The sequence below is a fragment of the Thermodesulfobacterium hydrogeniphilum genome, assembly GCF_000746255.1.
GTDB lineage: Bacteria > Desulfobacterota > Thermodesulfobacteria > Thermodesulfobacteriales > Thermodesulfobacteriaceae > Thermodesulfobacterium > Thermodesulfobacterium hydrogeniphilum.
Map to the genome: position 1 here is coordinate 1 of NZ_JQKW01000011.1, position 57,671 is coordinate 57,671.

General features: G+C 30.5%; 58 protein-coding genes, 1 tRNA gene and 3 pseudogenes. 22 read left to right on the forward strand and 40 right to left on the reverse strand.

Translation table 11 applies throughout. From position 1 onward, the window contains the following. A pseudogene (locus tag CC87_RS06280) lies at nt 1-259 on the reverse strand (hypothetical protein); the annotation flags it as partial. A 450-nt stretch (nt 260-709) separates the two neighbouring features. Here CC87_RS06280 and rpsO point away from each other — a divergent pair. Beyond that, nucleotides 710-979, forward strand: coding sequence for a 30S ribosomal protein S15 (rpsO, locus tag CC87_RS06285; RefSeq protein WP_038057321.1), 270 nt, complete (start codon nt 710-712; stop codon nt 977-979). Between the two features lie 79 nt (nt 980-1,058). Here rpsO and rpoC read toward each other — a convergent pair whose 3' ends face one another. The 10 genes from rpoC to CC87_RS06335 all read right to left on the reverse strand — a co-directional run bounded on the left by rpoC (nt 1,059) and on the right by CC87_RS06335 (nt 14,137). Then, a complete protein-coding gene (gene rpoC / locus CC87_RS06290) occupies nt 1,059-5,120 on the reverse strand; it encodes a DNA-directed RNA polymerase subunit beta' (protein WP_038057323.1) in 4,062 nt (1,353 codons plus the stop codon). A 22-nt stretch (nt 5,121-5,142) separates the two neighbouring features. After that, a complete protein-coding gene (rpoB, locus tag CC87_RS06295; protein WP_038057325.1) occupies nt 5,143-9,237 on the reverse strand; it encodes a DNA-directed RNA polymerase subunit beta in 4,095 nt (1,364 codons plus the stop codon). Nucleotides 9,238-9,360: 123 nt separating this feature from the next. After that, nucleotides 9,361-9,753, reverse strand: coding sequence for a 50S ribosomal protein L7/L12 (gene rplL / locus CC87_RS06300; RefSeq protein ID WP_038057327.1), 393 nt, complete (start codon nt 9,751-9,753; stop codon nt 9,361-9,363). A 25-nt stretch (nt 9,754-9,778) separates the two neighbouring features. Further along, nucleotides 9,779-10,306 carry a 50S ribosomal protein L10 gene (rplJ, locus tag CC87_RS06305; RefSeq protein WP_038057329.1) on the reverse strand — a complete coding sequence of 176 codons (528 nt, stop codon included), beginning with the start codon at nt 10,304-10,306 and terminating at the stop codon, nt 9,779-9,781. Between the two features lie 167 nt (nt 10,307-10,473). Next, complete coding sequence (gene rplA, locus CC87_RS06310) at nt 10,474-11,196, reverse strand: 50S ribosomal protein L1 (protein ID WP_038057331.1); 723 nt, start codon at nt 11,194-11,196, stop codon at nt 10,474-10,476. A 13-nt stretch (nt 11,197-11,209) separates the two neighbouring features. After that, nucleotides 11,210-11,635, reverse strand: coding sequence for a 50S ribosomal protein L11 (gene rplK / locus CC87_RS06315; RefSeq protein ID WP_038057333.1), 426 nt, complete (start codon nt 11,633-11,635; stop codon nt 11,210-11,212). 15 nt (nt 11,636-11,650) lie between these two features. Next, a complete protein-coding gene (gene nusG / locus CC87_RS06320) occupies nt 11,651-12,178 on the reverse strand; it encodes a transcription termination/antitermination protein NusG (protein ID WP_038057335.1) in 528 nt (175 codons plus the stop codon). Nucleotide 12,179: 1 nt separating this feature from the next. Continuing rightward, entirely contained in the window at nt 12,180-12,437 is a 258-nt protein-coding gene (gene secE, locus CC87_RS06325; RefSeq protein ID WP_051920666.1) for a preprotein translocase subunit SecE, read from the reverse strand. A 262-nt stretch (nt 12,438-12,699) separates the two neighbouring features. Then, nucleotides 12,700-13,131, reverse strand: a complete 432-nt coding sequence (locus CC87_RS06330; RefSeq protein WP_038057338.1) for a hypothetical protein — start codon at nt 13,129-13,131, stop codon at nt 12,700-12,702. Between the two features lie 31 nt (nt 13,132-13,162). Then, a complete protein-coding gene (locus tag CC87_RS06335) occupies nt 13,163-14,137 on the reverse strand; it encodes a sulfite exporter TauE/SafE family protein (RefSeq protein WP_156955592.1) in 975 nt (324 codons plus the stop codon). A 349-nt stretch (nt 14,138-14,486) separates the two neighbouring features. Between CC87_RS06335 and CC87_RS06340 the strand changes: the two genes are divergently transcribed. Then, nucleotides 14,487-14,963: a HyaD/HybD family hydrogenase maturation endopeptidase gene (locus CC87_RS06340; RefSeq protein ID WP_038057340.1), complete on the forward strand. Its 477-nt coding sequence runs from the start codon at nt 14,487-14,489 to the stop codon at nt 14,961-14,963. On the opposite strand, the gene CC87_RS06345 is transcribed toward CC87_RS06340, so the two are convergent. Further along, on the reverse strand, nt 14,960-15,310 hold the full coding sequence (locus CC87_RS06345; RefSeq protein ID WP_038057341.1) for a hydrogenase maturation nickel metallochaperone HypA/HybF: 351 nt from the start codon (nt 15,308-15,310) through the stop codon (nt 14,960-14,962). The genes CC87_RS06340 and CC87_RS06345 overlap by 4 nt on opposite strands. A gap of 246 nt (nt 15,311-15,556) precedes the next feature. On the opposite strand from CC87_RS06345, the gene CC87_RS06350 reads away from it, so the two are divergent. Further along, nucleotides 15,557-16,867 (forward strand): porin, encoded by a 1,311-nt coding sequence (locus CC87_RS06350; protein WP_038057342.1) that lies wholly within the window; start codon nt 15,557-15,559, stop codon nt 16,865-16,867. A 34-nt stretch (nt 16,868-16,901) separates the two neighbouring features. Here the strand turns inward: CC87_RS06350 and hypE are convergent, their stop codons facing one another. Both hypE and hypB read right to left on the reverse strand, forming a co-directional pair. Then, nucleotides 16,902-17,912, reverse strand: coding sequence for a hydrogenase expression/formation protein HypE (gene hypE, locus CC87_RS06355; RefSeq protein ID WP_038057344.1), 1,011 nt, complete (start codon nt 17,910-17,912; stop codon nt 16,902-16,904). Between the two features lie 12 nt (nt 17,913-17,924). Next, nucleotides 17,925-18,635 carry a hydrogenase nickel incorporation protein HypB gene (gene hypB, locus CC87_RS06360; RefSeq protein WP_038057345.1) on the reverse strand — a complete coding sequence of 237 codons (711 nt, stop codon included), beginning with the start codon at nt 18,633-18,635 and terminating at the stop codon, nt 17,925-17,927. A 122-nt stretch (nt 18,636-18,757) separates the two neighbouring features. Between hypB and CC87_RS08915 the strand changes: the two are divergent. From CC87_RS08915 to CC87_RS06405, 12 genes and pseudogenes are all read left to right on the forward strand, one after another. After that, nucleotides 18,758-20,296 (forward strand): annotated as a pseudogene (locus CC87_RS08915) (phosphate/phosphite/phosphonate ABC transporter substrate-binding protein). A gap of 75 nt (nt 20,297-20,371) precedes the next feature. Further along, on the forward strand, nt 20,372-20,668 hold the full coding sequence (locus CC87_RS09115; RefSeq protein WP_169740274.1) for a hypothetical protein: 297 nt from the start codon (nt 20,372-20,374) through the stop codon (nt 20,666-20,668). A gap of 26 nt (nt 20,669-20,694) precedes the next feature. Then, complete coding sequence (locus tag CC87_RS09120) at nt 20,695-21,399, forward strand: hypothetical protein (protein ID WP_169740275.1); 705 nt, start codon at nt 20,695-20,697, stop codon at nt 21,397-21,399. A 5-nt stretch (nt 21,400-21,404) separates the two neighbouring features. After that, a pseudogene (locus tag CC87_RS09375) lies at nt 21,405-21,473 on the forward strand (hypothetical protein); the annotation flags it as partial. 234 nt (nt 21,474-21,707) lie between these two features. After that, on the forward strand, nt 21,708-21,890 hold the full coding sequence (locus tag CC87_RS09335) for an ATP-binding protein (protein WP_169740276.1): 183 nt from the start codon (nt 21,708-21,710) through the stop codon (nt 21,888-21,890). Then, nucleotides 21,881-22,000, forward strand: a complete 120-nt coding sequence (locus CC87_RS09340) for an ATP-binding protein (protein WP_169740277.1) — start codon at nt 21,881-21,883, stop codon at nt 21,998-22,000. Before CC87_RS09335 ends, CC87_RS09340 begins: the two co-directional genes overlap by 10 nt. Then, on the forward strand, nt 21,990-23,189 hold the full coding sequence (locus CC87_RS06380; protein WP_084222224.1) for a sigma-54-dependent transcriptional regulator: 1,200 nt from the start codon (nt 21,990-21,992) through the stop codon (nt 23,187-23,189). The genes CC87_RS09340 and CC87_RS06380 overlap by 11 nt, the downstream gene beginning before the upstream one ends. Then, nucleotides 23,173-24,432 carry a sulfite exporter TauE/SafE family protein gene (locus tag CC87_RS06385; protein WP_038057348.1) on the forward strand — a complete coding sequence of 420 codons (1,260 nt, stop codon included), beginning with the start codon at nt 23,173-23,175 and terminating at the stop codon, nt 24,430-24,432. The genes CC87_RS06380 and CC87_RS06385 overlap by 17 nt, the downstream gene beginning before the upstream one ends. Before the next feature lie 75 nt (nt 24,433-24,507). After that, nucleotides 24,508-25,149, forward strand: coding sequence for a hypothetical protein (locus CC87_RS06390; protein WP_038057350.1), 642 nt, complete (start codon nt 24,508-24,510; stop codon nt 25,147-25,149). 97 nt (nt 25,150-25,246) lie between these two features. Then, nucleotides 25,247-25,813 (forward strand): lytic transglycosylase domain-containing protein, encoded by a 567-nt coding sequence (locus tag CC87_RS08715; protein WP_051920671.1) that lies wholly within the window; start codon nt 25,247-25,249, stop codon nt 25,811-25,813. A 98-nt stretch (nt 25,814-25,911) separates the two neighbouring features. Then, nucleotides 25,912-27,606 carry an indolepyruvate ferredoxin oxidoreductase subunit alpha gene (gene iorA / locus CC87_RS06400; protein ID WP_038057351.1) on the forward strand — a complete coding sequence of 565 codons (1,695 nt, stop codon included), beginning with the start codon at nt 25,912-25,914 and terminating at the stop codon, nt 27,604-27,606. A gap of 2 nt (nt 27,607-27,608) precedes the next feature. Next, nucleotides 27,609-28,202, forward strand: coding sequence for an indolepyruvate oxidoreductase subunit beta (locus tag CC87_RS06405; RefSeq protein ID WP_038057353.1), 594 nt, complete (start codon nt 27,609-27,611; stop codon nt 28,200-28,202). On the opposite strand, the gene rlmB is transcribed toward CC87_RS06405, so the two are convergent. Both rlmB and CC87_RS06415 read right to left on the reverse strand, forming a co-directional pair. After that, nucleotides 28,170-28,994, reverse strand: a complete 825-nt coding sequence (rlmB, locus tag CC87_RS06410) for a 23S rRNA (guanosine(2251)-2'-O)-methyltransferase RlmB (protein WP_038057354.1) — start codon at nt 28,992-28,994, stop codon at nt 28,170-28,172. The two genes, CC87_RS06405 and rlmB, sit on opposite strands and share 33 nt — an antisense overlap. Nucleotides 28,995-29,007: 13 nt before the next feature. Beyond that, nucleotides 29,008-29,098: transfer RNA gene (locus tag CC87_RS06415), tRNA-Ser, on the reverse strand. Between the two features lie 138 nt (nt 29,099-29,236). Here CC87_RS06415 and CC87_RS08720 point away from each other — a divergent pair. Continuing rightward, nucleotides 29,237-30,154, forward strand: a complete 918-nt coding sequence (locus CC87_RS08720) for a GGDEF domain-containing protein (RefSeq protein ID WP_051920673.1) — start codon at nt 29,237-29,239, stop codon at nt 30,152-30,154. Here CC87_RS08720 and tadA read toward each other — a convergent pair. From tadA to kdsA, 6 genes are read right to left on the reverse strand one after another with little or no spacing between them, the layout of a single operon-like run. Further along, nucleotides 30,138-30,599 (reverse strand): tRNA adenosine(34) deaminase TadA, encoded by a 462-nt coding sequence (gene tadA, locus CC87_RS06425; protein ID WP_245605495.1) that lies wholly within the window; start codon nt 30,597-30,599, stop codon nt 30,138-30,140. The two genes, CC87_RS08720 and tadA, sit on opposite strands and share 17 nt — an antisense overlap. Nucleotides 30,600-30,606: 7 nt before the next feature. Next, on the reverse strand, nt 30,607-32,241 hold the full coding sequence (ispH, locus tag CC87_RS08725; protein ID WP_051920675.1) for a 4-hydroxy-3-methylbut-2-enyl diphosphate reductase: 1,635 nt from the start codon (nt 32,239-32,241) through the stop codon (nt 30,607-30,609). Beyond that, the gene (radC, locus tag CC87_RS06435) at nt 32,238-32,984 is read right to left on the reverse strand and encodes a RadC family protein (protein WP_038057357.1); all 747 of its coding nucleotides are present in this window, start codon (nt 32,982-32,984) and stop codon (nt 32,238-32,240) included. The genes ispH and radC overlap by 4 nt, the downstream gene beginning before the upstream one ends. A 1-nt stretch (nt 32,985) precedes the next feature. Beyond that, on the reverse strand, nt 32,986-33,471 hold the full coding sequence (gene lptC, locus CC87_RS06440) for an LPS export ABC transporter periplasmic protein LptC (RefSeq protein WP_038057359.1): 486 nt from the start codon (nt 33,469-33,471) through the stop codon (nt 32,986-32,988). Then, entirely contained in the window at nt 33,438-33,977 is a 540-nt protein-coding gene (locus tag CC87_RS06445; RefSeq protein ID WP_038057361.1) for a KdsC family phosphatase, read from the reverse strand. Before CC87_RS06445 ends, lptC begins: the two co-directional genes overlap by 34 nt. Then, a complete protein-coding gene (kdsA, locus tag CC87_RS06450; protein WP_038057363.1) occupies nt 33,952-34,755 on the reverse strand; it encodes a 3-deoxy-8-phosphooctulonate synthase in 804 nt (267 codons plus the stop codon). The genes CC87_RS06445 and kdsA overlap by 26 nt, the downstream gene beginning before the upstream one ends. Before the next feature lie 74 nt (nt 34,756-34,829). Here kdsA and CC87_RS06455 point away from each other — a divergent pair, with 74 nt between their 5' ends. Beyond that, nucleotides 34,830-36,392 (forward strand): radical SAM protein, encoded by a 1,563-nt coding sequence (locus tag CC87_RS06455; protein ID WP_038057365.1) that lies wholly within the window; start codon nt 34,830-34,832, stop codon nt 36,390-36,392. On the opposite strand, the gene CC87_RS06460 is transcribed toward CC87_RS06455, so the two are convergent. Genes CC87_RS06460 through CC87_RS06475 form a run of 4 tightly spaced genes read right to left on the reverse strand, consistent with a single transcriptional unit; the run spans nt 36,393 to nt 40,964 of the window. Next, nucleotides 36,393-37,601, reverse strand: coding sequence for a glycosyltransferase (locus tag CC87_RS06460; protein WP_038057367.1), 1,209 nt, complete (start codon nt 37,599-37,601; stop codon nt 36,393-36,395). Beyond that, a complete protein-coding gene (locus tag CC87_RS06465; protein ID WP_038057368.1) occupies nt 37,598-38,221 on the reverse strand; it encodes a DUF5752 family protein in 624 nt (207 codons plus the stop codon). The genes CC87_RS06460 and CC87_RS06465 overlap by 4 nt, the downstream gene beginning before the upstream one ends. A 2-nt stretch (nt 38,222-38,223) precedes the next feature. Further along, complete coding sequence (locus tag CC87_RS06470) at nt 38,224-40,407, reverse strand: bifunctional alpha,alpha-trehalose-phosphate synthase (UDP-forming)/trehalose-phosphatase (protein WP_038057370.1); 2,184 nt, start codon at nt 40,405-40,407, stop codon at nt 38,224-38,226. Between the two features lie 35 nt (nt 40,408-40,442). After that, nucleotides 40,443-40,964 carry a heme NO-binding domain-containing protein gene (locus tag CC87_RS06475; protein WP_038057371.1) on the reverse strand — a complete coding sequence of 174 codons (522 nt, stop codon included), beginning with the start codon at nt 40,962-40,964 and terminating at the stop codon, nt 40,443-40,445. 174 nt (nt 40,965-41,138) lie between these two features. Between CC87_RS06475 and CC87_RS06480 the strand changes: the two genes are divergently transcribed. The 5 genes from CC87_RS06480 (at nt 41,139) to flgM (ending at nt 44,341) form a co-directional block, all read left to right on the forward strand. Continuing rightward, entirely contained in the window at nt 41,139-41,462 is a 324-nt protein-coding gene (locus tag CC87_RS06480; protein ID WP_038057373.1) for an MTH1187 family thiamine-binding protein, read from the forward strand. Nucleotides 41,463-41,477: 15 nt separating this feature from the next. Beyond that, a complete protein-coding gene (locus tag CC87_RS06485; RefSeq protein ID WP_038057496.1) occupies nt 41,478-42,683 on the forward strand; it encodes an argininosuccinate synthase in 1,206 nt (401 codons plus the stop codon). Next, nucleotides 42,680-43,336 (forward strand): fructose-6-phosphate aldolase, encoded by a 657-nt coding sequence (gene fsa / locus CC87_RS06490; RefSeq protein WP_038057374.1) that lies wholly within the window; start codon nt 42,680-42,682, stop codon nt 43,334-43,336. Before CC87_RS06485 ends, fsa begins: the two co-directional genes overlap by 4 nt. Next, on the forward strand, nt 43,336-43,911 hold the full coding sequence (locus tag CC87_RS08730) for a phosphatase PAP2 family protein (protein WP_051920678.1): 576 nt from the start codon (nt 43,336-43,338) through the stop codon (nt 43,909-43,911). Before fsa ends, CC87_RS08730 begins: the two co-directional genes overlap by 1 nt. Before the next feature lie 76 nt (nt 43,912-43,987). Continuing rightward, complete coding sequence (gene flgM / locus CC87_RS06500) at nt 43,988-44,341, forward strand: flagellar biosynthesis anti-sigma factor FlgM (protein WP_038057376.1); 354 nt, start codon at nt 43,988-43,990, stop codon at nt 44,339-44,341. Here flgM and rfaE2 read toward each other — a convergent pair. The 14 genes from rfaE2 to CC87_RS06570 form a co-directional block, all read right to left on the reverse strand. Next, the gene (gene rfaE2 / locus CC87_RS08920; RefSeq protein WP_084222225.1) at nt 44,325-45,506 is read right to left on the reverse strand and encodes a D-glycero-beta-D-manno-heptose 1-phosphate adenylyltransferase; all 1,182 of its coding nucleotides are present in this window, start codon (nt 45,504-45,506) and stop codon (nt 44,325-44,327) included. The two genes, flgM and rfaE2, sit on opposite strands and share 17 nt — an antisense overlap. A gap of 10 nt (nt 45,507-45,516) precedes the next feature. Then, the gene (locus CC87_RS08735) at nt 45,517-46,233 is read right to left on the reverse strand and encodes a ComF family protein (RefSeq protein ID WP_051920681.1); all 717 of its coding nucleotides are present in this window, start codon (nt 46,231-46,233) and stop codon (nt 45,517-45,519) included. Next, nucleotides 46,217-47,356 carry a M20/M25/M40 family metallo-hydrolase gene (locus tag CC87_RS06515; RefSeq protein ID WP_038057377.1) on the reverse strand — a complete coding sequence of 380 codons (1,140 nt, stop codon included), beginning with the start codon at nt 47,354-47,356 and terminating at the stop codon, nt 46,217-46,219. The genes CC87_RS08735 and CC87_RS06515 overlap by 17 nt, the downstream gene beginning before the upstream one ends. Before the next feature lie 2 nt (nt 47,357-47,358). Beyond that, a complete protein-coding gene (locus CC87_RS06520) occupies nt 47,359-47,631 on the reverse strand; it encodes an acylphosphatase (RefSeq protein ID WP_038057379.1) in 273 nt (90 codons plus the stop codon). A 121-nt stretch (nt 47,632-47,752) separates the two neighbouring features. Beyond that, nucleotides 47,753-48,544 (reverse strand): ParA family protein, encoded by a 792-nt coding sequence (locus CC87_RS06525; protein ID WP_038057381.1) that lies wholly within the window; start codon nt 48,542-48,544, stop codon nt 47,753-47,755. Nucleotides 48,545-48,555: 11 nt separating this feature from the next. After that, entirely contained in the window at nt 48,556-49,431 is an 876-nt protein-coding gene (locus CC87_RS06530; RefSeq protein WP_038057382.1) for a UbiA-like polyprenyltransferase, read from the reverse strand. A 12-nt stretch (nt 49,432-49,443) separates the two neighbouring features. After that, nucleotides 49,444-50,325, reverse strand: coding sequence for a YicC/YloC family endoribonuclease (locus tag CC87_RS06535; protein ID WP_051920683.1), 882 nt, complete (start codon nt 50,323-50,325; stop codon nt 49,444-49,446). Between the two features lie 11 nt (nt 50,326-50,336). Further along, the gene (gene miaA, locus CC87_RS06540; RefSeq protein ID WP_038057384.1) at nt 50,337-51,254 is read right to left on the reverse strand and encodes a tRNA (adenosine(37)-N6)-dimethylallyltransferase MiaA; all 918 of its coding nucleotides are present in this window, start codon (nt 51,252-51,254) and stop codon (nt 50,337-50,339) included. Next, on the reverse strand, nt 51,251-52,942 hold the full coding sequence (mutL, locus tag CC87_RS06545; RefSeq protein WP_038057385.1) for a DNA mismatch repair endonuclease MutL: 1,692 nt from the start codon (nt 52,940-52,942) through the stop codon (nt 51,251-51,253). Before mutL ends, miaA begins: the two co-directional genes overlap by 4 nt. 3 nt (nt 52,943-52,945) lie before the next feature. Further along, nucleotides 52,946-53,872 (reverse strand): malate dehydrogenase, encoded by a 927-nt coding sequence (gene mdh, locus CC87_RS06550; RefSeq protein ID WP_038057387.1) that lies wholly within the window; start codon nt 53,870-53,872, stop codon nt 52,946-52,948. Next, nucleotides 53,851-54,420 carry an HD domain-containing protein gene (locus tag CC87_RS06555; protein ID WP_038057389.1) on the reverse strand — a complete coding sequence of 190 codons (570 nt, stop codon included), beginning with the start codon at nt 54,418-54,420 and terminating at the stop codon, nt 53,851-53,853. Before CC87_RS06555 ends, mdh begins: the two co-directional genes overlap by 22 nt. A 51-nt stretch (nt 54,421-54,471) precedes the next feature. Continuing rightward, on the reverse strand, nt 54,472-54,927 hold the full coding sequence (locus tag CC87_RS06560) for a DciA family protein (protein ID WP_038057392.1): 456 nt from the start codon (nt 54,925-54,927) through the stop codon (nt 54,472-54,474). Between the two features lie 3 nt (nt 54,928-54,930). After that, a complete protein-coding gene (locus CC87_RS06565; protein ID WP_038057394.1) occupies nt 54,931-56,295 on the reverse strand; it encodes a phosphomannomutase/phosphoglucomutase in 1,365 nt (454 codons plus the stop codon). 111 nt (nt 56,296-56,406) lie between these two features. Beyond that, nucleotides 56,407-57,639 carry a multiheme c-type cytochrome gene (locus CC87_RS06570; RefSeq protein ID WP_038057396.1) on the reverse strand — a complete coding sequence of 411 codons (1,233 nt, stop codon included), beginning with the start codon at nt 57,637-57,639 and terminating at the stop codon, nt 56,407-56,409. Nucleotides 57,640-57,671: the final 32 nt, after the last annotated feature.

Sequence of the window (57,671 nt, forward strand, 5' to 3'; positions counted from 1 at the left end):
ATAGAGCTTCTCTATCTCTGGGGATGTTTAGATTAAGTAGACCGAAAAGGCAAGCTAATTCTCTTTCGTAAAAACCATTAGCTTTGTTTTTAGGATTTTGTTCTTTTTGTTGTTTAAGAAATAGTTCTCTTTGTTTAAGCATAAGGAGATTGAGAAGTTGTTCAGCGATGAAGGTTAAAGCCTCATAAGAAGTAGAATTTTGAGCTTCTCTGATAAGTTTTTCAATTTCAGCATTTAAATCAATCTCTTTTACTTCCATTTCTTTAACCTCCTCCTTACTCTCTTATTTCTCTATACTATCATAAATCAGACATAATTTAAATAATACTTCCTTTTAGATAGTTTTTATTTAAAATTTGAGAGTAGGAGTAAAAGGGGTTTTATTTAAAAAATGGGGGTATTGTGCTTAGAAAATAATTAAAGTAGGAATTTTAATTGGGTTTATTTTTAATTTTTACGAATTTTTTAAGAAGAGTTAATTTTTGGGGAAGATTTTTTTTTAAAATTTTTGGATAGGGCTTCACAATAAAGTTTCAATTTATAGCATGAAAAAAATGATTTTGGGTAAATTTTTTACTCCTTCAACCTTAAGCGGGAATTTTGGTTTTGAATTTTGTATTTTTTAAAAAACGGTTTATAATTATAATGTGCTTGGGGAAAGGGTTAATCCTTCTCCAGGCTTAAAAATAAATTAAAGGAGGGATAAATTATGCCTTTAGATCCAGAAATTAAAAAAGAGATTATTGAAAAATTTCAACGCCATCCCAATGATACAGGGTCTCCAGAAGTACAAATTGCACTTCTAACTGCAAGAATTAAACAATTGGAAGAACATCTTAAAATACATCGTAAAGATTTTCATTCAAGAAGAGGTCTTATGAAAATCATTGGTCAAAGAAGAGCTCTTTTAAATTATCTTAAAAGGACCGATTTTAATAGATATAGAAATCTCCTTCAATCCTTGGGTCTAAAAAAATAATCTTCTAATATTTAAAAATAATAAAAAAGGGGTAGGATTTAAATCCTACCCCTTTTTTATTCTCCAGTATTAAAAGCTTTTAAACCCAACCTTTTTCTTCATAGATAATTCTGCCAGTTCCAGCAGGAATAAGTCTACCTATGATCACATTTTCTTTTAATCCTTTAAGATAATCTACTTTACCTGCAATAGAAGCCTCTGTTAAAACTCTGGTAGTTTCTTGGAATGAAGCTGCAGATAACCAAGATTCTGTAAGCAACGCTGCTTTTGTAATTCCAAGAATAATAGGTTCTGCTACTGCGGGTTTGCCACCCTGAGCTATAACCTTTTCATTCTCCTCTTCAAATTTTACTTTATCTACAATTTCTCCTATCATGAAATTGGTATCACCCACTTCTTTTATTTTAACTTTTTTTAACATTTGTTTTACAATAACCTCAAAGTGTTTATCATTTATTTTAACACCCTGTAATCTATAAACTTCCTGTATCTCTTCAACTAAAAATCGCGCTACTCCTTTTATCCCTTTTATTTTTAAAATATCATGAGGATTTGGAGAACCTTCTATCAAAGGATCTCCAGCTTTAACTACATCTCCTTCTCTAACAACTATATATTTTCCTTTAGAAATATAATACTCTAAAGGCTCTCCAACTTCGGGTTGAATAACTATTTTCTTTTTACCTCTTGTTTCTTTTTCAAATACAACTCTCCCATCAATTTCTGTAATAATAGCATAATCCTTAGGCTTACGAGCTTCAAAGAGATCAGTAACCTTAGGTAAACCACCTGTAATATCCTTAGCTTTTAAAGTCTCTCTTGGAATTCTTGCAATAACATCTCCAGCATGGACATAATCTCCTTCTTGAACACTAATAATTGCTCCCACAGGCAATTCATAACGGGCTTTTCCTCTACCTTCAGGTAGATCAATAGTTCTTCCTTTTTCATCTTTTATAGAAATACGAGGACGATAATCTGTAAGTTTATAGTCTCTTACAATAATACTAACTCTTCCTGTAGTAGGATCAATTTTTTCATCAACTGTTACTCCATCTATAATATCTCCAAATTTTACTCTTCCTGATACTTCAGTAATAATAGGTGTAGTATAAGGATCCCATTCTACTAATAAATCACCTGGTTTTACTTCCTGTTTTTCTTCTACTCTTATTTTAGCTCCATAAGTTACAGGATATTTTTCTATAATTCTGCCATCTGGAGATACTATAGCTATTTCTCCCTGTCTGTTTAAAGCTACTAATGTCCCATCCTCTCTTCTTACCTTTCTTATGTTAATAAATTCCACTTTACCTTGAGATTGAGCTCTATGCTCATTTTGTTCAAGAGCTTTACCTACTGCTCCTCCAATATGGAACGTTCTCATAGTAAGCTGAGTTCCAGGTTCTCCAATTGATTGAGCAGCAATTATTCCCACAGCCTCTCCAATCTCTACTAATTTACCTGTGGCAAGATCTCTTCCATAACACTTCCTACAAACTCCGTGTTTAGCTTCACAAGTAAGAACAGATCTAATAGTAACTTTTTCAATTCCAGCTTCTTTCATTTTTTTAACTGCTAATTCATCTATTTCTTCATTAGCTTTTACTATTACTTCACCTGATATAGGATCAACAATATCTTCTAAAGCCACTCTTCCAAGAACTCTATCCCAAACTGGTTCAATAATCTCACCTGCCTCAATAAGGTGTCCTATTTCTATACCATCTATAGTTCCGCAGTCCTCTTCGGTAACTATACAATCTTGAGCTACATCTACTAACTTACGGGTAAGATAACCTGCATTAGCAGTTTTAAGAGCTGTATCCGCAAGTCCTTTACGAGCACCATGAGTAGAAACAAAATACTCAAGAACTGACAAACCTTCCCTAAAATTGCTCTTAATAGGTGTTTCAATAATTTCTCCAGATGGTTTAGCCATCAAACCTCTCATACCTGCAAGCTGTCTTATCTGATCTTTAGAACCACGTGCCCCAGAAAAAGCCATAATATAAACAGGATTAAAACTTGGACCCTTTACCTTTTCTCCATTAGGTCCTATATATTCCTTTGTTTCCATTTCTTTGATCATCTCTTCCGTAACTTTTTCAGTAGCATTAGACCAAATATCTACAGCTTTATTGTATCTCTCACTTTCAGTAATTAAACCTTCTCTATACTGATCCCAAATCTCTGCTACCTTTTTTTCAGCCTCTTCTAAAATTTGAGCTTTTTTCTTGGGAATAGTTAAATAATCTACAGAAATGGATAAAGCTGCCTCTGTAGCTTGAGCAAAACCTAAATCTTTAAGTCTATCAGCGAAAATAACAGTCTTTTTAAGACCTGCTCTACGGTAAGATATATCTATAAGCTTTTGCAACTCTTTTTTAGTAAGTGGTTTATTATATTCTTCAAAATCTATTTCTTCAGGAACAATAGTAGAAAATATTACTCTTCCCACTGTGGTTTCTATAAGTTTTCCCTTTATTTTAACTCTAATTTTAGCCTGCAAATCAACAGCACCTGTTTGGTAAGCTAAAATAACCTCATCTTTATCCTTAAAAATTTTACCCTCACCTTTGGCAAAGGGTCTTTCTATAGTCATATAAAAAATACCAAGAACCATATCTTGGGTAGGATAAACAACAGGAATTCCATTAGCAGGTAAAAGTATGTTATTTGTAGAAAGAATTAAAACTCTATTTTCAACCTGAGCTTCTACAGAAAGCGGCACATGAACAGCCATCTGGTCTCCATCAAAGTCTGCATTATAAGCAACACAAACCAAAGGATGGAGCTGAATAGCTTTAGTATCAATTAACACAGGCTCAAAAGCCTGGATTCCAAGCCTGTGTAATGTAGGAGCACGATTAAGCATAATAGGATATTCTTTTACAATTTCATCTAAAGCATCCCATACTGCAGGATGTTCTTCTTCTACCAATCTTTTTGCAGTCTTTATATTAGTAGCATATCCATGTTTTTCTAACCAACCGTAAATATAAGGTTTAAAAAGCTCTAAAGCCATCTTTTTTGGCAGACCACATTGATGCATCCTTAGTTCAGGTCCAGCAACTATTACTGATCTTCCAGAAAAATCCACTCTTTTACCAAGAAGATTCTGTCTAAATCTACCCTGTTTACCCTTTAAAACATCAGACAAACTTTTTAAAGGTCTTCTATTTGGTCCCATTACAGGACGCCCTCTTCTACCGTTATCAAAAAGCGCATCAACAGCTTCCTGAAGCATTCTTTTTTCATTCTTCAAAATGATATCAGGAGCATCAAGATCTATAAGCTTTTTCAGTCTTACATTACGATTGATAACTCTTCTATATAAATCATTTAAATCTGAAGTTGCAAATCTTCCACCTTCCAAAGGAACTAAAGGTCTTAATTCAGGAGGAATAACAGGGATAACTTGTAAGATCATCCATTCAGGTTTATTTCCAGAGAATTTAAAAGCACGAGCCAATTGTAAACGTTTACCCAGTTTCTTTCTACGAGCTTCACTGTGAGTGGTCTGCATTTCTATTTGAATATCTTGAATTAATTTATCCAAATCTAAATTTTTCAAAAGCTCATAAATCGCAGCAGCTCCTGTATCAGCTATAATTTGATCTCCATACATTTCTTTAAGAGTATAATATTTATCTTCAGTAAGAATAGTTCCCACAGGAAATTCATCTATCTGACTTTCAATAACTACATATTTTTCTAAATAAAGTATAGACTCCACTTCTTTAAGAGTCATATTAAGTAAAAGCCCAATTTTGCTTGGTATACTTCTTAAATACCAGATATGAGCTACAGGTGCAGCAAGTTCTATATGCCCCATTCTTTCTCTTCTTACCTTGCTCTGAATAACCTCAACTCCACATTTTTCACAAATAACTCCTCTATGTTTCATTCCTTTATATTTTCCACAAAGACACTCAAAATCTCTTACAGGACCAAAAATTTTAGCACAAAAAAGTCCATCTTTTTCAGGTTTTAAAGTCCTGTAATTTATAGTTTCTGGCTTTTTTACCTCTCCATAACTCCATTCTCTTATTTTTTCAGGAGAGGCTATTCCTAATTTTATAGCTCTTATTTTCATTAAATCCTTTGGTTTTTCTAAAATTGAAAGGAGTTCTTTCATTATAAATACACCCCCTTTTATATTAATCTTCTAATTCTTCTATTAATTCTATATCAAGGCAAAGCCCTTGTAATTCTTTCATTAATACTTTAAAACTTTCAGGCATACCTCCTTCTAAGAAATTTTTACCCTTTACTAATTTTTCATACATCTTTGTTCTTCCTTCTACATCATCACTTTTAACAGTAAGAAATTCGTGTAAAGTATAAGCTGCACCATAAGCTTCTATAGCCCAGACCTCCATCTCCCCCAATCTCTGTCCGCCAAATTGAGATTTTCCACCAAGTGGTTGCTGAGTAATTAAAGAATAAGGACCTGTAGAACGAGCATGTATCTTATCATCTACTAAATGATGCAATTTAAGCATATGCATATATCCTACAGTAACAGGCTCTTTAAAAGGTTCTCCTGTCATACCATTATAAAGAATAGTTGTTCCGCTTTCACTTAAACCAGCTAACTTAAGCCATTTTTTAATCTCTTCTTCTTTAGCACCAGCAAAAACAGGTGTTGCAATGGGTATTCCATCAATAAATCCTTTTGCAAGTTCTATTATTTCTTCATCACTTTTACCTTCTACTAATCTCTCATATTCATCCTTATAAAAAATCTCTTTTAATAAGGCTTTCACACTTTCTACTTGATATTCCTGAGCAAGCTTAGCAATCTTTTTACCTAATTCTTTACAAGCCCAGCCAAGATGAGTTTCTAAAAGCTGTCCTATATTCATACGAGAGGGAACACCAAGAGGAGAAAGAATCATATCTACAGGTGTGCCATCTGGCAAATATGGCATATCTTCAATAGGAACTATTTTAGAAACAACTCCTTTATTTCCATGTCTTCCAGCCATTTTATCTCCGGGCTGAAGTTTTCTCTTCATAGCTACATATACCTTAACAATCTTCAAAACACCTGGAGGAAGCTCATCTCCTTTTTTAATTTTGTTAATTTTAGCTTCATATTCATCCATAATTTGTTTTCTCTTCTTCTCATAAGCTTTTAAAATCCTGGATACCACATCCTTCTTAGAAGATGGAACAATATCCTTTATTTTGGAAAGCAAAGAAGCAGGTATAGATTTTAATAAATCTAAAGTAAATTCATCATTTTTATTAATATAAATTTCTTCTTCTTTTTCTAAATTATTTGTAGCCTTTTCACCTTGTAATACTTGAGCCAAGGTATTAATTACTCCTCTTGTAAGGACCTCTAAAATATCTGCCTGATTTCTTAATAGTCTTGCTATAGCTTCATCTTCTTTCTGTTTAGCTCTTATATCCTTTTCCAAACCTTTACGGGTAAGAATTTTTGTATCTATTACTATACCTTCTATCCCTGCTGGAACTCTTAAAGAAGTATCTTTTACATCCTTAGCTTTTTCTCCAAAAATTGCTCTCAAAAGTCTTTCTTCAGGAGTAAGAGTGGTTTCACCTTTAGGAGTAACTTTTCCTACTAAAATATCACCTGGTCTTACATAACTCCCTATTTTAACAATACCACTCTCATCCAAATTAGCTAAAAGTTCGTCCCCTACATTAGGTAAATCTCTGGTGATTTCTTCTCTCCCAAGTTTGGTTTCCCTTGCTACACATTCAAATTCTTCAATATGTATAGAAGTAAAAACATCATCTTTAACCAATCTTTCAGATATTATTATAGAGTCCTCAAAATTATATCCTCTCCAAGGCATAAAAGCTACTAATATATCTTTTCCAAGAGCAAGTTCTCCATGATCAATAGAAGGACCATCTGCTAAAATATCACCCTTTTTAATTCTCTGACCTGGTTTTACTATAGGCTTTTGATTAAAAGTGGTATTTTGGTTTGATTTTTTCCACTTAATCAATTCATAAATTTTTATTTCTGGAAGTTCTCCCTCTTTACTGTCATATCTTACTACTATTCTTGTGCTATCTACATCTTCTACAATACCATCTTTTTCAGCTATTATAATCATCCCTGAATTAAGAGCTACAGCTTTTTCCATTCCAGAACCAATAAGAGGTCTTTGGGTTTTTATTAAAGGTACTGCCTGTCTTTGCATGTTAGAACCCATGAGAGCACGGTTGGCATCGTCATGTTCCAAGAAAGGTATTAAGGAACTGGAGACGCTGACTATTTGTGCAGGAAAAAGATCAACAAGATCCACTTCATCTCTATGAGCTACAATAAAATCACCATTTTTTCTGGCAGGAACATACTCGTCTAAAATATTTCCTTCTTTATCTATCCTAATAGTGGACTGAGCAATCACCAGATCTTTTTCTTCTGCAGCATTTAAATAAATGACCTGTTTAGTAACCTTTCCGTTTTTTACCAATCTATAAGGTGTTTGTAAAAATCCATAGGGATTGGTTTGAGCATAGGTAGTAGGAGACACTATCAAACCAATATTAGGACCTTCAGGGGTCTCAATAGGACAAATTCTCCCATAGTGACTGGGATGAACATCTCTAACCTCAAAACCCGCTCTTTCTCTTGTTAATCCTCCAGGACCTAAAGCTGAAAGCCTTCTTTTATGTGTGAGCATAGAAAGTACATTAGTCTGATCCATGAATTGGGAAAGTTGTCCCTGAGCAAAAAATTCCTTTACAGCTGCTATAACAGGTTTACTATTAATTAACTCTGCTGGGGTAACAGCTTCTAATTCTTGTAACTGAAGCTTTTCTTTAATGGCTCTTTCCATTCTCATTAAACCAATCAGAAATTGATTCTCAACCAATTCCCCTACCGCTCTTACTCTTCTATTGGCTAAACTATCTATATCATCTCCTTCCTCTTCTCTTTCTTTTAAACGAATCAATTCTTTTAATATAGCTATAATATCTTCCAAAGTGAGTATTCTTTGAGTAATAGGTATATCTAAATTTAAACGTAAGTTGATCTTATACCTTCCAATCTCAGACAAATCATAAGTAGCAGGATCAAAAAACAGAGATCTAAAATACGCTTCAGCTACTTCTAAAGTTACAGGACTGGATGGCCTCATTTTTTTGTATATTTCTATTAAAGCATCTTCTTTTGTTTTAGACTTATCTGTTTTTAAAGCATCTCTTAAAGCTGAAGTATAACGATGGGTATCCATAAAAAGAACTTCTATTTCTTTTATATTTTTTTCTCTAAGTTCTTGTAATTTTTCCTTAGTAATTTCTTTATTTACTTCTAATAATATCTCTCCTGTTTCTGGATCAACTATCTCCTTAGCACAAGCTTTACCTATAAGAACCTCATCAGGTAACTTTATAGTGTTTATACCTGCTTTTTTTAATCTTCTAATTATGCCTATACTTATAACTTTGCCTTTTTTTACTAATACATCCCCTGTTTCCGGATGTATGATATCTATCATAGCTTTTTGCCCGGATAACAATTCATAATCTATAAATAGCTCCACTCCATCTTCTAAAATCTTGTATTTTTCTGTAGGATAAAATAAAGAAAGAATTTCTTCATCAGTCAATCCCATGGCTTTAAGAAATACTGTAGCACTAATATTTTTTCTTTTATCAATTCTTACTAAAAATCTTCCTTTATAATCATAAATAAAATCTAACCAAGAACCTTTTACAGGAATAACTCTACCTATATAGGTCAGTCTTCCAGCTTTAGCATGAGTTTTATCTTTTTCAAAAATAACACCGGGAGATCTTTGAAGTTGATTAACTACTGCTCTTTCTGTTCCATTTATAATAAATCTTCCATCTTCTGTCATAATAGGGATAGCACCAAAGTATATTTCCTGTTCTTTTATATCTTTTATACTTTTTACTCCTGTTTCTGGATCCATATCATAAGTAACCAAACGAACTCTAAGTTTCATAGGGGCTTCATAGGTAAGCCCTTTTTCTTTAGCTTCATCTGGAGTGAGTTCTGGTTCTAAGATTTTATAATCTATATATTCTAAAACAGCTGTTTCAGAATAATCTTTTATAGGAAATACAGATTTAAAGCATCTATGAATTCCCACATCATTTCGTCTATCTGGAGGGGTATTAGCCTGAAGGAAACGATTATAAGATTCCTTGGGAATCTTTAAAAGATATGGCACATCTTTTATTTGTTTTACTTTAGCAAAGCTTTTTCTAACTCTGAGATTTTGATTAGAATTAGACATGTTTAAATTCCCCTCCTTGAAAATTTTAAATAATGACAAAAAGGGTTTTCCCCTTTATAAAGAGGAAAACCCTTTTATATTCTTTTATAGCTTTTATAGAATATTTTTTAATAATGATCAAGGCTATTTTATTTCTACTTTTGCCCCTGCTTCTTCTAATTTTTTCTTAATTTCTTCAGCTTCTTCCTTAGAAACACCTGTTTTTACTGGTTTTGGAGCACTTTCTACTAAATCTTTGGCTTCTTTTAATCCTAAACCTGTAATTTCTCTTACTGCTTTTATTACCTGAATTTTATTACCACCTATTTCACTTAAAATAACATCAAATTCTGTCTTTTCTTCAGCAGGTGCTGCTCCTTCAGCAGCTCCTGGGGCAGCTCCAACTGCAGCAACTGCTGCAACAGGTGCAGCAGCAGATACTCCAAATTTCTCCTCAAGTTCTTTAATAAATTCAGATAACTCTAAAACACTCATGTTTGCAATAAATTCAATCACTTCTTCCTTTGTTACCGGCATTTCTAACCCTCCTTTTTATTTTCTTTTATTCACCTTTTGCTTTCTTTTCTTCAATAGCTTTAAGCACATATAAAAAGTTTCTAAGCACAGCAGCAAGTACTCCCACAAAATTAGAAATAGGAGCCTGCAAGGTTCCAAGTAATTGAGCAAGTAATACTTCTTTAGAAGGTAGTTTAACTAATTGCTCTATTGCTTCAGCATTATAACCTTTACCCTGAATTACAAATCCTCTTAATTGTAAGGATGTATGTTCTTTAACAAATTCATGTAAAACTTTAGCAACTTCAACAGGGTCTTTATAAACAAACACCAAAGCTGTTGGCCCTTCCACATAATCATTTACCGGATGAGCTGGTGTTTCCTGAGAAGCTATCCTTATTAAAGTATTTTTAGCTATTCTAAATTCTCCACCTTTTTCTCTTATAAGCTTTCTTATCTCATTACTTTCAGCAGCTGTAAATCCTCTATATGTGGTTATAAAAACCCCTTCACATTTAAGAAACTTCTCTTTCAAATTTTTGATAATTTCTGCTTTTTGTGCTCGGGTAAGCAAGGTTTACCTCCTTAAATAAATTCTTCATACCGAAAGGGCACCCTTTCGCCTCAGTAGGCTGAGGGAGTACTCCCTCTATTTAAGCCTTTAAAGGCACCTACCTGTCTTAGGCCCCAAGAGTAACCCTCATAGGAAGGACTCTCCAGGGGCTTTATCCTAAAAATTCTTTAATCTCCAGAATACCTTTGTATCAAATTTCTTACATCATTGGGATCCACTTTAATCCCAGGTCCCATGGTAGTAGAAATAGCAATTCCTTTTATATACTGTCCTTTAGCTGCAGGTGGTTTAGCCTTTAAAAGCGCATCAAAAAATGCTGCCATGTTTTCTAAAAGTTTCTTTTCGCCAAATGAAACCTTTCCTACAGGAACATGAACAACCCCACCTCTATCTACTTTAAAATCAATTTTTCCTGCTTTTATATCTCTAACTGCCTTAGCCACATCAAAGGTTACTGTACCTGTTTTGGAACTTGGCATCAAACCACGAGGTCCTAAAATCTTACCCAGTCTACTTACAAGTGGCATCATATCAGGAGTAGCAATAACTTTATCAAATTCTAACCAGTTTTCTTTTTGAATTTTTTCTATTAAATCTTCATCTCCTACATAATCAGCTCCTGCTTCCTTAGCTTCTTTGGCTTTTTCTCCTTTAGCAAAAACCAATACTTTAACTGTTTTACCTGTACCATGAGGCAAAACTACTGAACCTCTAACCATTTGATCAGCATGACGAGGATCTACCCCTAAATTAACTGCCACTTCCACAGTTTCATCAAATTTGGCATAAGCTGTATCAAGAGCCAATTTTACAGCATCTTCAAAAGAATATTTTTTAGTTCTATCTACCTTAGCTAAAGCTTCTCTATATTTTTTCCCATGTTTCGCCATTTTTTCACCTCTCCTAATCTACAATTTCTATGCCCATACTTTTTGCAGTACCTTCTATAGTTCTCATAGCTGTTTCTAAAGATGAAGCATTCATATCTTTCATCTTCATTTTCGCAATTTCTTCAAGCTGTTTCCTTGTTACTTTACCCACAATCTCCTTACCAGGATTATGAGCTCCCACCTCAATTCCAGCAGCCTTTTTTAAAAGCACTGAAGCCGGTGGAGTTTTTAATTCAAAAGTAAAAGATCTATCAGCATAAACTGTGATCACTACCGGAATAATATATCCTTCTTGTCCACGTGTCTTTTCATTAAATGCTTTAACAAATTCCATAATATTAACACCATGTTGACCCAAAGCTGGACCAACTGGAGGCGCTGGTGTTGCTTGACCAGCAGGAATTTGCAATTTTATCTGAGCAATTACTTTCTTAGCCATATTACCCTATCCCTCCTAAATCTTCTGTAAGTATGCAAATTCTATTTCAACAGGAGTCTCTCTACCAAAAATACTTACTAAAACTTTAACTTTTCCTTTCTCAGGTTTAACCTCATCTACAATACCTATAAAATTAGCAAAAGGACCTTCTGTAATTCTAACTCTATCTCCCTGCATAAATTGGTATCTTGGTTTTGGTTTTATTTCTTCTACTACTAATTGAGAAATAAGCTTTTCTACTTCTTCTGTTCTAAAAATATAAAGTTTATCACCACCTACTATGTCTAAAACCCCCTCTATTTTTTTTATCTCTTCCTTAAGCTCCTGATCTATATCTCCATATACCAAAAAATATCCTGAGTAAAATTTTTGAGAAACCTGTTTTTCAGGTGAAAAAATAACTTCTATATCCTTAGGAGGTGGAACAAAAAATCTTTCTATTTTATCTTTCAATCCTTTTTCTTCTAACAAAGATTCTATCTGATTCTTTATCTTTTCTTCTAATCCAGACCAAACTTGTACAGAATACCAAATCTTAGCCACTTTATCTCACCAAAAATGAAATTATAAAATTATAAATCACATCTAACAAACCTAAATATCCCCCTATAAATAAACTAAAAGCAAGTACCATTAAGGCACTCATTAAAACCTGTTTCCTTTCAGGCCAAGTAATTTTCTTGGCCTCTATTTTAACATCTTTTAAAAATTTTACAGCCTTATTTACTAAATTTCCTTCTTTTATGTTTATATTCTTAACAGCTGCTTTATTTGGATTTTTAGTAGTTACCTTTTTAGCCATTTTAAATTATCAACTATTTAATAACTATCAGAGTTCAATAATATTATCTTTAAAAAGACAATAATCCCCTTACTTATCAAATATCTTTAACTCACAAAACTTTATCACATCTCAAAAATTTGTCAATAACCTATTGACATCTATATAATTATTATTTTTTGGAACTTTTTATCAAGATAAAATAGAAATATAAAGATCTAAAGACTTTAGAATAAAAATATATTAAAGCACCGTCCAAAATGGACGGTGCTTTAATATATTTTTAGTGTCCTCCTACACCAGGCATAATAATAGGCTTTAATATGGCAAAAAGAAATTCTATAGTCAAAATAATAAAAAATATAGTATAAGCTTTTTGGCCTTTTGTTTTAAAAATTCCTGATACTAATCCAGCTAAAGGTGCAAGAGCTAAAATACAAATTCCTACCATACTAAGACAATCCATAGCTGTAAGATTGGTAAGAAACCAAGAATACCCATAAACTCTTATACCCTTAACTTCTTCCCAAAATTTACTAACCGGTAAATTCCAGTGAGAAATTGCATGTTTCATATTTACAAAACCAGGAAGTCCAAATAAATAGAGTAAACCGAAAATTACCATCACAATTAAACCTATATAAGTTGTAATTTCCATAAATTTAGCAAAAGTGATATTTAAAGGATCCACATAAACCTTATTTTCTTTATTCATATTTAACCTCCCATTTTTATAAATTTTTTAATTAAAGTATATGCAAACCTTTTAATCCTTTAATAATATTCAAACTTGCAGCAAGTAACATAATAGCCATAACTAAATATTTTACGAACACGGGTTTGGCTTTTACAGCTAATTTAGCTCCAATACGGGCTCCAATAGAAATTCCTATTACTGAAGGAACTACAATTAAAGGAAGAACCGCTCCTTTAGAGATATAAATCCATGCTGCAGCAGCATCATTTACTGCAATAATTGCCATACTGGTAGAAGTTGCTACTTTAATAGGTGCTCCCATAAGAAGGTTTAAAACTGGAACATTAGCCCAACCTGCTCCCAAACCAAACATTCCTGCTATAAAACCTACCAAAGCAAAGAAAAAAATGCCTACAGGTAGACGAGTAATTCTATATTCCACAATTTTATTTAAAGTAGGCTCAAACCAGCTTCCTGTAAGCCCTAAAGCCTTAGACAAGTTATCCTGCTCTTTTACTTCTGGAAATTCTACCCTTTTTGAAGTAAGCATTACTATAAAAATAATAAATAAAACTATTCCTAATGCAATGGTAATATAGTATTTTCCAGAAGGAAAAGCATTTGTAATCCATAATCCCACTATTCCACCTAAAATAGAAGTTACCATTGAAACACAAACTACTGGAGCCATAATTTTTACATTGGCTAAGCCCTTTCTAATAAGCTCTGGAGAAGATGAAAGAGCACTGGTTAAAGCCATAATAAGTCCTGTACCTCTAATGAAGTCTACACTAAATGGAAAAAAAGCTGTAGAAAGAGGGACAAATAATACTCCCCCTCCTACACCTGACATAGGAGCTATAAGACCAATTATAAAAGTAAATCCAAAAAGAATAATAGGCCAGCTCCACCATGGCAAACCACTTGAAACCTGTGATGCTGCTCCACTTTCAGCAAAAGCTAAACCATTATATACTAATAATAAGTTTAAAATACATAAACTCCACCAGAGAAATTTTCTCATATAAACCCCTCCCTATTAATTTTTCGTTTTATTCCTAAAATTTCCACTTAAAAAAACAATAATGTCTAAGAAACCCCTTTGAAACTTAGTTCTCACCTCCCTTCTTTTTTAAATTTTTTAATTATTATTAAAAAATTTAATTTTAAATGTCAATCTCAAAAATTTTGAAATTTTTTTAAATCTAATCAATAAAAAGCTAAATGCTAACACTTTTTGATTTTTATAAATATTTTTTAAATTTTATCTCTATTTTTCTTCTTTTTTAAATACATCAAAAGTATTTTGAAAAAATTATAAAAAATAATATAAAAAATATTTGATTTTTATTAAAATGTTTTATACTAATTTCATGTCTCAAAATAAAATTGTTATTTTAGGAATAGGAAATATTTTACTTTCAGATGAAGGGATAGGAGTTAAGGTGGTAAAAGATCTTGAAAAAAGACTTAAATCTATAGAAAATGTAGAACTGGTTGATGGAGGAGTAGGAGGGTTTTCTTTATTACCTTTTATAGAATCAGCAGAAAAACTTTTGGTTATAGATGCAATCTCTGGTAATAGCCCTCCTGGAACTATTTATAAATTTAAAAATGAAGAAATCCCAAGCCAAACCATAGAAAAAATATCACTTCATGAAATTAGTTTTTCTGACATTTTAACCCTTGCTAAATTAAGAGGCAAATACCCTAAGGAAATAGTTATTATAGGAATTGAACCTGAATCCTTAGAAATGGGTATAGAACTCTCAGAACTTGTTAAAGCTAATTATGAAAAACTTATTGAAGAAGTTCTTAAACAGCTTGAAGAATGGGGGATAAAACCTTAGGTCTCCTCTTCCAGTTCCAAGGATTTAAGAAGCATTTCTTCCCCAGAAATAACTTTTGTATTTAAAGATCCGCAATAAGGACAACTAATATCCCATTTATCTTTTACAAACTCTTTTCCACAATCCAAACATCTTAATTTAAGATCTTCAATTTCAATAAAAATTTCTGCATTTTCAAGGGGGCTCCCCTTTTTGAAAAAATCTAAAGCTGTTTTTAATAAATCTATCTCAACTCCTGAAAATTTGCCTATAAGCAAAACTGCTTTGGTAATCTTCTTCCCAGGATATTGTTGAACAATATCTTCTACAGTTTTTATAATGTTTTGAACAATAAAAAACTCATGCATAGATTAATTATATCACTATCTTTTCTGTTTTTAAATAAATAAAACCTCTGTTTTTATAGAACAAATCTATTTTACAAAATTGTCCCTAAGGGAACAATTTTTCATTGTTCTTTTAAATTTTTATTTTTTAATTTATTGAAAATCCTGAAAAATTTTTTGATAGCAATTTTTAAAATACTTGATAGAATTTGAGTATATTTTTGCTTGTCAAATTTTGATAAAAAAATTCTTACAGGAGGTGAATAGATGATGAAAAAAAAATTACAAGTCTTGGGATTGACAGGAGCTTTAATTTTAAGTTCTGTAGCTTCTTCACAAGGTTTTCAAATTAAAGTTGATGAGGACACCTTTGCTAATATAGCTGCTCAGGTGAGAGTTTTTTACTTGAATAAGGATAAAGATACAAATCATAATTACAGATACAATAGATTTCAAGTTTCTAAATTCAGGATCGGTGCCAAAGGACAGATTAATAAGCTTATTCAATTTTATGGAATGTTTGATGCAAAATATAATAGCAAAACCGGCGAAAATCCAGGTTCTTTATGGGAAGCAGGAATTCAATTTAGTTTTGCTCCTGAGTTTGTGGTAAAATTTGGCAAAATGCGTGTCCCCTTTAGTAGGCATAATTTTACATCCCGTTATGTTAGCCCTGTTATGTCAAGTAACGGAGACATCTTTCTTCCAGATCAATTTAAAATTGCTTTAAAAGCTATCAAACCTTATCCAGGGGGATATAAAGCATCCGATCCTTTTAAAAGAACTGATTTTGGAACAGTTATAGCAGGTTATATTAAAAATGGTCTTTTTAAATACTATGTTGGTATTTTTAATGAAGATAGATCAAATTCTAATAAAGTATGGACTCTTAATAGTGGATGGGCTAATGCAACCACTACTGGAAATGTAAAAGACAAAAAGAATTTTGAATATGATATAAGAGTTGAATTTACTCCTACCTTTTTGGGATTTAAATCTGAAAAAACCGCTCTTAATTCAGCTATGAGAGAGGCTCAGACTTATCTTGGAAAATTTGACACTATGACTATTGGAATAGGCTATCATCACGAAAAGCATCTAAATGGACTTAATAAAACTATCTATGGAACCTCCTCTCTTGTTAGGTACGCTTGGGATGCTGACTTCTCTCTTGAAAAAACATTTGCTAAAAAATATATTACAGGATTACAAGCAGGTTATATGAGCTTTCATAATACACATCTTTATGAAACAGTCTCTAATGTATACAAAAAAGGAGATGCTTGGACCTGGTATTTGGGAGGGCATCTTATTTATGGAGAAAAAATAGGTATGGGATATCCTGGAATAGCCTTTAGATATGAATATATAGAAATAGATGGAAAATATAACAATAAAAGTGATTTAGTTTATGATCGTTATGGAATATGTTTTGATTACTGGTTCTCAAGAAGCACAAGAATTGCCACAGGTGTTGATTTTGTGAGAGCTAAAGACGCCTTAAAGGAGTATCTAAAAGCTAATAATTATGAGTATTCTACTACAGACTGGTATATAGGTGTTTTTACACAATTCTAATTAAAAAGAGGAGAGCTTAATAAGCTCTCCTCTTTTAACATATTCTTGGAAATAATTCTCCTGAAGTATTCTCAAGAATTCTCAGAGTTCCGTAAAGAGTTTTTAGAATAACCTGTGGAGAATCTGTTTTTTCTATAACCCTTCCAATAATCTGAGCTTCTTTTCCAGAAGGATGTTTTTTAACAATTTCTAAAGCTTTTTTTGCAATTTTTTCAGGAAGAGCTATAACAACTCTCCCTTCACAAGCTAAGTGATACGGTTCAAAACCAAGAGCCTCGCAAAAAGCTTTAACCTGAGCTCTTACAGGAATATATTCTTCTTCTACCAAAATGTTCACTTTAGAACTGTAAGCCCATTCATAAAGTGTAGCAGAAAGTCCTCCTCTGGTAGGATCTCTCATAGCATGAATCTCTATATTATTTTCAAAAAGTGGCTCTACCAAAGGCCACAAAGTTTCACAATCGCTTAATAGATCAATATCCATGTTTATACCTTCTCTCTCAGCTAAAATACATGCTCCATGATCACCTATAGGACCTGAAACTATGATTACATCTCCAGGTTGTATATTCTGACAGGAAATCCCTTCATAAACTATTTTACCTATACCAGAGGTAGTAATAAAAATTCCATCCACTTCTTTTTTAGGAACTATTTTGGTATCTCCTGCTACTATATATAGTTTATTCTTTTGAGCTTCTTCTTGCATACTTTTCAATATCTTTTCTAAATCTTTTTTAGAAAAACCTTCTTCTATAATAAAACTAACTGTTAAATAAAGTGGTTTTGCTCCCATTACCACTAAATCATTAACAGTTCCAGTTATAGCAAGCTTTCCTATATTACCACCCTTAAAAAATATAGGTTTTACAGTAAAACCATCAATAGTAAAAGCAATTTTATTCTTTTCTTCTTGTAAAACCGCTGCATCTTCAAGTTGTTCTAAAATTGGATTGGAAAAATATTTTAGAAAAATATCTTTAATAAGATAAAAAGTCTCTTCACCTCCACCACCATGAGCTAAGAGCAGTTTATCTAATTTCATATTTTTTTCCCTTTAAACCAATTTCTGACGATATTCTTTGAGCTTGTTTTCTACAAAATCAATCCAATCTTCAAAACCTTCTCCTGTTTTAGAAGATAAAGCCATAACTTTAGCTTGAGGATTAATTCTTTTTATCTGCTCTTTTACTCTATCCAAATTAAAATCAAAATAAGGAAGTAAATCAATTTTGGTTATAACTATTAATTCTGAAGATTTAAAAATAAGTGGATACTTTTCAGGTTTATCTTCCCCTTCAGGAACTGAGAGAAGGGTTACATTTAAATGTGTCCCCAGATCATAATTGGCAGGACAGACGAGATTACCTATATTTTCAACAAATAAAATATCTATCTGATCCATAGGAAGATGATGCATAGCTTTATGAACTAAAGAAGCATCTAAGTGACAAGCACTGCCTGTGGTTATTTGATAAACAGGAATGCCTTTCTGTCTAATTCTTTCTGCATCTCTTTCTGTCTCTAAATCACCCTCTATTACACCAAGGCGATATTTATCCTTTAAAAGTTCCAGAGTCTTTTCCAAAAGAGTAGTTTTACCAGCTCCAGGAGCACTCATTAAATTGATAGCATAAATTTTGTAAGTTTCAAAATGTTCTCTATTATGCTTGGCCTGGAATTGGTTGTATTTTAAAATGTCCTCAAAAACTTCTATGGCTTTTTTATCTGAAGTCTCAGTAATACCACAACCACATTCTTTACACATATTACTCTCCTGTTTAAAATTTTTAATATTACTTTTTATAATTAATTATACTGCATAATTTTAAAAATGTAAAATTAAAAATACTCTTGATTTGTCAATAAAAAATTTTAAATTCAGAACAAATGTTTAAAAAAATCAAAAATTTATTTTTGGTTCTAAATTTTTTCATTTTGTGTCTAAATAGTTGTAATACTGATTCTAAACAGGTTAAAAAATCTCAAACTAATGTTTTGAAAGGTCCTGCGATAGTTATAGGTATTTTATCTCAGGACTCTCCTAAGAACATTTTAAACACATTATATCCTCTTAAAAACTTTTTAGAAAGTAAATTAAAAAGACCTGTAAAAATTGAAATATCACAGGATTTTAATGAATATTATCAAAAAATAAAAAATAAAAAGATAGATCTTTTGATTTTGGATCCTGCTACTTATTGTGAAATAAGATGGAAATTACATAGATATATTATTCCTTTAGTAAAACCTGAAGGGGGAGAAGGAGAAATAACTAGTGTTTTTATAACTAAAAATAGTTTTCACATAGATAGAATTTTTGATGCAATAAATAAAAAAAGTGCTTTGGGAGATGAAAGGTCCTCTTTTAGTTATTTAATTCCTCTTTCCATGTTAAAAGATGTGGGATTATCTTTAAAAGATTTTAAGGAAGTGGCTACTATAAAAAATGAAGATAGAATTGCTCTTTTTGTTCTTATAGGAGAATATGAAGTAGGAGCTTTAAGTGAACCTATAGCTAATAAATATTTAAAAGATGGTCTTAAAATAATCAAAAAATCAGAACCCACTCCTAAGTTTCTTATTGCTACAAGAATTGATTTTGAAGAAAAAAATAAGATAAAAAATTTATTGTTAAAAGATATAAATAAAGATGTTTTAAAAGCTTTTAATATTGAAAAATTTGTTTTTGCTGAAGACAGAGACTTTGATTATATAAGGGTTTTGATACGCAATTTTAAAGGCAAAGATTATATAGAATATCCTAAAAATACTATAAAAGTTGCCATTCTCCCTCTTTATAGCCCTTTAACTATTTACAAAAAATTTGATCCTCTTATGAGATATCTTTCAGAAAAAACAGGGTATGAATTTAAAATGGTTATTCCTAAAAATTTTGAAGAATTTATAAAAATTGTTAGCCAAGGAAAGGTTCATTTTTCTTATCAAAATCCTTATGTTTATGCTATTATATCTAAAAAATATCCTTTAAAGGTTTTAGCTATAACTGTGGGAGAGGAATGTGTTTTTGAACATAAAAAAAAGGGTCTGCGGTGGAGATACTTTTAGAGGAGTTATTATTGTAAAAAGGGAGGTAATATAAATTCCATAAAAGATTTAAAAGGAAAAAAAATATTTATTGTTTCTCCCTATTCTGCAGGAGGATTTTTAGCACAAAAGATTTTTTTAGAAAAAAGGGGATTTAATGTGTATAAAGATTTTAAACTTATAGATGCTAAAAGACAAGAGAAAGTGATAATAGGAGTTTATAAAGAGGAAGCAGATGCCGGATTTGTAAGAGAATCTGCTCTTTCAGTTTTTTCTAAGGAAGTAGATATGTCCAAGATAAAAGTTCTGGCTTTTACAGATTATCTTCCTAATTGGCCTTTTTGTGCAGTAAATGTGGATCCCAAACTTGCAAAAAAGTGAAAGATTTACTAATACACCTTAAGAATAAAGAAGTTCTTAAAAAAGCTAATATCAAAGGATTTGGACTGGCCTCTGATGAAAATTATAAATTTCTTAAAAAATTGGCAAACAAGACCTATTAAACTTTTTAAAAATTTGGAAATATCTTGGAAACGTCTTAGTATTAGAAAGAAAATTTTTGTATCATCTTTTGCTATAATTATTTCTTTGGTTTTTCTAATAGATTTCCTTATTTTGAGTTATCAAGAACAAACTCTCAAAAAAGAAATTTACAATAGATTAAGATCTCATTTAAATGCTCTTGCTTATGAGATCATAGATTATATTGTATTCTTAGATCCTCTGAAGCTTGATGAAAAAATATCTTTTTAATGCAAAATCCCGGAGTTAAATATATAATGATTGCGGATTTAAATGGTAGAATTCTTGCTCATAGTGATCATAAAGAACTTGGAACCTACATTAAAATTGAACCTGCTACTTTTAAATATTGGGAAAAAGAAAAATCTAAAATAAAAATCATTAATATTCCCATTTTTAAAGAAGACTATCCTTTGGGAATCATAAGAGTTGGTATTTCAGAAGAGAGTATAAATAATTATATAAAAAATTCTTTTCAAAAACTTAGAAAATATATTTTTATAATCTCTGCTGGTATATTGCTTTTGACTTTATTCTTTTCTTATTTTCTTGCTAACACACTAACAAAACCCCTTTCCAAACTCAAGGAAAAAATGGCTAATTTGCGAACTGATAAACTTAAATTGTGTGAAAATGAAAATTTAATAGTTTGCAAGGATTTTTATAAATGTAATGAAATTAATTGTCCTGCTTACGGTAAAACAAGATGTTGGTTAATTTTTGAAGCTCCTAAAATATGTAAAAAAAGGTATAACATAGATTGCCATGAATGCTTTGTTTATAAAATCTCTTGTGGAGATGAAATTGGATATCTTATAGAAACTTTTAATGAAATGATAATTAAATTAAAACATTATTTAATAGAACTTGAAAAGAGCAATTTAGAAAAACTTAAGTTAGAAAAGTCTTCAGCTATAGCTGAAATGGCAATGGTGGTAACTCATGAAATAAAAATCCTTTAAATGCTATCAAAGCTGCTTCTTCTTATTTAAAAGCCAATTTTAAAGGGAAGGTTCTAACTGAATTTTTATCTATTATTGATAAAGAAGTTGAAAGATTAAATGAACTAATAAGCGGATTCCTCGCCTATGCCAGATCTTTACCTTTAAAGCTTGAAAAAAATGATATTAATGCTATTTTAAAAGAGGTAGTAAAATTAATTCAACCTGAAGTTGAAGAAAACGGTAAAATATTAAAAACAGATTTTGATTTTAAAATTCCTGAGTTTTATTTTGATTCTTCCCAAATAAAACAGGCTATATTAAATTTATTGCTAAATGCTGAAGACGCTACAAAAAGAGGGGATATTATTTTAGTTAAAACCGAAAAAGAAGGAAATAATGTTAAAATAATTATAAAAGATACTGGTATAGGGATATCAAAAGATCAGCTTGATAAAATTTTTGAACCCTTTTTTTTACTACTAAGGTTACTGGTTCTGGTTTGGGATTAGCTTGTGTAGAACGGATTATTAGAGAACATCATGGAAAAATTGAAGTTAAAAGCGAGGTAGGAAAAGGAACAGAATTTATAATTAAGTTGCCTCTGAGATATGAAGCCTAAAATTCTTTTTATAGATGATGAAATAAATAGTTTAAAAGCTATTTCTGCTATTTTAGAAAAGTCTGGTTTTGAAGTAATAACAGCGAAAACCGCTGAAGAAGGAATTGGCAAACTTCATAATATAACTCCTAACTGTATTCTATTAGATTACCGTCTTCCTGGAATGAATGGAATTGAAATGCTGAAATGGTTAAAAGAAAAAAACTATCACATTCCTATAGTCATTCTTACTGCTTTTGGAACCATTGAAAAAGCTGTAGAAGCTATGAAATTAGAAGCTTTCCATTATTTAGTCAAACCTGTTGATCCTGACTTATTAATAGATGTTATAAAAGAAGCCGCCACAAAACATACTATACCTTTGGATTATTCTTCTTATGAAAAAAAATTTCCAGAAATAATTGGAAGAAGCAAAGCTATTAGAGAAGTGTTTTATATAATTGAAATGGTAGCTAAGAGTAATGCAAATGTTCTTATTACAGGTGAGAGTGGTACAGGAAAAGAATTAATAGCAAGAGCTATTTATAAACATTCTCTTCGCAAAAACAAACCTTTTGTAGTAGTAGATTGCACTACCATTCCTGAAAATCTTTTAGAGAGTGAATTATTCGGTTATGAAAAAGGGGCTTTTACAGGAGCAACAGAAAAGAAGAAAGGTCTTATTGAACTTGCTAATGGAGGACCCCTGTTCTTAGATGAAATAGGAGAACTCCCTTTAAATCTACAAAAAAAATTTTTAAGATTCTTGCAAGAAAAAGAAATTCAGCGTCTGGGAAGTTTAAATAAGATAAAAGTTGATGTAAGAATTATCTCTGCTACAAATCAAGATTTAGAAAGGGCTGTTAAAGAAGGGGCTTTTAGAGAGGATTTATACTGGCGACTAAATGTGGTCAGAATTCATTTGCCACCACTTAGAGAAAGAAAAGAGGATATTCCTTTATTAGTCCAACATTTTTTAAATAAATATGCTAAAGAAAATAATAAACCCATCCCCAATTTAGAACCCGAAGTTATGGATGCTTTAATGAGTTATGATTGGCCTGGAAATATAAGGGAATTGGCTCATGTAATTGAAAGAGCCGTAGTTCTTTCTCCTTCAGGAATAATCTCAATAAAACATTTACCCAGAAGAATTAAAGAAAAATCAGGCTGGGAAGAAAGGAGGAGGTTCTATGAAATTACAATTTAGTTTTTTAAAAAAATTTAAACCTGTAGTAGTATGCATTTTTGTTATTTTTTCTTGTTTATGGATTTATTGGTTAAGCACCTCATCTGTCAAAGCTGAGAAAGTGCAAAAACTCTCTACCTCAACTGCTGTAACTTCTAACCATCAATCAAAAACTTTAAATAATTTAGGTCTCTCTGGAAAATTAGCCAAATTGATTGAAAAAACCCCTGTATGTAGTGCAACTTTAAAAAAAGGTTGTATTGATCCAAAAGCTCCAAAAGGATATTTAGGAATTCCTGGAGCCCCAAAACCAAACTTACTCATTGCTTTTCTATGGGCTCTCTGGGTAGGATGGATCTTTTCTACAGTAGGAGCCTTTGGCGGAATCATGGCTGGAGTAGGACATATTACAATTTATGGATTAGGCAATTATGCAAGTTCATTTAAAAAGACAAATTCTGCTTTAAACAAATTTCTTACAGATACTATCCGTGTTTCTAATATGTTTTTAGTTGGATTAAGTGCTTTGATTTCTTCTTTTAATTATTGGCGTATGAAAAGAATTGTAGCTCCTCTTGCTATTGCAATGGCTATTGGAGCTGTAGGAGGTGCAGTATTTATAGCTGAACTTACAGCTGGAAAAATCAGTTTAAAAGAATATATAGGGTATTTTGGTTTAGCTGTTTTTGTTGTAGCTGGTTTTATGTGGTATGGAACAACTGAAAGAGCCAGAGCCAAAAGAAAAGCAGCAAGAGAAGCTGCTAAACGCTTTGAAGAAGCTGCTAAAAAAGGAGAAACTGTAGAAGGAGTTAAGATTATAAAATTTGGATTAACTGAATGTGTTTTTACCTTTGCAGGAGTAGAATTCAAATTTAATCCTTTACTTGCTGCTATAGGCGGTGCAGCAATTGCAACTATTGCCGTATTCTTAGGTATAGGTGGCGGATTCTTATTAGTACCTTTTATGACAGATATTGTTAAATTACCTATGTTTATTGTAGCAGGAACCTCTGCATTTATAGTTATGATAAAAATGATAGTTGGTATATTTACTTATATGGTAGCTAAAGGTGTAATGGTCTGGTGGCCACTTATTGGAACTGAACTTGCTGGTATATTTATTGGATCCATGATAGGACCTCGCACTCAAAGATACATTCCTGATATATGGTTAAAACGTTTATTTGTACTCTTGGCTATATACGTAGGATTACGTTATACCACTAAAGGGTTTTTTGGAAGAAGTATAGTTCCTCCTTATTAATTATTATCTTTTTGTATTCCAAATACAAGCCCTGAGAAAACAATCTCAGGGCTTGTATTATTTTAGGAGGTAAAAATGCTTGGAAATTTTGAATTCTATTATCTCAAATTTTTATTCATAATTGATAAAATATTTATCATACCCTATAAATTTTTCTATTTCATTTTTAAAAATCCTGTCTGGGCTTATTTTTTGGGAACTTTTATTTTAAGCTTCACAGCTCTACTAATTGGTAAACTATTATTAGGCTTTGTTTTTTATATAAATCGCTCATATATAAAAAGTTTAAATGAAGAACTGATTAAGTGGTATAATTTATCTGTAGAAGCTTTAGAAAAAAAAGATTCTGAAAAATTTCATCTTTTTAATAAGGAAGCTAATGAATATTTTGGAAAACTTTTCTTTTTGAATATAGCTCAATCTATAAGTCTATTAGTTATTCTACCTTTTATACTTGCCTGGTTGCAATTCAGGTTTGGAGAAATTAAATTCCCTTTACCAGTTTCAATCCCTTTTATAGGAAGTCAAGCAAATTATATTTTTGTTTTTCTGATATGCTATTTATTAGCCTGGTTATTTTATAAACAAATTTATAGATTTTTACCCATTTATAGAAAAATTGAAAAATTTATAGTCATTTGTGGGGATGTTCAAAAAGAAATGAAAAGCATGGCAGAGGTCTTAAAAAAGAAAATTGAAGCTTCCAAAATCAAATAATTATCTATCTTTTTGTCTCTTTTCAATTATCTTTTAAAACATTATAATAGCTTTTAAAATCTCTTAAAAAATTTTATTAAAAAAATTTTATTAAAAAATGAAATGGAAAATATTTCTTTTATGCATTTTCTTTTTGAGTGGATATTCTAAAGCTTTCCCTCATATTTACAAATGTATTGATCCTGAAACAGGGGAAATATTTTTTACTAATTATAAAAAACTATCTTTAAATGAAAAATGCAAACTTATTATAAAGGAAAGAAAAAATTCTTCTATAAAAATACCTTATGAGGAGTGGTTTGAAAAAATAGGGAAGTCTTTTTCTTTGGATCCAGCTTTATTAAAAGCAATTGCTAAAGTGGAGTCTTCTTTTAATCCTAAAGCTATTTCACCCAAAGGAGCTCTTGGCCTTATGCAACTCATGCCTTCCACTATCAAATCCTTAAGAATTAAAGATCCTTTTGATCCTGTAGAAAATTTGAAAGGTGGAGCTATGTATTTTAAACAACTTTTAGATGAATTTAAAGATTTGTCTCTTGCTTTAGCAGCCTATCATGCAGGTCCAAAGAAAGTTAAAGCTTATAAAGGCATACCTCCTTTTCCAGAAACACAAAATTTTGTAAAAAATGTTCTTCATTATTATTCAATATTCAAAAATAAATAAATTCTAATCTCCTTAGAGTTTTTTCTTTGAAATTTTTAAAATTTTTATTATACTTATTTTTCTAATTAAGTTTTTAAGTAGTCCTGAGGAGGGATTTTATGCATTTTTTGCTTAAAGATGAAAATACTAAAAAATTCCTTTTAGGAAATGAGGCTATAGCAAGAGCTTCTATAGAAAGCCAGTTAAGAATTGCTTCTGCCTATCCTGGAACACCTTCTTCAGAAATTGCCAATAATCTTTTTCAGATTCAAATTGATTTACCAGGATTTTATTTTGAGTTTGCTACTAATGAAAAAGTAGCTATGGAAATAGTTGGAGCAGCATCTGCTTGTGGATTAAGAGCTCTTACTTGTATGAAACATGTGGGGTTAAATGTAGCAAGTGATGCTTTTATGACCTTAGGATATATAGGGGTTAAAGGGGGATTGGTAGTTGTTACAGCAGATGATCCTTCCTGTCACTCCAGCCAAAATGAACAAGATAATCGTTATTATGCCAGATTAGCTCAGATACCTATGCTTGAGCCTTTTGATCCTCAGTCTGCCTATGAATTAACTAAACATGCCTTTGAAATCTCAGAAAAATTGGAACTTCCTGTTCTTTTAAGAACAACCACCAGAGTTTCTCATGCCAGAAGCACAGTTGAAGTGGCCTCTATACCTTGGGAATTTTATAAAAATTTTGTAAAAGGGCACTTTGAGAAAGATATCAGGAGATTTGTCCCTGTTCCTGCTGTTGCCAGAGAAAGGCATAAAATATTATTGCAAAAATTAAATGAAGCTCAGGTTTTAGCAGAAAATTTCAAATTGAATAAACTTATTCTAAAAGGTAAATATGGCATTTGTGCTTCAGGAGTATCCATTAATTATGTACTTGATGCTTTAGAAGAGCTTGGCATGTCTGAAGATGTGTCTCTGCTTCTTTTAACCTTTACCCATCCCTTTCCTGAAAAACTGGCTAAAGAATTTTTATCTCATGTTGAAACCTGTTTAGTAGTAGAAGAACTTGAACTCTATTTAGAAGAACAATTAAGAATTACAGCCTATAATCATGCATTAAATACTAAAATCCTTGGTAAGACAGAAGGTTTCTTTCCAAGAAATTTTGAATTTACTCCTTATCAGATTAAAAATGCTATTTCAAAGGCTTTTAAAAAAGAAGAAATTAAAGTTGATATACCTCCTTTTGATTTTTCTTCAGATCTTCCTCAAAGACCGCCCACCCTTTGTCCTGGATGCCCTCATAGAGAAACCTATAAACTTATAAAAGAAATTCTTCAAGAGCTGGGTATAGAAGAAAATACCATTTATCCTACAGATATTGGATGTTATACCCTTGGTATTATGCCTCCTCTTAAAATGGCAGATTATCTTCTTTGTATGGGCTCAAGTATAGGCACTTCCTGTGGCTTTGATGTAGCTACAGAGCAAAAAATAGTGGCTTTTATTGGAGATTCCACCTTTTTCCATGCTGGTCTTCCCTCTTTAGTAAATGCTAAATATAATCTTCATAACTTTACTTTAGTAGTTCTTGATAATCAAACCACAGCTATGACAGGTCATCAACCTGTTCCTTCTCAGGAATTAAAATCTGCTTTTTTAAAAGATCATCCTATTATTCCTATTAAAAAGATCGTGGAAGCATTAGATATTCCTTATGTAGAGATTAATCCTTATAAAAAAGAGGAAACCAAAAAACTGATTAAACCTCTTCTTGAAAAGAAAGAACTTTCTGTAATAATAGCTAAAGCACCCTGTATTTTATACAAAACAAAAATTCAAAAGGAGAAATAATTATGAAAAAAATAAAAGGATTAGTAGTTGGAGTAGGGGGGCAAGGAATTATACTTTTTACCAGAGTTTTAGGGGAAGCATGTGTAAAAGAAAACATACCTATTATAGTTTCTGAAATTCATGGGATGGCACAAAGAGGAGGTGTAGTAGAGAGCTCTATTTGTATTTATGGAAAATCTCCTTATGTCTCCGAAGGAGAAGCAGATTTTTTAATTGCTTTTGAACCTGCAGAAGCTCTTAGATTTATAAAAAGAACCCAAAAGAATACCGTTTTTATTATAAGTAAAAATCCAGTTTTACCTCTCTCAGTAAAAGAGGGTTCTGCCACCTATCCTGATTTAAGCCCTTTTTTTGAAAAAATAAAAGACTATTTTTCTAAAATATTTTTTATACCTGGAGAAGACCTTGCTAAAGAAGCAGGCTCAGGAAAAGCCTTAAACATAGTTATGCTGGGTGCCTCTTCTGCTTTAGGACTTTTTCCTGTATCTCCTAAAAGTTTAAAAGAAACTCTTTTAACCCTTTTACCTGAAAAGTTGCATGAGATGAATTTAAAAGCCTTTGATTTAGGATTTAACTATATAAAATCTCTGATGTAAAATTTCATAAAGAATTATACCTGTTGCCACAGCTACATTTAAAGACTGAGCTTTGCCAAATACAGGAATAGTAAGATTTTTATCTGCTAAATTTTTAGCCTCTTTAGAAAGACCTTTAGCCTCATTTCCCAAGATTAAAGCTACCTTATCTGAAAAATTCACTTCAAAAAGATTAATTCCATTTTTTGCTACAGTTCCTATAATCTGAAAATTTTCTTTTTTAAGTTGGAGAATAATTTCTTTTATAGATTCTACAGGCAAAACTGGAAGATGAAGAATACTTCCTGCACTACTACGGACTGCTTTAGGAGTATAAGGATCGGCAGTACCTTTAGTGTAGAAAATTGCTTTAACTCCGGCAGCATCAGCTACTCTTATTATAGCTCCCACATTACTTGGATCCTGTATAGACTCCAAAATTAAAATTGTATTAGCTTTAGCTTGAAAAACTTCTTCTTTTTTAAATTTTTCAGGTTGTTTTATAGCAGATATTATACCTTGAGGAGCTTCTGTATATGAAATTTCTTTTATAAGATTATCAGAAAAAATATAAACAGGAATATTTTTTGATTTCGCAAGTTTTATAATCTCTTTAGCTTTTTCTGTTTTTTCAAGTTCTTCACCTATTCCAATTAAAATTACAGGAGCATTATTTTGTATAGCCTCTTTTACAAAAACAAAACCTTCTAATAAAAAGGCTTTTTGTTTTTTTCTAGTGTGAGAATTAATCAAAGCTTTTAAAAATTTAAAAATTTTGTTTTCTTTGCTTTTTATAATTTTTTTTGGAGACATAATAAAATATTGACGGAGGAGGCGGGATTCGAACCCGCGGTGCAGACTTTAATCTGCACAGCCGATTTCGAGTCGGCCCCCTTCGTCCACTCGGGCACTCCTCCTTTTTTAAAACTTTAGTATATTTATAATAAAATTTTTTAATTAATTTTTTAAAATTATCTTTGAATTTTTAAATCTTTTATATTATAATTATATATTCAAATAAAAATTTTAAAATCGCAAATCAAAGGAGTTTTTTAATGAAAGTAAAAGACATAATGGAAACTGATCTCATTACTCTAAAACCTGACAATACAATTCAGGATTTAATTAAATGCTTTTCAGATACTGAGGTAGGGAGCGTCATTATTATAAATGATAATAATGAACCTATCCATATAATCACTCTTAGAGATTTACCAAAAATATTTTTAATTCAACCTTCTCCTTCTTACATCAAAAATATCTTAAAAGCTCTTAATAAAACTAAAAAATCTTTGATAACTATCTCTGCAAATAAATCCTTTACAGAAGCTCTGACCTTAATGAACAAGTTTGATATAAGTCATATTCCTGTAATTAATAATAAAAATAAATTGATAGGAATTCTTAGCTTAAGAAATATAGTAAAATCAGTTCCTGAAGTGATCTATTTAGATCCCCTTACTGAGGTTAATAATAGATTATATTTAGATCTGGTTAAACAAAAATTAAAAAAATCTAAAGGTTCAATTTCTGTTTTAATGATAGATTTGGACAATTTTAAAAATATTAACGATACCTATGGACATCTTTTAGGAGATGTGGTATTAAAAAACGTGGCTAAAACCATTAAAAATAATGTTAAAATAAGTGATGAAGTAATAAGATATGGAGGGGAAGAATTTTTGGTAATTGCTTATAGATGCGATCTTAAAACAGGCAAAATTGTTGCAGAGCGTTTAAGAAAGAAAGTTGAAAAAATAAAAATCAAAGGGTATCCTGATATACATATTACAGTAAGCATAGGTGTTGCCTGCTACCATCCAGGAGATGATCTGTTTTCAACAATTGAAAAAGCTGATAAAGCTATGTATCAAGCTAAAAGATTGGGAAAAAATAGAGTGGAAATTTGGAAAGAAGATATCGGTTTAAATAATTTAAACAATAAAAAAGATTTTTCTACCTTTTTAATTTAAAAAAATTTTTTAAAATATTTTGAGCCTTTTCTTTTAGAAGCCCTTCTCTTATTTTAAGTCTGTGATTTAATCTCTGATCTTGCACTATGTTATAAATACTTCCGCAAGCTCCTGTTTTTTTATCTTTTGTAGCAAAAATTAGTTCTTCTATCCTTGCAAGAACAAGAGCATAGGCACACATAGGACAGGGTTCCAAAGTAACATACATTTTGCAACCGAGCAATCTATAATTCCCTAAGTTTTGGCAGGCCTCTTTTATAGCAATAATTTCAGCATGAGCTGTAGGATCATTTAATTTGATCATTTGATTTCTTCCTCTTCCTATAATCTCCCCTTCAGGACCAATTATAATAGCTCCTACAGGAACCTCCTCTTCTTTAAAAGCTATTTCAGCTTCTTTTAAAGCTTCTTCCATAAAAAAATGATCTTTTTCATTAAACATCATGTTTAAATTATTTTATAATCAAACTTATAATAAAATATACCAAAGGTAAAGTTATAGATAAAGTTTCTAAATAAATTATTTGTCCAAGAGGTCTATCTTTAATAATAATTGTAAGCAAATAAGCCAAAATCCACACTAAAAATGTTAAAAGATAAGATAAATTATAAAAAATAACAGGAATTATAATTAAAATACCTGAAATTATTGTTAAGAACATAAGTTTATATACTACACTTTCTCTATAAGATAAAGAAAAAAGCAAAAAATTTTTAGGTAAAAAACCATCTGTTTGAAAATATACTAATTCCAAATATAATCTTAAGAATAATAAAATATTTATGATCTGTAAAAAAAATATTGCAAAATTTATATCCCAAAAGGGATATAAATATAAGGATAAGCCTATAAAAAATAAAAACTCCCATAAGAAAGAAAGAGAAGTTTTAAATAAAATCTGATCCAAGAAGAATAAAACTATAGCTAAACCAAGAATTTTCGGTTTGTAACCTATAGCTCCTATTAAAGTTAAAAGTGCTGATAATACAATTAAAAATTTAACTAAGGTTTTGTGTTTATTTATACAGAGATATTTTACAGAATAATAAAATTTAAAGCTTTCTTGATTTTGTAGATTTAAAAAATTATACCTAAACATTAAAAATGAAAAGACAAAAAGAGTTAGGAAAAAGGTTTTAAAATTCCAAGGGTAATTTATAAAATTTAAAAATCCCAACCATAAAAATAAAAAATTTAAAGTATAAAGAAGAGACAAAAAGGAAAAAGCCTTTAAAAGTCTATAAAAATTTGAGGTTTTAGATTTAATAAAGTCAACCACTTCATTTATAAGCCAGTTGGGAGTTGAAGCCCCTGCAGTAATTCCTATGATCTTGCAATTTTTAAGTTCTTCCCAAGGTAATTCCTCTGGTTTTTCTATTAAATATACTTTTTTGCCTTCTTTTTTAGCAATCTCAGCAAGTCTGTTAGTGTTAGCACTAAATTTTCCTCCGATCACTATAATAGCATCTGAGCTCTGGCTTAAGGTTCTTACTTCATTTTGTCTTACCTCTGTAGCATTGCAAATGGTATTTATAATCTGACCATTAGGATATTTATCAAGAATAGCCTCAGAAAGTTCCTTAAACAGTTTTTTATTCTGGGTAGTTTGAGAAAGAATTACATAGTTTTTAAGTTCTGGCAATTTTTCTACATCCTCAATAGAATTCACTACATAGCCCTTATTTTTACAATATCCGAGAATTCCTTTTACCTCAGCATGATTTTTATCCCCTATGATAATCACTTCTTTTCCTTGCGAAACAGCTTTTTTAGCAAGAGCTTGAACTTTTAAAACTCTGGGGCAGGTTCCATCTATAATTTTGTGCTTTTTGAAAAGTTCTTCTTTTTCTTCAGGAGGGACTCCATGAGCTCTTAAAATACATACTCCAGAAGGAAATTCTTCTTTAGTGTCTTTTATAATTTTTACTCCCAAGATATTTAAAAGCTCCAAGGTTTGAGGATTATGGATAAGAGGACCATAAGTATAAATAGGATATCTTCCTTCATTTAAAGCTTTTAGAACCAAATTAACCGCTCTTCTTACCCCCATGCAAAATCCTGCTTTTTTAGCAATTCTTATTTTCATAAAAATCCTCTTCTTAAGCTTTTTTCTAAACTTTCTATAATCCCTTGTTCAGCCATACTAAAATAACCTTCTTTTCCTATGATTATATGATCTAAAACTTTAATTTGAAGCAAATTACCTGCCAAAATTAAAACTTTTGTAATATTCAAATCTTGTTGAGATGGCTTAATCTCACCTGAAGGATGATTATGAGCTAAAATTACTGAAACCGCTTTTTTTTCTAAAGCTTTAGTAAAAATCTCCCTGGGATAAACCGCACTTTCTGTAACAGTTCCTAAAAATAAAGTATCTATTTCAATGATCTTAGATTTAGAATCTAAAAAAATAACCTTTAAAACCTCTCTATTCAGATTTTGCATTTCATACTTTAAATAATTATATACCTCTTCTGGTGACCTTAAATAATCAGCATTCAAAGCTTTGCATTTTAAGTACCTTCTGGCCACTTCTTTTATTACTTTCAAAGGTAAAGCTGATTTCTCTTTAAGGCCTTTTATTTGTGAAAGCTCTTCTAAAGGGGCATCAAGAACTTTATCCAAAGTTTTATAGCGATTAAGTAATTCTCTGGCGAGTTTTCTTGTATCTTTATAGGGAATATTAAGCATAAGTAAAAGTTCCAAAAGATCCTCATCTGTAAATTTATCAGGTCCCTCTTTTAAAAATCTTTCTTTTACCCTTCTTCTATGTCCCTTAGCCTTTTCATAAGCTTGTAAAGCAGTCTTTTCTTTCTTTAAAATAGACATTTTACAAACTAAATTTTATTCTTGGTTTTTCTTTTATTTGAAAGTCTCCTGTATCAATCTTATAAATTAATCCCTTTCCTTTAGCAATTAAACCTTTCTTTTTTACCAAAACTTTTTTATCTGTAATAATTAATCCCTGTTTAGGAAAATAAATGAGTTCATCTGTAAAAACCTCTCCAAATTTTTGAGTAAAAAGATGCACTTTCCCTATAAGTAAAAATTTATCCTTTTTTCTATTATAAAAACCTTTATCTGCTATTATTTTTAAATTTTTTTGTAAATTTATAATAATAATTTTTATAGCTTCGCAAATATTATCAGATCGCTCTTTAAATACAGATGCTTTAAACTTCCAGACTAATTTTTCTTTTTTATAAAAAGCATATTCTATATCCTGGGCTATAACTTTAAAAGTTTTATTTTTAGCCTGCAAAGAAAAAGGTAAATTAATAATTAAAATAAGTAAGAGCGTAATAATTCTTCCCATTTTCCTTTGGCCTTTAAAATAAGATCACATACCTCTCGGACAGCTCCTAAACCACCAGGACGATTAGTAACATAATCTACATATTCATTCACAGGAGGCCAGGCATTGGGAACACCTATAGCAAGTCCAACCCTCTTTAAAATAGGCAAATCTACCCAGTCATCTCCCATATAAGCTACTTCTTCATCTTTTAAATTTTTCTCTTTTAAAATTTTTTCATAAAATGGTAATTTACCAACTTTTCCCTGAACCTGAAAAAGCAATTCAATTCCAAGTTCCTTAGCTCTATTCTGAGTAACTAAGGAAAATCTACTTGAAAGAATAGCAACTTCTACTCCTATTTTTTGAAGCAGTTTTATTCCCATTCCATCAAGAACATTAAAATGTTTAATTTCTTCTCCTTGACTTGTAAGAATAATTTTACCATCTGTTAAAATACCATCTACATCTAAAAGCAAAAGTTTAATTTTTTCTGCTTTTTTAAGAATTTCCAGAGGAAAATCCATATTTTTTAACAACCTCTCTTAAATCTCTAATTTGAGATAAAATGTTTTCTAACTCATCTAAAGGTAAAGAGTTGGGGCCATCACAAAGAGCCTTGTCAGGCTCTGGATGAACTTCCATAAAAATTCCATCTACCCCTACTGCTACAGCTGCTCTTATTAGATAAGGAATAAATTCTCTTTCTCCTCCTGACTTACCTTCTCCACCTCCAGGAAGCTGAACACTATGAGTGGCATCATAAATTACTCTTACTCCAAAACTTTTCATAATAGGAATGCTCCTAAAATCTACCACCAGATTTCTGTATCCAAAGATATAACCTCTTTCTGTAAGCAAGACCTCAGCAGGATTGTAAGCTTGTGCTTTTTGCAAGGCATATTTCATATCCCAGGGAGCCATAAATTGGCCTTTTTTAATATTCACTATTTTCCCTGTTTTAGCAGCCTCTACAATTAAATCCGTTTGTCTGCAAAGAAAAGCCGGTATTTGAATAATATCCACCACTTCAGAGACAGGTTTCACCTGCCAGGTTTCATGCACATCTGTAGTAATAGTTACTCCTATCTTATCTTTTATCTCAGAAAGCCAAGCTAAACCTTTTTCAAGACCCGGACCCCTGTAAGAAAATAAAGAAGTTCTGTTAGCTTTATCAAAAGAAGCCTTAAATACATAGTCAAACCCAAAGCTAAGCACAAGATTTTTCAAATATTGGGCTATATAAAAAGCTGTATCAAAATCTTCTAAAACACAAGGACCTGCAATTATAAGAAAATTCTTCATGTTATTTCCTTTTTTGCTAAATTTTACAACTTATTTTATAATCAAAATAACATACTTCAAGAGGTTAAAACTTTATGGATTATTTAAAGTTTGAAAAAGGTTATATTAAAAAAAGGTGGACAGGAAAAATATCTATAGCTCTGGTTTTCCCTAATATTTACAAAATAGGAATGTCAAATCTTGGATTTTTATATATCTATCAAGAGTTAAATAAATATAATGAAATAGTTTGTGAAAGGGTGTTTTTACCTGAAAAGAATGAACCTTTAAGATCAGTTGAAAGTAATCGCCCTCTTAAGGATTTTGATATAATTCTATTTTCTATTGCTTTTGAAGTTGATTATATAAATGTTTTAAAAATTTTAAATCAAGCTAAAATATGCTTAGATCCTCAAAAAAGAGATGAAATAGTTTTAGCAGGTGGAGTTGCAACTTGGCTTAATCCAGATCCTTTAGTTCCATTTATAGATGGTTTTATCTTGGGAGAATGGGAAAAATTAGAAAATGAAATAGTTCCTTTATTTTTAGAATATTTTCAAGATAAAAAAACTTTACTTTTAAATCTAAATAAGTTTTCTTACTTTTATGCACCTTTAATTGAAGAAAAAAGTCTTATAAAAATAGCTAAAAGTAAAAAGACTACAAAAGCTGTTTTTTCTAAAATTATCAGTGAAAAGGCTGAATTTTCCAACACCTATTTAATAGAGATTTCAAAGGGCTGTGGAAGGGGGTGTAGATTCTGTGCGGCAGGTTTTGTTTACAGACCTCCTCGCAGTTATTCTGAAGAAATTTTAGAAGGGGTTGTTAATAACATTCCAAAAGGTTCAAAAGTAGGATTGATAGGACTTGAATTTGCCAATAAAAAAGAAATCTTTTGTACAGGTAAAAAACTTATTGAAAATGATTGTATCCTTACCTTTTCCTCTTTAAGGATAGATACTTTAAATGATGATTTTTTAGAGCTATTAAGAGGAACAAGAAGTATCGCTATTGCGCCTGAAACAGGATCTTTGAGATTAAAAAAAGTTATTAATAAAAATCTTTCTGAAGAAGAAATTTTTGAAGCTTTAGAAAAATTTGAGGAAAAAGGACTAAAAAATGTTAAATTTTATTTCATGCTTGGATTACCCATGGAAACAGAAGAAGACTTAGAAGAAACAGTAAAGTTTATAAAAAAGATTTTAAAGAAAAAATTTTTTTTGAATTTTTCTTTTTCATTTTCTTTTTTTGTTCCAAAACCTCATACACCTTTTCAATGGCATAAATTCTTAGATATTAAAATTCTCAAAGAAAGAGAAGTTTTTATAAGAAAAAGACTTTATTTTATAAAAAATTTAAAAATAGATCCTCCTAAGGAGGCTCTATTACAAACTATTATAGCAAGAGGAAATAGAAATTTAAAAGAGTTTTTAATAGCTATGGCTAAAGGAGAAAAATTAAACAGAGCTATAAAGAAAATAGTAGATATAAATGAGATCCTTCATCCTAAAGAGGATTTAAAGTATAAATTTACTTGGGATAAGATAGATACAGGAGTAAAAAAGGAATATTTATGGAAAGAATGGCAAAAAGCTTTGCAATTTAAGGTAACCTCTTTTTGTCAACCTGAAAAATGTAAGCGTTGTGGAGCTTGCTGATTAATCGTTATTTTTTAACAATCTATTTATAAGAAGAAGATAGTCTCTTAAATGTCTGATAATTAAAAATCTATGTCTGACTCTTTCTTTAGCATGAAATCCCATAGTTTTTCTAATTTCAGGATTTGCCAGAAGATATCTTATACGAACTGCTGTGCCTTCTATACTATTTACCAAATATCCTGTAATTCCATGAACAATTTGGCGTTTTATTCCACCTACATTAGAACCTATCACAGGTTTAGCTTTCCACATAGCCTCTGAAACAACTAAGCCAAAACCCTCTTTTAAAGACTTCTGAACCACTACAGTTGCTCCTCTTTGAAAGGCATTTATTTCTTTGTGACTATTAGGAGGAAGATTTAAAATAAATATATCTTTATCACCTGTAGCGAAATTTAAAAGTTCCTTGTATACCTGTTCCCCCTCTGGGTCATCTGGAGCAAAAGCTCCTACTAAAACAACTTGACAATCATATTTCTTTTTAACCAATTTATAAGCCTTTAACACTCCAAAAGGATCCTTTAACCTATCAAAACGAGAAACCTGTAAAATAATGGGTTTTTCTGGATTTATACCAAATCTGGTTAAGGTATTTATAATTTCTTCTTGAGACAACTCTATATGCTTAGGATGAAGAGGATCTATAGAGGGAGCAATAATATAAGTAGGTATAGTAATCCCTTCATAAGCAAATTCAGGCATATGGAAAATACAGGCATCATAAGCATTCAAAAAATTTTCCAAAAAATGCCAGGCTTTGGGATCAGGAGTAGAAGTGTCTATATGACATCTCCAAATCCACTTCTGTCCAGGTTGTTTTTTAATAACAAGCCCCATAGGTTGGGGATCATGAATAAAAATTACATCATAATTTTCTGTATCTATTTGATTCATATTTTCATAAGTAATTTTCAAATAATAAACTATCTCATCACTATTTATTTCCTCTTTTCCTGGCATGTGAAGAAGATTATGTAATTTTTTAGTAAAATTAAAAAAAGTTCTGTCTCCTTTTATAATCTGCCAGTCTGTTTCAATACCAAGTTCATTCATAAGGGGAACTAATCTATTTAAGATTTCAGCAACTCCTCCTCCTTCTTTAGTAGAATTTACATGGAGAACTTTTATTCCTTTAAGTTTTCTACTTATTAAAAATAATTCATCTATAAATTCTTCACCTATGTAAGGAATATACTTTTCAATCATTTTTTATCTTCCAGTATGTTTAGTATTTTTTTCTTTATATCATATAAATTATCACTATAAATATCTAATTTATTAATAAACTCAGCCTTTTTAGCCTCTCCTATGCTTATTAACCATTCTGAATAATCATTTATTAGTGATTTCTTTTCTAATTTAGAGGTAATAAGATGATAAAATAAAGAATTTATAGAAGAATTTTTAAAACCTTCTATAAACTCTTTTAAATCCTTAGCCTGATATCCAAGCTCTAAAATCTGTCTTTCTGCTTTTCTAAAATAAAAAGGTGTCAATTCTCTTTTTATTTTTTCATCATAATTGGTTTCCAAAATATGAACTAAATCCCTTCTTAGGTCTTCTAAATCATAATAATCAACAGGATCTATAGCAGAAATTTTTTCAGCTAATAAAATATAATTATTTTTATACAACCAATAAGCAAAACTATTAGAATAATGCACAGGAAGATCATGGTATTTAAACATATTTATATAAACATGATAAAAGAGGGATAATTTATCAATAACTTTTAAAGCTTCAATAAAATCTCTTATGGTATAAACTTTTATTCCTGTATATTTAGAAATCCAAAGCTCTGTTTTAAATATAAAAGAATTACCCATCTTTATTCCACCAAATTTTTAAGAAGTTTTCTTACATCTTTGTATGATTTGGCACTATATTTAGCTAAGGATTTTCCTAATCCAACTTTTATGGTAATAGCCTCCTCAGGTAACGCTCTAAATAAATCTTCATCTGTTATATCATCTCCAATAGCTAAAATAAAATCGTAATTTTTTTCTTTTAAAAAGATATTAGCAGCTACGCCTTTGTCAATACCTGCAGGTCTAACTTCTACAACTTTATTTCCTAAAAGGACATTTGCCTGCATGTTTCCTGTTAAAATTAATAATTCATCAATTAGTTCAGCTACTCTTAAACTTGCCAATTCTGGATCAGCATTTCTATAATGAAAAACTATAGAAAATTCTTTTTCTTCTATAAAAGACTGAGGTAAACGATCCACATAAATTTCCATAATATTTCTGATAGGTTCTTTAAAATCAGGAGATATATTGACCATAGGTTCCCAATCAGAATTGTATTTTTTAATAAATATACCGTGCTCTGAAATGAAATTGACCTTTATTCCACTAAACCATCTTACAAGATCTTCTTTTTTTCTTCCGGATATTATAACAATATCTGTATTAGGAAGATTAGAAATTTGTTCCAAAAGGTTTTTTATTTCTCTATCCGGAATAGCTAAGGATGGTTTGGAAACTATAGCTACTAAAGTCCCATCATAATCTAAAAACAAAATCCTGTTAGATGCCCTCTGAAATTTTTCTTTGATTTGATGAATAATAGCTTCGTTTAAAAATTTTGTATTTAATTTCTCTTTTGTTTCTATTAAATATTTTAATGTGTTAAAAAAATCCTGACCCCATTTAACAATATCATATCTTCTAAGTCTCTCCTGCATGATAGAAAGTCTTTCTTTTTGTTCTTCTCTTGGCATTTCTATAGCTTTTTCTATAGCATAGGAAAGTTCGCTTATAGAATTGGGATTTACTATTAATGCTTCCCCTAACTCCTTAGCACTTCCTGCAAACTCTGATAAAATAATCACTCCTTTTAAATCTTTTCTTGAAGCTACAAATTCCTTAGCTATAAGGTTCATTCCATCTTTTAAAGGTGTTACTAATATAGCATTGCAAGCTAAATAATGAGCTGTAAGTTCTTCAAAATTAAGAGAACGATAGTAATATAATACTGGAACCCAATCAATTTTACCAAATTTTCCATTTATTTCACTTATCTTTTCTTCTAACTGTTTTTTCATTCTTTGATAATGTTCTACCCCTTCCCTGGAAGGAACCACCACCATTATAAGAACAACTTTCCCCCTTAAATCAGGTCTTCTAATTAAAAGATCTTCAAAAGCAAGAAGTCTATTGTAAATTCCTTTAGTATAATCCAATCTATCTACAGAAAAAATTATTCTTTTATCTTTAAGTTGATATTGGATAGTTTTGAGTATACTTTTTACATTCTCATTTTCACAGGCATTAAAAAACAAGTCAAAATCAATTCCCATAGGGAAGGTATCAACTTTTACAAGTCTATTTTTATATAAGATATCTCCCATTTTATGGTCAATTCCTAAGGTGCGAGAAAGACTTCTTAAAAAATTGGTAGTGTATTCATAGGTATGAAATCCTATAAGATCACATCCTAAAAGTCCTACTAAAATTTCTCTTCTCCAAGGAAGTTGCATAAATACTTCTGGTGGAGGGAAAGGTATATGTAAAAAGAAACCAAGCATAATATTAGGAAATTTCTCTCTTAATAAGGACGGTAGAAGCATGAGATGATAATCATGAATCCATACTATAGAATTTTCATCCACATGTTTTACAGTCTCTTCAAAAAAAATCTGATTCACAGTAACATAACTATTCCAATAAGTCTCTTCATACACTACATAACTTGGGAAACTGTGAAAAAGAGGCCAGAGAGTTTTATTGCAAAAACCATTGTAAAATTTATCTAACAATTTAGCAGGAACTGAAACTGGATAGCAATTTATATCTTTGCTTTTTTCCTTTATTATTTCAAATTTCTTTTTATCAAAGTGAGAACCAGGCCATCCAATCCAAGTATAATTATTTATATTGGACTTTTTTAGAAAAGTTTCTAAACCAGAAACTAATCCACCCGGGCTTTTAACAAAAGTAAGATCCTTTTTAACACTAAAAGGAAGTCTATTAGCTACAATTATAAGTTTTTCATTAAAAAAATTCATAATATAATTTTTTATAAATGTTATCTTTTTAGTTTTTATTTAAAAACAATTTCTACTTTATCGGGAGAAATTTTTCTAACATTTAAGTTTTCTTTAAAATACTTTCCTACTCCTTTTACAAGACTTGCTACTAAATCTATTAATCTTCTTGGTGATTCATAGGTCATTATAAGAGTTTTATCATCTTTCCATTCATATTTAAATCTAGGTGGCTTGGCACCAGGCATAGATTTGGTAGTAAGGACATGAACTTTATCCATTTTTAGAAGAAAATCTTTGGCAGATTTAGCCTGATTATAAAAAGGAGCATATAACTTAGGAGCAAAAGAACAAGCCCAATATTCTCCAAAAGCATCAAAAGCCTGCTGTAATGAAATATTAAGCTCTTTACATAAAATATTTATAATTTTTAAAACATCATTATCATTTATATCTTGAGTAGGTAAAAACATTGTACCCTTAGGAAAACCAGATTTTTGAAGAATATCATCCCATTTTTCTTTACCAAATTTTTCTTTCACCATCTCTGCAAGAGCATTGGCTATAACACCTTTCATTTGCAACCACCTTCTTAAATTTTTAAATTCTATTTTACATATTTAGTCAAATAAGTCAATTATAATAGATTTGAATTTTTTAAGATTTTTACCATTTTTTTTTAAATGTATTAAAATAATATTTTATAAAAAACACTTGCTCTTATTTCAATTTATTGTAAAATTGGATTTACTATGAGTATACTGGTTTCTCTTAGTATATTTCCTTTAGACAAAGGAGAAAGTGTTAGTACCTATGTAGCAAGAATTCTTGAAACAATTGATAAATCAGGTATCCCTTATAAACTCACTCCTATGGATACAGTTATAGAGGTTGACGATGAAGAACTTGATAAAATTTTAAGTCTCATTAAAGAGAGTATAAGAGTTTTAGAAAAAGATTGTAATAGAATTATAGTAAATATAAAAATGGATTATCGAAAGGGCAGAAAGGGTGGTTTAACTCAAAAGCAGAAATCTGTAGAGGAAAAAGTAGGAAGATCTCTTGATAAAGCTTAGTTGGAGGATCCCTTTTTGAAACCAAAAAAGATAGTTTTAGCTTATTCTGGTGGTTTAGATACTTCTGTTATTCTTAAGTGGCTTATTGAAAAATATCAATGTCCTGTTATTGCCTATTGTGCTAATCTTGGTCAGGAAGAGGATTGGGAAGAAATCAGAGAAAAAGGTCTTAAATGTGGAGCAGAAAAAGTAATTATAAAAGATTTAAGAGAAGAATTTGTTAAAAATTATGTTTTTTTTGCTATAAAAGCTGGAGCAGTTTATGAATCCTGGTATCTAATGGGAACATCTTTAGCCCGTCCTCTTATTGCTAAGGAACAGGTTAAAATTGCTAAGGAAGAAGGAGCAGATGCAGTAGCTCATGGAGCTACTGGTAAAGGAAATGATCAGGTCAGATTTGAGTTAACTTATTCTGCTTTGGCTCCAGATTTAAAAGTAATTGCTCCTTGGAGAGAATGGAATTTCAAAGGAAGATCTGATCTTATAGAATATGCTAAAAAACATGGAATACCTGTTCCTGTAACCCCTGAAAAGCCTTATAGTATAGATGCTAATCTTTTTCATATAAGTTATGAAGGTGGTATATTAGAGGATTTATGGAATGAGCCTCCAGAAGATATGTTTATTATGACTATCTCTCCTGAAAAAGCACCTGATAAACCTGAATATATAGAAATAGATTTTAAAGAAGGTGAACCAGTAGCTATAAATGGAGAAAAATTAAATCCTGTTGAACTGCTTTTCAAACTTAATAAAATCGGTGGAAAACACGGAATAGGTAGAGTTGATATGGTAGAAAATCGTTTTGTTGGAATAAAAAGCAGAGGAATTTATGAAACCCCTGGTGGAACCATTCTTCATGCAGCACACAGAGCTTTGGAACAGATCACCCTTGATAGAGAAGTTATGAGACTTAAAGATATTCTTATGCCCAAAATCGCAGAACTTATTTATTATGGTTTCTGGTTTAGCCCAGAATTCCAGTCTTTAAAAGCTTTTATAGAAAAAACTCAGGAAAGAGTTACAGGAACTGTAAAACTTAAACTTTATAAAGGTAATGTAATAATAGCAGGAAGAAAAAGTCCCTACAGCCTTTATAAAAAAGAGCTTGCTTCTTTTGAAGAAAAAGAAGGCTATAATCCAAAAGATGCAGAAGGTTTTATAAGACTCCAAGGGTTAAGACTGAAAATTAACAACATTTTACATGGAGGGGAACTATGAAAATATTTGTGGATACAGCTCAGATAGAAGAAATTAGAAAAGTAAAAGAATGGGGTATTTTAGATGGAATTACTACTAATCCGACTCTTCTTTCTAAAACTGGTAAGCCCTGGAAAGAAGCAGCTATGGAGATTTTAAAAGAAGTCTCAGATAAACCAGTATCATTAGAAGTAATAGCTACTGATTTTGAAGGCATGGTTAAAGAAGCCAAAGAACTTGCTAAAATGGGAGATAATGTAGTTATAAAAATACCTTTTACTGTAGAGGGAACAAAAGCAATTAAAGCTCTGGTTTCAGAAGGTATAAAAGTTAATGTAACTTTGGTTTTTTCTCCTTTACAGGCTTTAATCGCTGCAAAAGCTGGAGCTACTTATGTTTCTCCTTTTATAGGAAGACTTGATGATATTTCTCATGATGGAATAAGTATGTTAGAAGAAATTATTCAGATTTATGATGTTTATGGTTTTGAGACCGAAATTATAGCAGCAAGTATTCGCCATGTAGATCATGTAAGAAGGTGTGCTTTGCTCGGAGTGGATATCGCCACTATACCTTTTAAAGTTATACAGCAGATGTTTAAACATCCTCTTACAGATATTGGATTAACGAAATTTTTGGAAGATGCTAAAAAAGCCAATATAAGTATTATTTAATGCTGGATCTTTTAGCTGATATAGATATTAAACTGTTTTATCTAATCAATCATTTTCATGTATCTATTTTAGATTTACTTTTACCTTTATTTAGTAAATCTGATTTTATATATATTTTTTATTCTATTACTGGTAGTTTTTTGTTATTAAAATATTCTATTAAAAAAAGCTTGATTATTTACTTATTTTTTATTATAGGGTTTCTTTGGGTGGATTTTAGTTGTGCCAAGATTTTAAAGCCTTATTTTCAAAGAAAAAGACCTTTTGTAAGTATAAATAAAGTTTATTATTATTCTGAAGGAAGCTTTCAGATTTTAGATAGACCTTTAAATAAACATACAAGTTACAGTTTTCCTTCTAACCATGCTTCTAATGTAGGGTATGCTTCTTCTTTTTTAAGTTTTTATTTTCCAAAAGTCAGTTTTCTTTGGATTTTGTTTGCTTTAATTGTTGGTTGGTCCCGTATTTATTTAGGAGTGCATTTTCTCTCTGATATTTTGGCAGGTTATTTTTATGGATTTTTTTGGGCTTTTATTTTTTACCAAATAACAAAATTACCACTTCGTAAGTGGTAATTTTTGGTAAAAATTTGACAAAAAAATTTTTGTTATTATTATATAATTATAGAAGAATTAAAGTTGGAGGTATATTATGCCGATAAATAATATAAAAAATATACCAGAGGTGATGTATATGAAAATAAATAATATTGCTGGAAAAAATTTAGAAGATTTAAAAAATATAAAAGAAGCAAAAAAAAGAGAAAATGTAACTAATAAAATTGCTCCTCCTAAACAAAATTTGAGAACTAAAAATACTGAAACAGTTCGCCTTGCTTCTCAAAAAATGATTGAAAAAGCTGTAAAAAAAACTGGTAATATGCCAGAAATTAGAGAAGAAAAAGTAGCTCAAATAAAAGCCCAAGTTCAGGAAGGAACTTATAATGTCTCTAACAGAGAGATTGCCCGCTCTATGATTGGTAATTTACTTAATGAGATTGCTTAATTTTTTCAATAATTTTAGTAGTGGAAATATTATAAGAAAATTCAATCCTAACTACTTTTCCTCCATAACTTTTTACAAAGTTGGCTCCTACAATTTTGTCTTCATCCCAATCTGCACCTTTTACTAAAACGTCTGGTTTTAATTCTTTTATTAATCTTTCAGGGGTTTCCTCATCAAAAATTATAATGTAATCTACACATTCTAAAGCAGATAAGACCGAAGCCCTAAATGATTCATAATTTATAGGCCTTAAATCGCCTTTTATCTTTTTTATAGAAATGTCACTATTTAAACCAACTACCAAAATATCTCCCAAAGCCCTTGCTTTTTGTAAATAGTCTACATGCCCCGCATGTAATATATCAAAGCAACCATTAGTAAAAACCACTATCTGGCCTTTTTTTCTTCTTTCTTCAAGAATTTCTTTGACAGTTTCAAGAGATTTAACCTTACTTTTATATAATTTAAAATAAGGGGTCTTTAAAGGATAAGGTAGGTTTTCATCAAGAGTATCAAAATTAAAATTGATTATTGTTTCGTCTTTATATAACTCATTAAGTAATATCCCCTTAGGCGAAAATATAGCAGAATCTCCTAAAGCATTTATTCCTATTACATAGCATTGATTTTCTATAGCCCTTGCTTTTAACAAAGTTTTCCAATGATCTATTCTTTGAGATGGCCATTGGGCAAAAACTATAATAACATCAGTTCCTTGTTTTATTAATTCCCTTGCTATTTCAGGACTTCTTAATTCAAAACATATAATAATCCCAAATTTTAAATTTTTAATTTTTACCAATTCCCTTTTTTCTCCAGGAGAAAAAGGTTCATCTAATACAGGAAATAAAATGTTTTTTTCTGCAACAATTTTTATCTCTTGAGAAGTTAAAAGATAAATAGAATTACAAATTTTTCCATTTTTATAAAAAGGAGCACCTAAAATAAGGTATTGATTATCTCTTAATAACTTTTGAATTTCAAAAAGCGATTTTTTAATCATTTTTTGAGAACAGGAAGTAAAATCAAATTTATAACCTGTTAGAGCTAATTCTGGCAATAATAAAAGTTCAGCTTTGGAATTTTTAATAAAGTTTTTTATCTTTTTAATATTTTCTTCTAATTTTGAAGAATTTTGCATTTGAAAGACTTCAACACTTAACATAAAAAATCCTTTAATTTAAAGTATTCTTAGCTATAGTAAGCACATAGATCTCTTTAGCACCTGCTTTTTTCAAAGCTTTAGAAGCTTCATTTAAAGTTGCTCCTGTAGTCATAACATCATCTATTAAAAGAATAGTCTTATTTTTTACTTTTAAATTTGCTTCAAAAGCATTTTTAACATTTTTCCATCTCTCTTTTTGAGATAGTTCAGTTTGAGGTTTTGTATACTTAATTCTTTTTAAAAGCTCTTGAGAAGGTCTTTTGCCTAAAAAACCCCAGGCAATCAAAAAACTTTGATTAAATCCCCTAACTTTTAATCTTTCTGAAGATAAAGGAACAGGAATAACTAAATCAAACGCTGGGATTTTATCAATAAAAACACTTTTAAGTAATTTTCCTAATTTATACCCTAAACTAAAATCTTTACCAAATTTTAAAGAGATAATCCAATCAGAAACAGGTTTTTTATAATAAAACGCTGAAAATGTTTTATTAAAATAAAACTTCTGTGTTTGACAATAAGAACAATAATTAATTTCTTTATAAGAAAGTAAATTCTTTAAATGATCTGGAAGAGGAGTTCCACATTTTTGACAATAAAGTTTTAAAAAAGGTAATTTAGGGAAACAATTATTACAAATTAAAATTTCATTGTAACTTAATGGTCTCTGGCAAAGTTTACAAAATTCAGGAAAAATAAAATTAAAGATTTTATTTAGAAAATTCATTTTTCATTTTGATAATTTCCAAAACTAATTCTGCAGTAATTACCATATCTTTTAAAGCTATATATTCTTCAGTAGTATGAACTTTTTGCATTCCTGTACCAAGAATAAGACATTTTAATCCTTTTTCATTAAAAACATTTGCATCTGAAGCCCCTTCTTTTCTTTTAAAACTTATTTTTAAGCCTAATTTTTCACCTGCCTTTTTAACAAGTTGACAAATAGAATCTTCAGGAGGAATATAAAAAGCTTGATAAACTTTATCAAAATCAACTTCGGCTTTAGGAAGATCATTGAGTTTAAAAGGATAAGAAGAAATTATTTTTTCTGCTTGTTTTTGAATTGAACTTTTAAGATTTTCCAATTTTTCATCATTATGGCTTCTTATTTCTCCTTCTGCTAAAGCTTTCTCAGGGACAATATTTACAAATTTTCCACCAGAAATAATACCTATATTCATAGTAGTTTCTTTATCTATTCTTCCTATAGGAAGCTCAGCAATTATTTTTGAAATAATATGAATAGCATTTATTCCTTTTTCAGGTTCTAAGCCTGCATGAGCAGATTTTCCTTTAACTTTTAATTTAAATTGATAAGAAGACGGAGCTCCTATAATAACTTCTGTAGGATTTTCGCTATCAAGAATAAATCCCTCTCTTGCATCTATAAGATTTATATCTAAATATTTAGCTCCAAGTAATCCTATTTCTTCACAGGTAGTAAAGATTAAATCTAAGGGAGGATGAGGCATTTTGGTTTCTTTAAGGATTTTTGTAATCTCTATTAAAATAGCAATAGCAGACTTATCATCAGCCCCCAAAATGGTTCTTCCATCACTTTTAAAAATTCCATTTTCAAATATTATTTTAGGATTTTCATAAGGTCCTACTGTATCAAGATGAGCCCCTAAAAACAAAGGAGAAGTTGAAATAGTTCCAGGAATTTTTATAATTAAATTTCCAACTTCAGAACCTGTGTTTTCTGCAGATCTATCAAAAAGACATTTATATCCAAGAGCATCAAAAATATTAGCTATATAATAAGCTATTTTCCCCTCTTTTTTAGAAGGACTTTCTATACTTACAAGATTTTTAAACTCTAAGGCTAATCTATCTATATTTATCATTTTTAATACCTTATTTCAAAATCCGTAAATTCGCCTTTATAAGGTTCTTCTATAACTTCAACTTTTGTTACCTTAGCATGAGGAGACCCTTTATGACACCAGGCTATCATTTGATCAACCGCTCCGTCTTCTCCTTCAAAAACTGCCTCCACCCTTCCATCAGGTAAATTTCTTACCCAACCCTTAACACCAAGTTTTTTAGCCTCTGCTTCTGTATAAGCTCTAAAAAATACCCCTTGAACTCTTCCTGAAATAAAAACATGAACCCTTTTCATAAAACATCACCTCCTTAATTTTAGGATTATTTATTAAAAGCTAAAAAAGTCAAGATATTTTAAATGATAAAAATTATAATCAAGGAATTCTTTTATTTAAATCTGTAATAAGGAATTTTAATTATGGATATTTTTTTCTTGATTTTATTCTTTCCAAAAATTCATCCGCTAATTTTAAAAAAGCTTCACTTGCTTTGTTATTAGGAGAATAATCAATTACAGGTTTGCCAAAACTGGGTGCCTCACTAACTCTTACACTCCTGGGAATAAGAGTATTAAAAATTATCCATTTAAAATGCTCTTTAGCTTCTTCTGCTACCTCATGAGAAAGCTTGTTTCTCTTATCATACATAGTTAAAACTAAACCAAAAAGCATTAAATCAGGATTTAAACTTTTTTTTATCCCTCTTATAGTTTTTACAAGTAAAGATAAACCTTCTAAAGCATAATATTCACATTGAAGGGGTATAATTATTCCTTCACAAGCAGTAAGAATATTTACAGTAATAAGACTCAAAGATGGAGGAGAATCTATAAATATAAAATCAAAAAAATCTTTTAAAGGTTTATCTTGATAAAAACTGTTTTTAATTAAATTTTTCAAAACATACTCCCTATTTGGATATTCTACTAACTCAACTTCCAATCCAACCAGATCAATAGAGGAAGGTAAAAGATATAGATTGGGAAAGGGATTTTTAATGAACTTTTCACAATATCCTTCGATAATAGCCTGATATATACTTTCCTCTTTACCTACTTTAATTCCTAAACCACTTCCTGCATTAGCCTGTGGATCAAAATCAATAAGAAGGATTTTATAATCCCTTAAACTTAGAGCTCTTGCTAAATTTATAGCTATAGTGGTTTTACCAACTCCACCCTTCTGATTAATAAAAGCAAAAATTTTCATAAAATGGGCTCTTAAAAATGAATGTAATACCAATTATTTAAAAGAATTATCAAGAAAAAAATAATACTTATATAACCATTGGTGGTAAAAAAAGCTTTATTAATCTTAGAAAGGTCATATTCCTTTATAAGACTATGTTCATAAGATAAGAATAAACTTATCAAAATCAATCCTACATAATAGATCCAGGTTGTTTTAGTATAAATGAAGCCTGTTATTACTAATGAAAAAAAAGTAATTAAATGTAAAGCTCTTGCAATTTTAAGGGCTTTAGCTATACCAAATTTAACAGGTATGGATTTTAAGCCCATTTTTTTATCAAATTCGTAATCCTGAAGACTATAAAGAATATCAAACCCTGAAACCCAAGATGCCATAGCTATTCCAAGGAAGATGGCTAACAAAGAGATGGTTTCATTTAAAGCTACATCTATAGCTATGGGTATCAAAAAATAAACAACACCCAGAATTAAATGAGGAAAATAGGTAATTCTTTTAGCAAAAGGATAAAGCCATAAAAATAAAACCACTACAGGACTTAAAATAAAGGCTAAATGATTGATTTTATAACAAAAAAAGATAAAAAATAAACCACTTATTAAAATCAGTAACTTTAATTCCCAATCCTTTACTAAACCACTGGCATGAGGCCATATACGTGTTCTTGGATTTTTTTCATCAAAGGGTTTATCTATATAACGATTAAAAGCCATTCCAAGAGTCCGAGCAGAAACCATTGCCATTAAAATATAAACTATTTTTATCCAGGATGGAAATTCTTTATAAAGAATTAATAAACTTGCTAAACCAAAAGGTAAGGCAAAAATAGTATGTTCAAATTTTAAAAGTTCTGAATATAACTTTAGTTTGTGAATAATTTTAGCCATATTTTTTCACCTTTAAGCAATATTTTGGATTTGTTCTCTTAATTTCTCTATCAAATCTTTTACTTTTACAGCTATCAAAGAAATTTCGGGAGATTGAGCTTTATTGGATAGGGTATTTATCTCTCTAAACATTTCCTGACATAAAAAATCAAGTTTTTTCCCACATTTTTCTTCTTCCATAGTAAGTTCAAAATGATTAATATGAATTTTTAAACGATCAAGTTCTTCAGTAAAATCAATTTTATCTAAAAGATGAACCACCTCTTGATAAAATCTATTTTCATCTATACTTTTAAGATCAAATTCTTGAAAAAGTTTATCCAACCGTTTTTTCAGCTTTTCTTTGTTTTTTTCTATAATTTCCTCTTTTAGTTTTTCTATTTCAGAAACCTTTTCTTTTAATTCAATTAGATGCGCTTTAAGAAATTCTTTTAAAGATTCTCCTTCTTTTTGACGGAAAGTTTTTAACTCTTCTAAAGCCTGTTTTAAAGCTGGATAAATTTCCTCCCAGAGTTTTTCCAGATCCTCTTCTTTATCTTCTAAAATGATATAATCTCTAAATCTCAGAAAATCTGAAAAACTAAGGGGTTCTTCAAATCCGAGTTCATATTTTAAACATGTTAAAGCAGCTTTTAATCTTCTTGCCAGTTCTAAATCAAGTAAGATTTCTTTTGCTACAAGCCCTGCACCTGTATATCTTATCTGTAATTCTATTTTTCCTCTATTAAAATATTCAGAAATAAGTTTTCTAATTCTTTCTTCTAAATAGGTATATCTTCTTGGAAGTCTTAAAGAAATATCTAAATATCTGGAATTTACACTTTTTATATAAACAGAAATGATATAATTTTCAGCTTGAGAAACACCTTTGCCAAAACCTGTCATACTTTCCATAAAAAACTCCTTTAATGTAAATAGTTTTTTACAAATTCTAAAACTTTTTCTTTTTCCTCTGGTCTAAACCAGTATATATCTGGCTCCTTTTTAAACCAGGTAAGCTGTCTTTTAGCATAACGTCTTGTATCCCTTTGAATAAGCTCTATAGCTTTCTCTAAACTTAGCTCTCCTTTTAAGTGCTGCACTATATACTTATAACCTATAGCTTTAAAAGGTTTTAATTCTGGGGGATAGCCTTTTTCTAAAAGATTTTTTACCTCTTCAATCCAGCCTGCTTCTATCATTCTTAATACTCTTTGATTTATCCTCTCATAAAGTTTTTTTCTGGAAACATTTAAACCGATTTTTAAAATATTATACCTTTTTTCTCCAAAAAAGGGATGCTCTTTGTGAAATTGGGAAAAAGGTTTAGAGGTGGTATAAATTACTTCTAAAGCTCTTGTAATTCTTACTTTATCCTTTGGAGAAATTTTAGCTGCATATTCTGGATCAAAGTTTTTAAGCTCCGCATAAAGCTTATTTAAGTCTTTTTCCGCCTCTTTTCTTACTTTTTCTCTTATATTTTCTGGAATTTCTACCGGAAAAAGTCCATATTCCAAAGCCCTTAAATACAATCCTGTTCCCCCAACTAAAATGGGAAGATGCTCTTTTTCTAAAACCTCATCTATTGTTTTATCAGCTATTTCTATAAATTTAGCAGCGTTAAATTCCTCTTCTAAGTCTAAAAAATCATATAAATGATGAGGCACTTTTTCCATATCCTCTTTACTTGGTTTAGCTGTTCCTATATTTAGTTCTTTATAAAACTGGATAGAATCAAAGTTAATAATTTCTCCTTTTAAATTTTCTGCTAAATAAATTGCCAATTCTGATTTTCCAACACCTGTAGGACCAACTATAGCAAGAATTTTTTCCTTTCTTCTCATAACTTTCTTCTTAGTTTAGTTTCTATTTCAGAAAGAGTTATTTTAAAATAAAGAGGTCTGCCATGAGGACAGGTTTGAAGATTTCTTTTAAAAAGCTCATCTATTAAATAATGTATTTCCATTTCTGGCAGAACCTCTCCTTTTTTTCTGGCTAATTTACAAGCATAACCTGCTAAAATTTCTTCTTTAAGCTTCTCAGGATCAGAAAAAGGTTCTTCCAAAACTTTTTCTAAGATTTCTTTTATATCCTCTTTAAAAATAACAGGTATCTTTTTTAAGATAAGTTCATTTTCCTTTATAAATTCAAGCTCAAAACCCAAGGCTTCAAGTGATTTTAGCTTTTCCTCTAAATCCATTAAAGCTGAATCAGAAAGTTTTATCAAAACAGGAATTAATAGCTCCTGCAAAATAGTTTTTGTATATTTATCTTTCAAGTTTTCAAAAATCACCCTTTCACAAAGAGCATGCTGATCAATCACCAAAAGTGCTTCTTCTAATTCTACCAAAAAATAGGTATTGAGAAAACTACCCAAATAACGATACCTTTTTTGAAAGGATGGAGCAAAAATACCAATAGATTTTTCTCTAAAATCAGGTTTAACAAAAGTTTTTGATTGAGAAGTGCTGTATTCTAAAGGAAGATCTTCTTTTACTTTATAAGAAGGGGCTTCTGAAGAAGGTATGTAAAAATTTTTTTTAGACTTAAAAAACTTTTCTAAAGCTGAATCTAAGGCAAAAAACAAAGCCTTTTCATCTTTAAAACGGACTTCCCATTTTGCAGGGTGCACATTTACATCTACTAAATGATAAGGAACTTTTATAGAAATCACTCCTGCAGGAAATCCAAGATTTCCATAATAAGGCTTTAAAGCATTTAAAATTATTTTGGTTAGTTTTTCATCTTTTATCAGTCTTTTATTAACTAAAGTATATAAATATTTGGTATGAGGAAAGGTTTGAGAAGTATCAGTTAGAACCAAATCTATAGAATAAGGTGGATTTTCCACATAGATTTCTCCAAAAGCATCTACTTTTATTTCTATAATATAACTTAAAAGTTCTTTTAGACTTCCTCCTTCCCAGAAGAATAAAAGCTTTTCTCCCCTTTCACTTAAACTTTTAACTTGATATTTAATTTCAGGATGACAAAGAGAAAGGCCTTTTATAATTTCCATAATTTTTAGGGTTTCACCCCTTGGTGTCTTAAGAAAGGCTTTTCTGGCAGGAAGATTAGCAAAAAGATTTTTTACAATTACCAAGGTTCCTTTGTTTAATTTAGTAGGTTTAAAAGAAACCTCTTTACCAAATTCTACTTTAATTTCATAAGCTTCTGGATTATCTATATATTTACTTTTAATAGTTAGCTTTGAAACCTGAGCAATACTTGCCAAAGCTTCTCCTCTAAAACCAAAAGTAACAATTCTGAAAATATCTGCTAAATTTTTTATCTTGCTGGTAGCATGGTGTTTGTAGCAGAGTTTTAAATCTTCAGGCTCAATTCCTTCTCCATCATCATAAACTGAAATCTCTTTTATACCCCCTTCTTTTAGAGTTATTTTTATAGAACCTGCTCCAGCATCAAAGGAATTTTCTACAAGTTCTTTTACTACAGAAGCAGGTCTTTCTACAACTTCTCCAGCTGCAATTTTAGATTTTATTTCTTCTGGAAGAATATGTATTTTGGGCATATTTTATAATTTTAAAAGATTGATTAACTCTTTACAATGAGAAGCACATTTTTCCAGAATATTTTTTTCTTCGGATTCCAAGTTTATTTCTATAATTTTTTCTATGCCATTCTTACCCAAAACCACAGGCACTCCTAAAAACACTCCATTTATTCCATACTCACCTTCTAAATAAACAGAACAGGTTAAAACCCTTTTTTCATCTTTTAAAATAGCCTCTGCCATTTCTATTATAGAAAGTCCTGGAGTTATAAAAGCACTTCCTGTTTTTAAATAAGAAACTATTTCACCTCCTCCTTTTTTAGTTCTTTCCACTATTTCCTCTATTTTGGCTTTGGATAAAAGTTCTGTAATAGGTATTCCTGCTACATTAGCAAGTCTTACTAAAGGTAGCATCAGATCTCCATGAATACCCATTACCAAAGCCTGAACATCCTTAGGAGACACACCAAGAGCCTGAGCTATAAAATAGCGATATCTTGCAGAATCAAGAACTCCTGCCATTCCTAAAATTCTATTTTTAGGAAAACCAGTAACTTTATAAGCCACATAAACCATAGCATCAAGCGGATTAGTAACAACTATTACTATGCTTTGAGGAGTAAACTCTTTTATTTTTTCAGCACAAGATTTAACAATTTCTTTATTTATATTTAATAGGTCTTCTCTTGACATGCCAGGTTGCCTTGGTTTTCCTGCAGTAATAACCACTATATCAGAATCTTTTAGAGCTGAAAAATCTTCTGTTCCCCAGATCTTTCCAAAATAACCAAAAAGAGGACTACTTTGTGCAAGATCCAAGGCTTTACCTTTGGCAAGATCAGGTATGACATCAATTAAAACAATTTCCTTAGCAAGATTTTTTATCACAGCCCAATGAGCACAGCTTGTTCCCACAGCTCCTGCTCCTATAATAGAAAGCTTAGCCATTTTAACCCCCCTTTTTCAAATAATTTTAACCATTTTTTAAAAATCTTTACTTTTTCTTCTCCATATTTGGATATTTCTTTTATCACTTCCTCTACAGATTTTTCTTTAACTATTCCATCTGGACGTTTAGAAAAAAACTTATCTGCAAAAGCAATTATTTTTTCTTCTAAAGTTTGAGGAACCATATCTCTTGGAGGTAAAGGCAATTTCTTTTTTATAATCTCATCTTTGGTAATCCCTACACCAATATGTCTTTCGCAAACCAAAGCGTGTTTTGGATATCCCTCCTTTTCAAGAAGTTCTCTACCTAAATAACCATGAGCTATATAAGGGTATTTCCCTTCAGGATTCAGTTCAGGAATATAAGTAAAAATTACTCCTATATCATGAAGCATAGCAGCTTCATAAATAAACTGTTTATCTACCTCTGGAAACTTTTCAGCAATTTTCAGGGCTTTTTCTGTTACAGCTTGGGAATGCTTGAGAAGAATTTCAAAAAGTTTAGGATTTTTAGAATAATATTTTTCTAAAATCTTTATAGGATCCATGAAATTAAATATAATGGGAAAATCTGAAAGTGCCAATAGATTATTTAAAATTTACTTAATAAATAAATATTTTTCAATAACCCTTTTAAAAATTTCTTTTATTTCTTTATCCTCAATGGAGTTGCAAATGTTTTCCGAAATAGTTTCAATTTCTTCAGGCTTAAAGTTTTTCTTTTGAGTTGTTAAATAATTATTCTTTTTACTTAAATAGGGATTAATTTTAAAACGAACTTCACAGAAAAGAGGTTTAAGCTCTGAGGGAACTTTATTTTCAAGCCTTTCTAAAATTTCTAAAGAATAAGGAGACAGCATTTGCAAATAGTAATGATTAGGAACTTCAATAAATAAAATACCCTCTCTAAAATCAGATGGTTTTATTTTATTAACAAATTTCTTTCCAACAATACTTTCCCAATATTTTTGAGCTATTTCAAGGGCAATAACATTTTTTTTAATTTTAGCAGGAATAAAAGGCGACTCAAAAAAGAGTTCCTTAAACTTAAGCATAATTTAAAATTCTTTTAAAACTTCTTCTAAAGCTTTATACACTTTATCTTGCAATTTTTGTAAAAATTCTTCTGTTTCTGCTTCAAATCTCAAAACTAAAACAGGCTGAGTATTAGAAGCTCTTACCAAAGCCCAGCCTTCCTTAAATTCAATTCTTGCTCCATCCACATCTATTACATTTAAACCTTCCTTTTTAAATTTTTCCACCAATTTTGTTACTACTTTAAATTTGATTTCATCAGGGCATTCTTTCCTAATCTCAGGAGTGGAATACATCTTTGGAAGATCTTTTAAGTATTCTGAAAGAGGAATATTATTTTGAGATAAAATTTCAGCAAGTCTTACAGAAGCATAAACTCCATCATCAAATCCAAACCATTTATCTGCAAAAAAGATATGTCCACTCATTTCTCCTGCAAGCAAAGCTTTTTCTTCCTTCATTTTGTTTTTAATTAAAGAATGTCCTGTTTTCCACATAATAGGTGTGCCACCAAATTTAGCCACAGTTTCATAAAGCACACGAGAACATTTTACCTCACCTATAATTTTAGCTCCGGGATGTTTTTTTATTAAATCCTTAGCAAAAATTAATAAAAGCTGGTCTCCCCAGATAATATTTCCATTTTCATCTATTACCCCGATTCTATCTCCATCTCCATCATATCCAAATCCTACATCATAACCTTTAGATATAACTGTTTCTTTAAGCCATTTTAAGTTATCAGGAACCACAGGGTCTGGGAAATGATTAGAGAAATTCCCATCAACTTCACAGAACAAACATTCAATTTGGCAACCTAAATTTTTAAAAATTTTAGGAGCAGTAAGAGCACAAACCCCATTTCCAGGATCAAGCACCACTTTAAGTGGTCTTTCAAGCTTTACATTATTACAGACATAATTTATATAATTTTCTAAAATCTCTTTTTCTTCTACTTTGCCTATACCTTTCTCAAAATCTTGATTTTCTATAAGTTTTCTTATTTCCTGAATTTGGGGACCGAAAAGAGTATCTTTGCCTATGCAAATTTTAAGACCATTAAATTCTGGGGGATTATGAGAACCTGTAACCTGAATACCACCATCAATACCTTCTAAATTAAATAAAGAAAAATACATCACAGGAGTTGGACAAATTCCGATATTTATTACATCTACACCAGTAGAAAGTATTCCCTCTATAAGAGCATTTTGTAAGAATGGAGAAGAGAGTCTTCCATCTCTTCCACAGGTTACTTTTTTACCTCCCTTTCTTTTTACCATAGTTCCATAGGCTTTACCTATTTCTCTTACCACATCCTCTGTAAAATCCTCTCCCACTTTTCCTCTGATATCATATTCTCTAAAAATATAAGGACTTACTTTCATATAAGCCTCCTCTTTTGACAAAGTTTTATTCTATATAAAATCATTGATATAAGGATTTACGCAAATTAAAATAAAACATATATTAAAGATTTTCAACTGTTTAAAAGGATTTTATATATTATTTTGCTCTCTTCTCATTCTTTCAGCTTCTTTTTTAATTTCTACTAAAGTTTCTTTCATTTTAGCATATCCATACCAGGTAGTATAATCCGGCATAATATGAAAAGCTGCTTGATAAGTTTTCATTCTGTAATCCATAAACATTTCATAAAGCATTTCTTCTATGGGTGTATCTACTTCGTAAAAATTGAGTAAATCAGGATAGGGCCAGGTAACTTGATCAGGCTTCTTAGGAATAATTCCATCTTTATATAAATCTTTTACAATATTAATAGCCTCTGCAAAAATTTTATCCGCAGCTTTAATCATAAGATCAGCATTTTTTAAATTTTCTCTGGCAAAACTTTCAGAGTGACATTTCTTACAAATATTTATCATTTTTGCTCTTTCTTCCTTCCAGGATTTTTCATCTAATCTGGCAAGATTAGCTGCTTTTACTAATTCCAATCTTTTAGTGGGTTTCCCATCAGGATTTAACACCCCCAGAGCTTTAAGAATAGTTATTCTATAGTTAAGCCACTCTTTATCAGGCTCAGGTAATCTCAAAGCCAAAAATCCCCAGGCAGTTATTACTTTATGATTTCCATCAGGCATATGACAATCTTGACAAGTAGGTCCCCTATGAGCTTTTCTATTGGTTAAATATGCAGAACCATGTTTGGAATGAAACCACATTTCCCATTGAGCATGATCAAAACCTGTATGACAACTATTACAGGCTTCTGGTTGTTTTGCTTCCTCTACAGAAAAGGCATGTCTTGTATGACAATTTTGACAATCCATTCCATATTTATAATATTTTCTATATTTCACGCTATCTCTTATTTTATCGTCCACTATCCCAAGATTATGACAACCGTTACATCCCTTTTGACCTGCAATAAATGCTTCAGGTTGTTTATGAGCAAATTCAGGAAAAGCTATGATTGCTAAAAGACCCAAAGCATGTTTGCCTGAAAGATATTGATTGGCTTGCTGAGGATGACATTGTTTGCAAGTACTAATAGCAGGAAGTTTAGCTTTTTGAGCATCATTCATATTTGTATGCTTTTCTCCATGACAGACCTTACAAGTAAGCACTTTAGACATCTTGCTTCTATTAAAATCTTTTACAATTTGAGGAGTAACTTTTTTGTGACAATCCTCACAAGATGAAGGTATAGCTTTAGAATTTTGATAAAATCCAAATAATAAAATTATAGCCAATAAAACTATTTTTTTCATCTTATTTCTCCTTTTAGTTATTTCCTTTATTT

Bases quoted from the DNA above. Each gene is read 5' to 3' on its own strand.
- rpsO (WP_038057321.1), top strand. From the start codon at position 710: ATGCCTTTAGATCCAGAAATTAAAAAAGAGATTATTGAAAAATTTCAA.
- rpoC (WP_038057323.1), bottom strand. From the start codon at position 5,120: ATGAAAGAACTCCTTTCAATTTTAGAAAAACCAAAGGATTTAATGAAA.
- rpoB (WP_038057325.1), bottom strand. From the start codon at position 9,237: ATGTCTAATTCTAATCAAAATCTCAGAGTTAGAAAAAGCTTTGCTAAA.
- rplL (WP_038057327.1), bottom strand. From the start codon at position 9,753: ATGCCGGTAACAAAGGAAGAAGTGATTGAATTTATTGCAAACATGAGT.
- rplA (WP_038057331.1), bottom strand. From the start codon at position 11,196: ATGGCGAAACATGGGAAAAAATATAGAGAAGCTTTAGCTAAGGTAGAT.
- rplK (WP_038057333.1), bottom strand. From the start codon at position 11,635: ATGGCTAAGAAAGTAATTGCTCAGATAAAATTGCAAATTCCTGCTGGT.
- secE (WP_051920666.1), bottom strand. From the start codon at position 12,437: ATGGCTAAAAAGGTAACTACTAAAAATCCAAATAAAGCAGCTGTTAAG.
- CC87_RS06330 (WP_038057338.1), bottom strand. From the start codon at position 13,131: ATGAATAAAGAAAATAAGGTTTATGTGGATCCTTTAAATATCACTTTT.
- CC87_RS06335 (WP_156955592.1), bottom strand. From the start codon at position 14,137: ATGAGAAAATTTCTCTGGTGGAGTTTATGTATTTTAAACTTATTATTA.
- CC87_RS06340 (WP_038057340.1), top strand. From the start codon at position 14,487: ATGTCTCAAAATAAAATTGTTATTTTAGGAATAGGAAATATTTTACTT.
- CC87_RS06345 (WP_038057341.1), bottom strand. From the start codon at position 15,310: ATGCATGAGTTTTTTATTGTTCAAAACATTATAAAAACTGTAGAAGAT.
- CC87_RS06350 (WP_038057342.1), top strand. From the start codon at position 15,557: ATGATGAAAAAAAAATTACAAGTCTTGGGATTGACAGGAGCTTTAATT.
- hypE (WP_038057344.1), bottom strand. From the start codon at position 17,912: ATGAAATTAGATAAACTGCTCTTAGCTCATGGTGGTGGAGGTGAAGAG.
- hypB (WP_038057345.1), bottom strand. From the start codon at position 18,635: ATGTGTAAAGAATGTGGTTGTGGTATTACTGAGACTTCAGATAAAAAA.
- CC87_RS09115 (WP_169740274.1), top strand. From the start codon at position 20,372: ATGAAAATTATAAATTTCTTAAAAAATTGGCAAACAAGACCTATTAAA.
- CC87_RS09120 (WP_169740275.1), top strand. From the start codon at position 20,695: ATGATTGCGGATTTAAATGGTAGAATTCTTGCTCATAGTGATCATAAA.
- CC87_RS06380 (WP_084222224.1), top strand. From the start codon at position 21,990: ATGAAGCCTAAAATTCTTTTTATAGATGATGAAATAAATAGTTTAAAA.
- CC87_RS06385 (WP_038057348.1), top strand. From the start codon at position 23,173: ATGAAATTACAATTTAGTTTTTTAAAAAAATTTAAACCTGTAGTAGTA.
- CC87_RS06390 (WP_038057350.1), top strand. From the start codon at position 24,508: ATGCTTGGAAATTTTGAATTCTATTATCTCAAATTTTTATTCATAATT.
- CC87_RS08715 (WP_051920671.1), top strand. From the start codon at position 25,247: ATGAAATGGAAAATATTTCTTTTATGCATTTTCTTTTTGAGTGGATAT.
- iorA (WP_038057351.1), top strand. From the start codon at position 25,912: ATGCATTTTTTGCTTAAAGATGAAAATACTAAAAAATTCCTTTTAGGA.
- CC87_RS06405 (WP_038057353.1), top strand. From the start codon at position 27,609: ATGAAAAAAATAAAAGGATTAGTAGTTGGAGTAGGGGGGCAAGGAATT.
- rlmB (WP_038057354.1), bottom strand. From the start codon at position 28,994: ATGTCTCCAAAAAAAATTATAAAAAGCAAAGAAAACAAAATTTTTAAA.
- CC87_RS08720 (WP_051920673.1), top strand. From the start codon at position 29,237: ATGAAAGTAAAAGACATAATGGAAACTGATCTCATTACTCTAAAACCT.
- tadA (WP_245605495.1), bottom strand. From the start codon at position 30,599: ATGATGTTTAATGAAAAAGATCATTTTTTTATGGAAGAAGCTTTAAAA.
- ispH (WP_051920675.1), bottom strand. From the start codon at position 32,241: ATGAAAATAAGAATTGCTAAAAAAGCAGGATTTTGCATGGGGGTAAGA.
- radC (WP_038057357.1), bottom strand. From the start codon at position 32,984: ATGTCTATTTTAAAGAAAGAAAAGACTGCTTTACAAGCTTATGAAAAG.
- lptC (WP_038057359.1), bottom strand. From the start codon at position 33,471: ATGGGAAGAATTATTACGCTCTTACTTATTTTAATTATTAATTTACCT.
- CC87_RS06445 (WP_038057361.1), bottom strand. From the start codon at position 33,977: ATGGATTTTCCTCTGGAAATTCTTAAAAAAGCAGAAAAAATTAAACTT.
- kdsA (WP_038057363.1), bottom strand. From the start codon at position 34,755: ATGAAGAATTTTCTTATAATTGCAGGTCCTTGTGTTTTAGAAGATTTT.
- CC87_RS06455 (WP_038057365.1), top strand. From the start codon at position 34,830: ATGGATTATTTAAAGTTTGAAAAAGGTTATATTAAAAAAAGGTGGACA.
- CC87_RS06460 (WP_038057367.1), bottom strand. From the start codon at position 37,601: ATGATTGAAAAGTATATTCCTTACATAGGTGAAGAATTTATAGATGAA.
- CC87_RS06465 (WP_038057368.1), bottom strand. From the start codon at position 38,221: ATGGGTAATTCTTTTATATTTAAAACAGAGCTTTGGATTTCTAAATAT.
- CC87_RS06470 (WP_038057370.1), bottom strand. From the start codon at position 40,407: ATGAATTTTTTTAATGAAAAACTTATAATTGTAGCTAATAGACTTCCT.
- CC87_RS06475 (WP_038057371.1), bottom strand. From the start codon at position 40,964: ATGAAAGGTGTTATAGCCAATGCTCTTGCAGAGATGGTGAAAGAAAAA.
- CC87_RS06480 (WP_038057373.1), top strand. From the start codon at position 41,139: ATGAGTATACTGGTTTCTCTTAGTATATTTCCTTTAGACAAAGGAGAA.
- fsa (WP_038057374.1), top strand. From the start codon at position 42,680: ATGAAAATATTTGTGGATACAGCTCAGATAGAAGAAATTAGAAAAGTA.
- CC87_RS08730 (WP_051920678.1), top strand. From the start codon at position 43,336: ATGCTGGATCTTTTAGCTGATATAGATATTAAACTGTTTTATCTAATC.
- flgM (WP_038057376.1), top strand. From the start codon at position 43,988: ATGCCGATAAATAATATAAAAAATATACCAGAGGTGATGTATATGAAA.
- rfaE2 (WP_084222225.1), bottom strand. From the start codon at position 45,506: ATGTTAAGTGTTGAAGTCTTTCAAATGCAAAATTCTTCAAAATTAGAA.
- CC87_RS08735 (WP_051920681.1), bottom strand. From the start codon at position 46,233: ATGAATTTTCTAAATAAAATCTTTAATTTTATTTTTCCTGAATTTTGT.
- CC87_RS06515 (WP_038057377.1), bottom strand. From the start codon at position 47,356: ATGATAAATATAGATAGATTAGCCTTAGAGTTTAAAAATCTTGTAAGT.
- CC87_RS06520 (WP_038057379.1), bottom strand. From the start codon at position 47,631: ATGAAAAGGGTTCATGTTTTTATTTCAGGAAGAGTTCAAGGGGTATTT.
- CC87_RS06525 (WP_038057381.1), bottom strand. From the start codon at position 48,544: ATGAAAATTTTTGCTTTTATTAATCAGAAGGGTGGAGTTGGTAAAACC.
- CC87_RS06530 (WP_038057382.1), bottom strand. From the start codon at position 49,431: ATGGCTAAAATTATTCACAAACTAAAGTTATATTCAGAACTTTTAAAA.
- CC87_RS06535 (WP_051920683.1), bottom strand. From the start codon at position 50,325: ATGGAAAGTATGACAGGTTTTGGCAAAGGTGTTTCTCAAGCTGAAAAT.
- miaA (WP_038057384.1), bottom strand. From the start codon at position 51,254: ATGAGAAGAAAGGAAAAAATTCTTGCTATAGTTGGTCCTACAGGTGTT.
- mutL (WP_038057385.1), bottom strand. From the start codon at position 52,942: ATGCCCAAAATACATATTCTTCCAGAAGAAATAAAATCTAAAATTGCA.
- mdh (WP_038057387.1), bottom strand. From the start codon at position 53,872: ATGGCTAAGCTTTCTATTATAGGAGCAGGAGCTGTGGGAACAAGCTGT.
- CC87_RS06555 (WP_038057389.1), bottom strand. From the start codon at position 54,420: ATGGATCCTATAAAGATTTTAGAAAAATATTATTCTAAAAATCCTAAA.
- CC87_RS06560 (WP_038057392.1), bottom strand. From the start codon at position 54,927: ATGCTTAAGTTTAAGGAACTCTTTTTTGAGTCGCCTTTTATTCCTGCT.
- CC87_RS06565 (WP_038057394.1), bottom strand. From the start codon at position 56,295: ATGAAAGTAAGTCCTTATATTTTTAGAGAATATGATATCAGAGGAAAA.
- CC87_RS06570 (WP_038057396.1), bottom strand. From the start codon at position 57,639: ATGAAAAAAATAGTTTTATTGGCTATAATTTTATTATTTGGATTTTAT.